This window comes from Kitasatospora sp. MAA19 (assembly GCF_029894125.1).
GTDB lineage: Bacteria > Actinomycetota > Actinomycetes > Streptomycetales > Streptomycetaceae > Kitasatospora.
Genome location: NZ_JARXYZ010000001.1, coordinates 1 through 57671 on the forward strand (window position 1 = coordinate 1; position 57671 = coordinate 57671).

Annotated in this window: 34 protein-coding genes, 1 tRNA gene and 1 pseudogene; 16 read left to right on the forward strand and 20 right to left on the reverse strand. The window is 72.9% G+C overall.

Translation table 11 applies throughout. From position 1 onward, the window contains the following. The 12 genes from P3T27_RS00005 to P3T27_RS00060 form a co-directional block, all read left to right on the forward strand. Positions 1-471, forward strand: a 471-nt coding sequence (locus P3T27_RS00005; protein ID WP_280673308.1) for a phosphopantetheine-binding protein, incomplete at its 5' end; no start/stop codon positions are given. Then, positions 468-7751, forward strand: a complete 7284-nt coding sequence (locus P3T27_RS00010; RefSeq protein WP_280673310.1) for a non-ribosomal peptide synthetase — start codon at positions 468-470, stop codon at positions 7749-7751. The genes P3T27_RS00005 and P3T27_RS00010, both read left to right, overlap by 4 nt. A 95-nt stretch (positions 7752-7846) precedes the next feature. Next, the gene (locus P3T27_RS00015; protein WP_280673312.1) at positions 7847-8050 is read left to right on the forward strand and encodes an MbtH family protein; all 204 of its coding nucleotides are present in this window, start codon (positions 7847-7849) and stop codon (positions 8048-8050) included. A gap of 288 nt (positions 8051-8338) precedes the next feature. After that, positions 8339-8587, forward strand: a complete 249-nt coding sequence (locus P3T27_RS00020) for an acyl carrier protein (protein WP_280673314.1) — start codon at positions 8339-8341, stop codon at positions 8585-8587. 61 nt (positions 8588-8648) lie between these two features. Beyond that, positions 8649-9917, forward strand: a complete 1269-nt coding sequence (locus P3T27_RS00025; RefSeq protein ID WP_280673316.1) for a beta-ketoacyl-[acyl-carrier-protein] synthase family protein — start codon at positions 8649-8651, stop codon at positions 9915-9917. A 2-nt stretch (positions 9918-9919) separates the two neighbouring features. Continuing rightward, a complete protein-coding gene (locus P3T27_RS00030) occupies positions 9920-11041 on the forward strand; it encodes a beta-ketoacyl synthase N-terminal-like domain-containing protein (RefSeq protein WP_280673318.1) in 1122 nt (373 codons plus the stop codon). Further along, a complete protein-coding gene (gene fabG / locus P3T27_RS00035; protein ID WP_280673320.1) occupies positions 11038-11766 on the forward strand; it encodes a 3-oxoacyl-ACP reductase FabG in 729 nt (242 codons plus the stop codon). The genes P3T27_RS00030 and fabG overlap by 4 nt, the downstream gene beginning before the upstream one ends. A gap of 11 nt (positions 11767-11777) precedes the next feature. After that, on the forward strand, positions 11778-13478 hold the full coding sequence (locus P3T27_RS00040; RefSeq protein ID WP_280673322.1) for an NAD(P)/FAD-dependent oxidoreductase: 1701 nt from the start codon (positions 11778-11780) through the stop codon (positions 13476-13478). Between the two features lie 70 nt (positions 13479-13548). Then, entirely contained in the window at positions 13549-14580 is a 1032-nt protein-coding gene (gene sbnB / locus P3T27_RS00045; protein ID WP_280673324.1) for a 2,3-diaminopropionate biosynthesis protein SbnB, read from the forward strand. Between the two features lie 209 nt (positions 14581-14789). Further along, positions 14790-15293 carry a MaoC family dehydratase gene (locus P3T27_RS00050; protein ID WP_280673326.1) on the forward strand — a complete coding sequence of 168 codons (504 nt, stop codon included), beginning with the start codon at positions 14790-14792 and terminating at the stop codon, positions 15291-15293. A gap of 193 nt (positions 15294-15486) precedes the next feature. Next, the gene (locus P3T27_RS00055) at positions 15487-16806 is read left to right on the forward strand and encodes a sensor histidine kinase (RefSeq protein WP_280673328.1); all 1320 of its coding nucleotides are present in this window, start codon (positions 15487-15489) and stop codon (positions 16804-16806) included. Further along, positions 16770-17414: a response regulator transcription factor gene (locus P3T27_RS00060; protein ID WP_280673330.1), complete on the forward strand. Its 645-nt coding sequence runs from the start codon at positions 16770-16772 to the stop codon at positions 17412-17414. The genes P3T27_RS00055 and P3T27_RS00060 overlap by 37 nt, the downstream gene beginning before the upstream one ends. Before the next feature lie 71 nt (positions 17415-17485). On the opposite strand, the gene P3T27_RS00065 is transcribed toward P3T27_RS00060, so the two are convergent. From P3T27_RS00065 to P3T27_RS00100, 8 genes are all read right to left on the reverse strand, one after another. After that, positions 17486-18778, reverse strand: a complete 1293-nt coding sequence (locus P3T27_RS00065) for an MFS transporter (protein WP_280673332.1) — start codon at positions 18776-18778, stop codon at positions 17486-17488. Further along, a complete protein-coding gene (locus tag P3T27_RS00070; RefSeq protein WP_280673334.1) occupies positions 18775-20634 on the reverse strand; it encodes a hypothetical protein in 1860 nt (619 codons plus the stop codon). Before P3T27_RS00070 ends, P3T27_RS00065 begins: the two co-directional genes overlap by 4 nt. Beyond that, on the reverse strand, positions 20631-21854 hold the full coding sequence (locus P3T27_RS00075) for an ATP-grasp domain-containing protein (protein ID WP_280673335.1): 1224 nt from the start codon (positions 21852-21854) through the stop codon (positions 20631-20633). Before P3T27_RS00075 ends, P3T27_RS00070 begins: the two co-directional genes overlap by 4 nt. A 58-nt stretch (positions 21855-21912) precedes the next feature. Continuing rightward, positions 21913-22929 carry a guanitoxin biosynthesis L-enduracididine beta-hydroxylase GntD gene (gene gntD, locus P3T27_RS00080; protein ID WP_280673337.1) on the reverse strand — a complete coding sequence of 339 codons (1017 nt, stop codon included), beginning with the start codon at positions 22927-22929 and terminating at the stop codon, positions 21913-21915. Between the two features lie 51 nt (positions 22930-22980). Then, positions 22981-28821, reverse strand: coding sequence for an amino acid adenylation domain-containing protein (locus P3T27_RS00085; protein WP_348534046.1), 5841 nt, complete (start codon positions 28819-28821; stop codon positions 22981-22983). A gap of 444 nt (positions 28822-29265) precedes the next feature. Beyond that, the gene (locus tag P3T27_RS00090; protein ID WP_280673341.1) at positions 29266-32997 is read right to left on the reverse strand and encodes an AAA domain-containing protein; all 3732 of its coding nucleotides are present in this window, start codon (positions 32995-32997) and stop codon (positions 29266-29268) included. Beyond that, positions 32994-33386 carry a hypothetical protein gene (locus P3T27_RS00095; protein WP_280673343.1) on the reverse strand — a complete coding sequence of 131 codons (393 nt, stop codon included), beginning with the start codon at positions 33384-33386 and terminating at the stop codon, positions 32994-32996. The genes P3T27_RS00090 and P3T27_RS00095 overlap by 4 nt, the downstream gene beginning before the upstream one ends. 121 nt (positions 33387-33507) lie before the next feature. Then, positions 33508-34212 carry a restriction endonuclease gene (locus P3T27_RS00100; RefSeq protein ID WP_280673345.1) on the reverse strand — a complete coding sequence of 235 codons (705 nt, stop codon included), beginning with the start codon at positions 34210-34212 and terminating at the stop codon, positions 33508-33510. A gap of 458 nt (positions 34213-34670) precedes the next feature. Between P3T27_RS00100 and P3T27_RS00105 the strand changes: the two genes are divergently transcribed. Genes P3T27_RS00105 through P3T27_RS00115 form a run of 3 tightly spaced genes read left to right on the forward strand, consistent with a single transcriptional unit; the run spans position 34671 to position 38608 of the window. Further along, positions 34671-35594, forward strand: coding sequence for a VWA domain-containing protein (locus P3T27_RS00105; RefSeq protein ID WP_280673347.1), 924 nt, complete (start codon positions 34671-34673; stop codon positions 35592-35594). Next, complete coding sequence (locus P3T27_RS00110) at positions 35591-36448, forward strand: hypothetical protein (protein WP_280673349.1); 858 nt, start codon at positions 35591-35593, stop codon at positions 36446-36448. The genes P3T27_RS00105 and P3T27_RS00110 overlap by 4 nt, the downstream gene beginning before the upstream one ends. A 3-nt stretch (positions 36449-36451) precedes the next feature. Further along, complete coding sequence (locus P3T27_RS00115; RefSeq protein ID WP_280673351.1) at positions 36452-38608, forward strand: AarF/UbiB family protein; 2157 nt, start codon at positions 36452-36454, stop codon at positions 38606-38608. A 189-nt stretch (positions 38609-38797) separates the two neighbouring features. On the opposite strand, the gene P3T27_RS00120 is transcribed toward P3T27_RS00115, so the two are convergent. Beyond that, a complete protein-coding gene (locus P3T27_RS00120; protein ID WP_280673353.1) occupies positions 38798-39331 on the reverse strand; it encodes a transposase in 534 nt (177 codons plus the stop codon). Then, a pseudogene (locus P3T27_RS00125) lies at positions 39328-39866 on the reverse strand (winged helix-turn-helix domain-containing protein). The gene P3T27_RS00120 and the pseudogene P3T27_RS00125 overlap by 4 nt, the downstream one beginning before the upstream one ends. Positions 39867-40238: 372 nt before the next feature. Between P3T27_RS00125 and P3T27_RS00130 the strand changes: the two are divergent. Next, positions 40239-41573, forward strand: coding sequence for a site-specific integrase (locus P3T27_RS00130; protein ID WP_280673355.1), 1335 nt, complete (start codon positions 40239-40241; stop codon positions 41571-41573). Positions 41574-41703: 130 nt separating this feature from the next. On the opposite strand, the gene P3T27_RS00135 is transcribed toward P3T27_RS00130, so the two are convergent. The 10 genes from P3T27_RS00135 to P3T27_RS00180 all read right to left on the reverse strand — a co-directional run bounded on the left by P3T27_RS00135 (position 41704) and on the right by P3T27_RS00180 (position 57534). Next, positions 41704-41777, reverse strand: a tRNA-Thr gene (locus P3T27_RS00135). 81 nt (positions 41778-41858) lie between these two features. Further along, positions 41859-42518 carry a leucine efflux protein LeuE gene (leuE, locus tag P3T27_RS00140; protein ID WP_280674085.1) on the reverse strand — a complete coding sequence of 220 codons (660 nt, stop codon included), beginning with the start codon at positions 42516-42518 and terminating at the stop codon, positions 41859-41861. Between the two features lie 104 nt (positions 42519-42622). After that, positions 42623-44308 (reverse strand): alpha/beta hydrolase, encoded by a 1686-nt coding sequence (locus tag P3T27_RS00145; RefSeq protein ID WP_280673357.1) that lies wholly within the window; start codon positions 44306-44308, stop codon positions 42623-42625. Positions 44309-44427: 119 nt separating this feature from the next. Further along, positions 44428-45564: a hypothetical protein gene (locus P3T27_RS00150; RefSeq protein ID WP_280673359.1), complete on the reverse strand. Its 1137-nt coding sequence runs from the start codon at positions 45562-45564 to the stop codon at positions 44428-44430. 308 nt (positions 45565-45872) lie between these two features. Further along, positions 45873-47084 carry a DNA polymerase III subunit delta' gene (locus P3T27_RS00155; RefSeq protein ID WP_280674086.1) on the reverse strand — a complete coding sequence of 404 codons (1212 nt, stop codon included), beginning with the start codon at positions 47082-47084 and terminating at the stop codon, positions 45873-45875. A 270-nt stretch (positions 47085-47354) separates the two neighbouring features. Next, positions 47355-50888, reverse strand: a complete 3534-nt coding sequence (tmk, locus tag P3T27_RS00160; protein ID WP_280673361.1) for a dTMP kinase — start codon at positions 50886-50888, stop codon at positions 47355-47357. A gap of 272 nt (positions 50889-51160) precedes the next feature. Continuing rightward, positions 51161-54031, reverse strand: coding sequence for a type I DNA topoisomerase (gene topA / locus P3T27_RS00165; protein ID WP_280673363.1), 2871 nt, complete (start codon positions 54029-54031; stop codon positions 51161-51163). A 389-nt stretch (positions 54032-54420) separates the two neighbouring features. Next, a complete protein-coding gene (locus P3T27_RS00170; protein WP_280673365.1) occupies positions 54421-54879 on the reverse strand; it encodes a DUF3592 domain-containing protein in 459 nt (152 codons plus the stop codon). Between the two features lie 220 nt (positions 54880-55099). Next, on the reverse strand, positions 55100-56632 hold the full coding sequence (locus P3T27_RS00175; protein WP_280673367.1) for a methyltransferase: 1533 nt from the start codon (positions 56630-56632) through the stop codon (positions 55100-55102). A gap of 149 nt (positions 56633-56781) precedes the next feature. After that, complete coding sequence (locus P3T27_RS00180; RefSeq protein WP_280673368.1) at positions 56782-57534, reverse strand: small secreted protein; 753 nt, start codon at positions 57532-57534, stop codon at positions 56782-56784. Positions 57535-57671: the final 137 nt, after the last annotated feature.

A 57671-nucleotide genomic window follows, 5' to 3' on the forward strand; every position in this document is an offset into this window, starting at 1 on the left:
GAGCTCTCCCAACTGCTGCCCGGGTACATGATCCCCGCGTCCTGGACCGTCCTGCCCGCCATGCCGCTCACCCCCAACGGCAAGCTCGACCGCAACGCCCTGCCCAAGCCCGACCTGGGGGACCAGCAGGAGGCCCGCGCCCCGCGCACCGAGCGCGAGCAGGTGCTGACCGAGATCCTGGCTGAGGTGCTCGGCACCGGCCGGGTCGGCATCGACGAGGACTTCTTCGCCCTCGGCGGCGACAGCATCCGCTCCATCCAGGTGGTCAGCCGCGCCCGCAAGGCCGGCCTGACCCTCACCACCCGCGACATCTTCACCCACAAGACCGCCGCCGCCCTGGCCCAGGTCGCCGAGGAGCAGGTGGAGAGCCCCGCCGAGGCCGCCCCGGTGGAGCCCGAAAGCAGTCTGATCGCCCTGTCCGACGAGGAACTGGCCGATCTGGAATTCGAGTTGAATGAGGAACTTTCGTGACGACCGCCCCCAGAACCGGGTCGAAGATCAGCGAAGTACTTCCGCTCTCCCCCCTCCAGCAGGGGCTGCTGTTCCTGTCCTCGTACGACCAGGCCTCGCCCGACCTGTACACCCTCCAGTTCGTGGCGGAGATCGACGGGCCGGGCGCGGGCGACGGCGAGCAGCTCGCCGCCCGGCTGCGCCAGGCCTCGGCCGCGTTGCTGCGACGGCACCCCAACCTGCGGGCCTGCTTCCGCAACCGCAAGACCGGCGAGCCCGTCCAGGTCGTGCTCAAGGAGAGCGAGGTCGAGCCGGAGTGGCGGCTGCACGACCTCACCGACCTGCCCGAGGCGCAGCGGGAGGCCGCCGCGCAGCGGCTGATGCGCGAGGACCGGCTGCGCCGGTTCGACCTGGCGCGGCCGCCGCTGATGCGGTTCACCCTGATCCGGCTCGGCGAGGGGCACCACCGGTTCCTCTGGTCGGTGCACCACATCGTCATGGACGGCTGGTCGTTCCCGCTGGCCGTCCGCGAGTTGGTGCTGCTCGGCGACGAGGCGGGCGCCGCGGCGCTGCCCGCGCCCGCGCCGTACCGCTCGTTCCTGACCTGGCTGAACGGCCGGGACCGGGCCGCCGCGCGGGCGGCCTGGGCGGAGCTGCTGGACGGCCTGGACGGGCCGGTCCGGGCGCTGCCCGAGGCCGAGGCCGGCCGGACGCCCGAACTGCCGTCGTTCGTCCGGGGGTTCCTGTCGCCGGAGCGCACCGCGGCGCTGACCGGCTGGGCCCGCTCCCGGGGCCTGACCCTCAACACCGTGGTGCAGGGCTGCTGGGCGCTGCTGCTCGGCCGGCTCACCGGCCGCGAGGACGTGGTGTTCGGCTCGGTCACCTCCGGCCGCCCGGCCGAGGTGCCGGACGTCGAGTCGATGATCGGGCTGTTCGCCAACACCCTGCCGGTCCGCGCCGACCTGCGCCCCGACCAGCGGGCGAGCGAGCTGTTCGAGGCGCTGGCCCGCCAGCAGCTCGCGATGATGCCGCACGAGCACCTGCCGCTCGCCGAGGCGCAGGCCGCGTCCGGCGTCCAGGGCGAGCTGTTCGACACCGTCCTCGCCTTCCAGAGCTACCCGCTGGACGAGGCCGCGCTGTACCGCGAGTCCGGCGGCACCGTCAGCGCCGCCCAGGTGCTCTCGGCCACCCACTACCCGCTGAGCCTCACCGTCTTCCCCGGGGAGCGGCTGGACCTGCACCTCGCCTACAAGCCCTCGGCCTTCACCGAGGCCGCCACCGAGGCCGCCGAGCACGCTGACGCCGCCGAGGCCGCCGCGCAGCGCGTCCTGGACCGGCTGCGCCGCGTCCTGGAGCAGGTCGCGGACGACCCGCAGACCCCGCTCGCCCGGCTCGGCGCGCCCGAACCCGCCGAACTGGCCCGCATCCTCGACGAGTGGAGCGGCGCCTCGGCCGCCCCCGGCGAGCCCGCGCGGCGCGCCACCATCGCGGAGCTGTTCGCCGAGCAGGCCGCCCGCACCCCGGACGCCGTCGCGGTCACCGCGCCCGGCGCCGCCCTCAGCTACCGCGAGCTGGACGAGCGGGCCAACCGGCTCGCCCACCTGATCGCCGCCCACGGCGCCGGCCCGGAGAGCCTCGTGGCGGTCGCGCTGCCGCGCGGCGCCGAGCTGATCGTCGCCGTCCTCGCCGTCCTCAAGGCGGGCGCGGCCTACCTGCCGCTGGAGCCCGGCCACCCGGCCGACCGGATCGGCTACACCCTGCGCGACGCCGGTCCGGTGCTACTGCTGACCTCCGGCGGCGTGCTGCCCGAGCTGCCCGAGGCCCCGGACGTGCCGCGCCTCGACCTGGCCGCTCCCGGGACGGCCGCCGCGCTGGCCGCCTGCCCGGCCGCCGCGCCGGGCGCCGCGGCCTCCCCCGAGCACCCGGCCTACGTCATCTACACCTCCGGCTCCACCGGCCGCCCCAAGGGCGTCGTGGTGCCGCACCAGAACGTGGTGCGGCTGCTGGAGGCCACCGACGGCTGGTTCGGCTTCGGGCCCGGCGACGTGTGGACGCTGTTCCACTCCATCGCCTTCGACTTCACCGTCTGGGAACTGTGGGGCGCGCTGCTGCGCGGCGGCCGGCTGGTCGTGGTGCCGTACGACGTGTCGCGCTCCCCCGACGCCTTCCTGGACCTGCTCGCCGAGGAGCGGGTGACCGTCCTCAACCAGACGCCGTCCGCCTTCTACCAACTGATGCGCGCCGACGCCGAGCGGCCGCGCCACCTGGCCCTGCGGACCGTGGTGTTCGGCGGCGAGGCGCTGGACATCGGCAAGCTCACCGACTGGTACGCCCGGCACGCCGACGACGCGCCGCGACTGGTCAACATGTACGGCATCACCGAGACCACGGTGCACGTCTCCTACCAGGAGCTGGACGCCCCGACGGCCGCCGCCGGCGGCGGCAGCGTGATCGGGCGCGGCATCCCGGACCTGCGGGTCTACCTGCTCGACGGCGCCCTGCAGCCCGTCCCGGCCGGCGTGCCCGGCGAGCTGTACATCACCGGCCCCGGCCTGGCCCGCGGTTACCTCGGCCGCCCCGACCTGACCTCGGCCCGCTTCGTGGCCTGCCCGTTCGAGCCCGGCGGCACCCGGATGTACCGCACCGGCGACCTCGGCCGGTGGCGGGCCGACGGCACCCTGGAGTACCTGGGCCGTGCCGACGAGCAGGTTCAACTGCGCGGCTTCCGCATCGAGTTGGGCGAGATCGCGACCGTGCTCGACCGGCACCCCGAGGTCGCCGAGGCGGCCGTGATCGCCCGCGAGGACCGGCCCGGCGACCAGCGCCTGGTCGCCTACGTGGTGCCGCGCGGCGACGCTGACAGCGAACTCCAGTCGCGCCTGCGGGAGTTCGCCGCCGAGCGGCTGCCCGAGTACATGGTCCCGGCGGCCGTGGTCCCGCTCGCCGCGCTGCCGCTGACCGCCAACGGCAAGCTCGACCGCCGCGCCCTGCCCGCCCCCGCGTACGCCACCTCCGCCCGCGCCCCCCGCACCCGCGAGGAGGAGCAGCTCTGCGGTGTCTTCGCCGAGGTGCTCGGACTCGACCGGGTCGGCGTCGACGACGACTTCTTCACCCTCGGCGGCCACTCGCTGCTCGCCACCCGGATCGTCAACCGGGTGCGCGCCGAACTCGGCGCCGAACTCCAGGTCCGGGACCTCTTCGAGGCCCCCTCTCCCGCCCGCCTCGCCGAGCGGCTGGCCGCCGCCGCGACCGGCCGCGCCCCGCTGGTCGCCGGCCCGCGCCCGGCCGTGCTGCCGCTGTCGTACGCGCAGCAGCGGCTCTGGTTCGTCGAGCACCTGGGCGCGCCCGGCGGGCTGTACGCCATCCCGCTGGCGATCCGCCTCTCCGGGCGCCTCGACGTCGCCGCCCTGGAGGGCGCCCTGCAGGACGTGGTGGCCCGCCACGAGGCGCTGCGCACCGTCTTCCCGCAGCTCGCCCCCGGGGCCGCCGAGGACGCCACCGGACCGGCCGAGCAGCGGGTGCTCACCCCGGCCGAGGCCGCCGTCCCGCTCCCGGTCAGCGAGACCACCGAGGCGGGCCTGTCCGCCGCCCTCGCCGCCGAGGCCGCCCACGGCTTCGACCTGGAGCACCGGATCCCGCTCCGCGCCCGCCTGTTCCGGCTCGGCCCGGACGAGCACGTGCTGACGATCGTCCTGCACCACATCGCCGGCGACGGCTGGTCGCTCGCCCCGCTCGCCCGCGACCTCACCGCGTCCTACCGGGCCCGGCGGGCCGGCCGCCCGGCCGAGCTGCCGCCGCTGCCCGTCCAGTACGCCGACTACGCCCTGTGGCAGCGCGGACTGCTCGGCGCGGAGAGCGACCCGGAGAGCGAGCTCTCCCGCCAACTCGGCTACTGGAGCGAGACCCTGAAGGGCCTGCCGGAGGAGCTGGCGCTGCCCTTCGACCACCCGCGCGGCACCCGGGCCGACCACCGCGGCGACGTCGTGCGCAGCACCGTGCCGCAGCCGCTCACCGAGCAGCTGCACCGGCTCGCCGCCGCCTGGGGCGTCAGCGTCTTCATGCTGCTGCGGGCCGGGCTCGCCGCCCTGCTCACCCGGCTCGGCGCGGGCACCGACATCCCGCTCGGCAGCCCGATCGCGGGCCGCACCGACGAACGGCTCGACGAGCTGGTCGGCATGTTCGTCAACACCCTGGTGCTGCGCACCGACACCTCCGGCGACCCGGGCCTGCGCGAACTCGCCAAGCGGGTCCGGGCCTACGACCTGGCCGCCCACCAGCACCAGGACGTGCCCTTCGAGAAGCTCGTCGAGGTGCTCAACCCCGAGCGCTCGATGGCCCGGCACCCGCTGTTCCAGGTGATGCTCGGCTTCCAGCAGGCCGGCCCGGCCCCGGCGCCCGAGGACGACCCGGAGCTCGCCGTGACCGAGCAGCCGGTGCCGGTCCGGACCGCCAAGTGGGACCTGTTCTTCCAGCTCACCGAGCAGGCCGGCGGCGGGCTCGCACTCGCCGTCGAGTACCGCACCGACCTGTTCGAGCCCGCCACCGCCCGCCGGATCACCGACGCCTACCTGCGGCTGCTCGCCGCCGCCCTGGCCGAGCCCGCCCGGCCGCTGTCCCGGCTGGACCTGCTCGGCCCCGAGGAGGAGGCCGAACTGCTCGCCCTGGGCACCCACCGGGCCGGCACCCCGCGCGGCACCCTCACCGCCCTGGTGGACCGCCGGATCGCGGCCACCCCGGACGCGGTCGCGCTGGTCCACACCGAGCCCGGTCACCCCGAGCGCCTGCTGCACACCAGCTACGCCGAACTGGACGCCGAGGCCAACCGCCTGGCCCACCTGCTGGCCGACCGCGGCGCCCACCGGGGCGACCTGGTGGCGCTGCGGCTGGAGCGCGGCCCGGCCGTGGTGAGCGCCCTGCTGGCGATCGCCCGCACCGGCGCGGCCTACCTGCCGATCGACCCGTCCTACCCCGACGAGCGGGTCCGCGACATGCTGGCCGACAGCGGCGCCCGACTGCTGCTGACCGAACGGTCGCTGGCGGAGCGGGAGCTCCCGGCCGGGGTCGTGCCGCTGGTCCTGGACGCCCCGGAGACCGCGGCCGAGCTGGCCGCCCGGCCCGCCACCGCCCCGGTGCCCGCCGCCCCGGTCGACCCCGACGACCTGCTGTACGTCATCTACACCTCCGGCTCCACCGGCAAGCCCAAGGGCGTCGCGGTCTCGCACCGCGCCGCCGTCCGCCTGGTCCTGGGCCTGCCGGAGCTGGCGCCGAGCGCGGCGGACACCTTCCTCTACTTCGCGCCGGTCGCCTTCGACGCCTCCACCTTCGAGATCTGGGGCCCGCTCGCCCACGGCGCCCGGCTGGCGATCCACCCGCCCGGCCCGGCCGACCCGCAGGCCCTGGAGTCCTTCCTGGCCCGGGCCCGGGTCAGCGTCGCCTTCCTCACCACCCAGTTCGTCAACACCCTCGCCGACACCCGCCCGCGCGCCCTGGCCCCACTGCGGGCGCTGCTCACCGGCGGCGAGGCGCACTCCCGCGACCACCTGGACCGGCTGCGGGCCGCGCTGCCGGACACCACCGTGTTCAACGTGTACGGCCCCACCGAGACCACCACCTTCGCCACCGGCCAGGACCTCGGCCGCGCCGACGGCACCGTCCCGATCGGCCGGCCGATCGGCGACACCCGCGCGTACGTCCTGGACGAGGCGCTGCGGCCGGTGCCGCGCGGCGTGGTCGGCGAGCTGTACCTGGCCGGCGAGGGTCTGGCCCGCGGCTACCTCGGCCAACCCGCGCTGACCGCCGCCCGCTTCACCGCCTGCCCGTACGGCCCGCCCGGGGAGCGCATGTACCGCACCGGCGACCTGGTCCGCTGGGACCGCGCCGGCCGGATCGAGTACGTCGCGCGCGCCGACCAGCAGGTCAAGATCCGCGGCTACCGGATCGAACTCGGCGAGATCGAACGGCTGCTGGCCGAGCACCCGGCCGTCGCCCGGGCCGCCGTGCTGGCCCCCGCCGACGCCACCGGCCAGCGCCGCCTGGTCGCCTACCTGGTGCCCGCCGACGGCCGGCCGGCCCCCGAACCGGCCGGGCTGCAACGCCACCTGGCCCGCTCGCTGCCCGGCTACATGGTGCCGGAGAGCTACACCGCGCTGCCCGCGCTGCCGCTGAACGCCAACGGCAAGCTGGACGTCAAGGCCCTGCCCGCCCCCGCGTCCACCGGCCGGGATCGCGCCCCGCAGGCGCCCCGCACCGAGCCGGAGCGGCTGCTCTGCGCCGCCGTCGAGGAGGTGCTGGGCGTCGGCCCGGTCGGCCCCGAGGACTCCTTCTTCGCCCTCGGCGGGGACAGTCTGAAGGCGATCCGACTGGTCAACGCGGCCGGCCGGGCCGGGCTGCCGATCAGCCTCGGCGCGGTCTTCGAGCACCGCACCCTGGCGGCACTGGCCGCCGGCGCCGCCGATCCGGTCGAAGGGAGCGGGGCGGTCGACCTGCTCGGGCCCGTCCTGCCGATCCGGCCCACCGGCGAGCGGCCCCCGCTGTTCTGCGTGCACGGCGGCCTCGGCTTCGCGATCCCGTTCGCGGCGCTCGCCGAGCACCTGGCCCCGGAGCAGCCGGTCTACGGCCTGCAGGCCCGCGGCCTGTCCGGGGACGGCCCGCTGCCGACCGACCTGGGGGACGTCGCCGAGGAGTACCTGGCCCGGGTCCGGTCCGTGCAGCCGCACGGCCCGTACCACCTGCTCGGCTGGTCCTACGGCGGGGTCGTCGCGCACGAGATGGCCGTCCGGCTGCGCGCCGCCGGCGAGCAGGTGGCGTTCCTGGCCAACCTGGACGCCTACCCCGACGACGCGCAGGGCGCCCGGCCGAGCGACGCGGAGTTCCTCGCCGACTTCCTGGCCGAGGCCGGGGTCGACGCGACGGGGCTGGAGCGGCTCACCCCGCAGGACGTCGCCGCGCACCTGGCCGGCACCGAAGGCCCCCTCGCCGCGCTCGAACCGGGTACGCTGGAACGGCTGCTGGGCGTCATGCGGAACAACCTGGAGCTGTTCCAGCGGTTCACCCCGGGCCGCTTCGACGGCTGCCCGATGACGCTCTTCGTGGCCGCCGGCGGCGACGGGCGCCCCAGCCCGGAGGAACGCGCCCTCAAGGTCAAGAGCTGGGAGCCGTACGTCGGTTCCGCCGTCCTCGCGCACGACGTGGACAGCGGGCACCAGCAGATGCTGCGGCCCGTACCGGCGGCGGCGATCGGCGCGGCGGTCGAGCGCGCCCTGGCCGCCCTGGCCGCCCACGACGGCGCTCCGACCACCTGACGCCGGTCCACCTGACGAGCGACCACCCGACGACCGACCACCCGACGACCGATCGACCCGGCCCATACCGAGATCCCGAGACCTGGAGAACAGTCATGGCGAACCCCTTTGACCGCGAAGACGGCACCTTCCTCGTCCTCGTCAACGAGGAGGGGCAGCACTCCCTGTGGCCGTCCTTCGCCGCCGTGCCGGAGGGCTGGACGGTGGCCCTGGAGGCCACCGACCGGGCCGCCGCCGTGGCCCACATCGAGAGCAACTGGACGGACATGCGCCCGCTCAGCCTGCAGCAGCAGGGCTGACCGGCCGGGCCCGCGCGCCCGACCTTCGGAGCACCGCCCCCGGGCGGCTCCGGCACCGCCGCCCGCCGCACCCCCGGGGTCTTCGACCACCGGTGCGGCGGGCGGCCGTCTTGTCTCCGACGCCGCTGGTCGTTTTGTCCCCGACACACCCTCCCACCAGGCGCGCCACGGCCCGCCAGGACCCGTCAGTGAGCGGTCAGTTGGACGTCATCGACCCGTCATCGGGCCTGACTAATTTTCTGCGCAGACGCCCATTTCAGGGCACCCGCACAAACGGAGGAACCGAGCATGACGACGGTAGCGCCGGAGCGCCTCACCCGTATCCGCGAAATCATCGCCGAGAACATCGACGTGCACACCGAGTTCGCCGACACCGCGCTGTTCGTCGACGAGCTGGGCGCCGACTCGCTGAAGCTCATCGACGTGCTGAGCGCCCTGGAGATGGAGTACTCCATCGTCATCGACATGAACGAGCTGCCGAAGATGGTGAACGTGGAGACCACGTACCAGGTGACCGCGACGGCCGCCGGCTGGTGACCAGGGCGGGTTCCGCGCCCGGAGCCCCCGCCCGCAGGCATCCCACTGCTTAAGGAGTCCCATGTCCACCGCACAGTCACCAGCGGCACCCCGCGCCGGCGTGCCGGCCGACCGCCGCAGGGTCGTCCTCACCGGCCTCGGGGCGATCTCCAGCATCGGCACGGGTGTCGAGGAGTACACCGCGGGGCTGCGGACCGGCCGCTCCGGTGCGCGGCCGATCACCCGCTTCGACACCGAGGGGTTCGGCCAGAACATCGCCTGCGAGGTCCCCGACTTCGAGCCGGAGCGCTGGATCCGCAACGTCCCCCTCGACGACATGGGCCGCGCCGGGCAGTTCGCCGTCGCCGCCGCCCGGATGGCCGTGGAGGACGCCGGGCTCACCGAGGCCGACCTCGGTGAGCGCCAGGCGGTCATCAGCGTCGGCACCACCGACGGCGAGGGGCACGACATCGGCGTGCTGGTCGAGCAGGAGATCGCGGCCGGGGATCCGGCGGCGATGGACCCGGTGCTGTCCCGCCGGATCAACGCCGGCCGGCTGACCACCGTCATCGCCCGCGAACTGCGCATGCCGAACGTGGAGCCGACCACCATCACCACGGCCTGCGCGGCGGGCAACTACTCGATCGGCTACGGCCTGGACGCGATCCGCTCCGGCGAGGTCGACATCGCGCTGTGCGGCGGCGCCGACGCCGTCTGCCGCAAGGCCTTCGCGCTGTTCAAGCGCTTCGGCGCGCTCACCCCGGACGTGGTCCGCCCGTTCGACAAGAACCGCCAGGGCATCCTGACCGGCGAGGGCGCGGGCATCCTCGTGCTGGAGAGCCTGGAGTCCGCCCTCGCCCGCGGCGCGCACATCTACGCCGAGGTGCTCGGGTACGGCCTCAGCTGCGACGCCGCCCACCCGACCGCGCCGAACCGCGACGGCATCGCCCGCGGCATCCGGCTCGCGCTGGACGACGCCGGGGTCGAGCGGGACGAGATCGACTTCATCTCCGCGCACGGCACCGGCACCAAGGCCAACGACAAGACCGAGTCGGCCGCCATCCTCGACGTGTACGGCGACACGCCGCCGCGCACCGTCGCGGTGAAGTCGATGCTCGGCCACTCGATGGGCGCGGCCAGCGCGCTCGGCGCGATCGCCTGCAGCCTCGCCATCGAGCACCAGTTCATCCCGCCGACCATCAACCACGTGGAGACCGACCCGGACTGCCCGCTGGACGTCGTGCCCAACCAGGCCGTCGACGCGGAGGTCCGGATCGTGGAGAACAACTCCAGCGCCTTCGCCGGCAACAACGCCATTCTGATTCTGGGCACGTACGGAGAGCGAGTCTGACGATGACCACCGCAGCCACCCCGGCGGCCCTGCCGCCGGAGACACTCGTCATCACCGGTTGGTCGGCCGTGTCGCCGTACGGCCTGACCCGCCAGGACTTCGCGTCCGGCGTGCGCGCCGGCGCCAAGACCGCCGTCCAGGCGGACCCCGCGCTCGGCACGCTGCCGTCGCCCGACGTCTGCCTGGTGCCCGGCTTCGACATCAAGGGCCTGCTCGGCCCCAGCGGCACCGCCAAGATGGACCGGCTCACCGCGCTGGCTCTGGTCGCCTCCGACGGCCTGCTCAAGGACGCCGACGGCAACCGGGTGGTGGAGACCGACGACCGCACCGGTGTGGTCCTCGGCATCTCGATGGGCAGCCTGGAGAACGTCACCAACTTCCTCAAGCAGTCCTACACCAACGCGCTGCCCTTCCACGTCGACGCCGGCCGCATCCCCTTCGGCAGCCTCAACCACGCCGCCGGCGCCACCGCCATCCGGCACGACCTCAAGGGCCCCAACACCACCGTCGCCGGCGGTCGGGTCAGCGGCCTGCTCGCCCTCAACTACGCGCGGCGCCTGATGAGCCAGGGCCGGGCGACCAAGTACCTGGTCGGCTCGGCCGAGGAGTTCTCCGCCGCGCACGCCTGGATCGAGCACACCGCCGTCGCGGCCGGCGACTCCACTCCGCTGCTCGGCGAGGGCTGCGGCCTGTTCGTGGTCGAGCACGCCGGCACCGCCCAGCGCCCGGCGCTCGCCGCGGTGCTCGCGGTCGAGACCCGCGTCGACATCGACGACGACCCGAAGGCCGCCGTCACCGCCTGCGTCCGGCGCGCCCTGGACCGCGCCGGCGTCACCGCCGACGAGGTGTGGGCCGCCGTCCCGTGCGCCGCACCCACCGCGGCCGGCCGGGCCGAGTACGAGGCGCTGGCCGCGCTGCTGCCGGCCGGGGCACTGGGCCGGGTCCCGTCCATGGAACTGCTCGGCGACACCAGCGCGGCCTCCGCGTCCTTCCAGATCCAGGCGGTGCTCGGCGTGGCCGAGGCCGACCCGGCGTCCCGGGGCCGGATCGCCCTGGTGTCCGCCGTCGACCGCGACGGCGCCGTGGGCTGCGCCGTCCTGAGACTGATCGGGGAGCACGCGTGATCGCACTGGTCAGCGGCGGGTCCAGGGGCATCGGCAAGGCCATCGTGCTGCGCCTGGCCCAGGAGGGCTACGACGTCGCCTTCTGCTACCGCTCGAACGCCGAGGCGGCCGAGGAACTCGTCAAGGAGGCCGGTGAGTTCGGCACCCGGATCACCGCCGCCCAGTGCGACGTGGCCGACGCCGAGCAGGTCCGCGACTGGTACAACCGCACCGAGCGCGAGTTCGGCCCGGTGGATGCCGCCGTCACGTCGGCCGGCATCACCCGGGACCGCCCGGTGATCCTGATGCCGGAGGACGACTGGAACCAGGTCCTGCGGACCAACCTGGACGGCGTCTACCACGTGTGCCGCGCCGCCGCCTTCGCGATGAGCAAGCGCCGCACCGGAGCGATCGTCAACCTGTCCTCGGTGTCCGGCATCTACGGCAACCTCGGCCAGGCCAACTACGCCGCGTCCAAGGCCGGCATCATCGGCTTCACCAAGTCCCTCGCCAAGGAGTGCGGCCCGCGCGGCGTGCGCGCCAACGTGGTCGCGCCGGGCCTGATCGCCACCGACATGGTCGGCGACATGTCCGACGCCGCGGTGGAGCGGATGCTGAAGAACGTCGCGCTGGGCCGGGCCGGCAAGCCCGAGGAGGTCGCCGACCTGGTCGCCTTCCTGCTGTCCGAGCGGGCCGCCTACATCAGCGGGTCGGTCTTCGAGATCCACGGCGGCGGCACGTTCTGATGGGAGCACGCATGCAGGGGGCCCAGGGACTTCGCGACCACTACGACGCGATCGTCGTCGGCAGCGGCCTCGGCGGCCTGACCACCGCCGGGTACCTGGCGGCGGACGGGCGCAGTGTCCTGGTCCTCGAACAGCACGACATCGCCGGCGGCAACGCGCACGTGTTCCGCCGCCGGCGCAAGTACGAGTTCGACGTCGGCACGCACTACATCGGCGACTGCGGGCCCGACGGGCACTTCCCGGCGGTACTGGCCGGCCTCGGCGTCCTGGACCGGGTGACGTTCCTGCCGATGGACAACGAGCAGGGCTTCGACCGGATCATCACGCCCACCACGACGGTCGACGTGCCGGCCGGCTGGGACGCCTACCGCGACCGGCTCCGGCAGGCCCTCCCCGCGGAGGCCGACCGGATCGACACCTTCATCGACCTCTCCGAGGCCGTGGCCGCCGCCACCCGGGCCGGCCTGACCGGTGAGTCGATGGTGGAGCTGTTCCGCCGCAACCCGCAGACGATGCGCTGGTCCCGCCGGTCGCTCGCGGCCGCCCTGGACCACTGCGGCCTGTCCGCCAAGGGGCGCACGCTCGTCGCGGCGCAGGCCGGCAACTACGGCACCATGCCCGACGGGATCACCCTCTCCCACCACGCGTCGATGATGGACCACTACCTGCGCGGCGCGTACTACCCCGAGGGCGGCGGCCAGGCGCTGGTCGCCGCGTTCGTCGAGGCGCTGGAGTCGTACGGCGGCGAGCTGCGCACCCGGTGCGAGGTGCGCCGCATCCTGATCGAGGACGGCCGCGCCACCGGCGTCGAACTCTCCGACGGGCAGCGCGTCTCGGCCCCGCTGGTGATCTCCAACGCGGACTACCGCCGCACCGTCCTCGACCTGTGCGGCGGCGAGGAGGCGTTCCCCGCCGAGCTGGTGGCCCGCACCCGCGAGGCGACCATGCGCGCCTCCGGCGTCTCGGTGTACGTCGCGCTCGACACCGAGCTGCCCGGCGTGCCCAACGCCAACATCTGGTGGCACGACAGCGACGACATGGAGGCCGCGCACGCGGCCATGACGGAGCGCTACGCGCGGGACGGCTCGCTGGACTCGCTGCCGGCGCTCACCTTCTCCTTCGCCTCGGCCAAGGACCCGAACGCGGCCGCCGTGTGCCCGCCCGGCCACAGCAACTTCCAGATCATGACGACCAGCCTGCCCGGCTACGAGTTCTGGGGCGTCCAGGGCGGCCCGGTGGACGGCGAACCCTACCGCCGCAACTCCGCCTACCTCGCGCGCAAGCAGCAGGTGACCGAGCTGATGGTGGCCACCGCGGAGAAGGTCATCGGCCCGTTCCGCGAGCGGATCACGCACCTGGAGACGGCCACCCCGCTCACCCACGAGCGCTACATCCGGGGCAGCGGCGGCACCCCGTACGGCATGGCCCACTGGGGCGGCCTCAACCAGCGGCCGGACGTGCGCACCGACGTCGAGGGCCTGTACGTGGTCGGTCAGAGCGTGCGCTACGGCAGCGGGCTGGCCGCCGTCGCGAACAGCGGCATCGCCGCCGCCTCGGACATCCTGGGCCGCGCCCTGTTCCCCGAGGTGCTCGCCGGCGCGGTGCTCGGCGACCCCGCCCGACTGCCCGACCGGGGGCCGCACTGGGACCCGCTGGTGGTCTCGCGCGGGCAGGCCCGCCGGCGTGCCAAGGGCCTGGCCCGGATCGGCTGAGCGCCGCCCGGCCCCGCCGCCCCTCCGACTTCCCACCCTCTCCACCCCTCCGAGCAGGAGCACTGTTCCCATGAATCAGGTCCCTCCCTTCGCCGTGGTCTCCGGCGCCCAGGTGCACGAGGCCCTCAACGGGCACGAGGACGAGGTCGTCGCCACGGTCGAGGCCGCGTACCGGCTGCACGGCGAGGGGCAGACGGTCAACCCCGACTCGTACTTCCTGCGCTTCCCCGACCGCCCGTCCTCCCGGATCATCGCGCTGCCGGCCTCGGTCAAGGGCGAGGTCGGCGTGCACGGCATCAAGTGGATCTCCAGCTTCCCGGAGAACGTGGCGGCCGGCCTCCCGCGCGCCTCGGCCGTCCTGATCCTCAACGACGCCGAGACCGGCTACCCGTTCGCCTGCCTGGAGAGCTCGATCATCAGCGCGGCGCGCACCGCCGCCTCCGCGGCCCTCGCGGCCGCCCGGCTCGCCGACGCCCGCGGCGAGCGCCCGACCCGGGTCGGTTTCTTCGGCGTCGGCCTGATCGCCCGCTACGTGCACACCTACCTCGCCGCCAACGGCTTCGACTTCACCGCGGTCGGCGTCCACGACCTGTCCGCCGAGCACGCCGAGGGCTTCTCCGAGTACCTGCGCCGGGCCGAGGGCGAGGGCGTCGAGATCAGCGTCCACGACAAGGCCGAGGACCTGATCCGCGCCAGCGACCTGGTGGTCTTCGCCACCGTCGCCGGCGAGCCGCACGTGACGGACCCGCAGTGGTTCTCGCACAACCCGCTGGTGCTGCACGTCTCGCTGCGCGACCTCTCCCCCGAGATCGTCCTCGACTCGTGGAACGTCGTCGACGACATCGAGCACTGCATGAAGGCGGGCACCTCGCCGCACCTGGCCGAACAGCTCGTCGGCCACCGCGAGTTCGTCGCCGGCACGCTCTACGACGTGCTCACCGGCGCGATCACCCCGCCGTCCGACAAGCCGGTGATCTTCTCCCCGTTCGGCCTCGGCGTGCTCGACATGGCCGTCGCCAAGCACGTCTACGACAGCGTCCGGGCGGCCGGGCAGCTGCACACCGTCCCGGACTTCTTCCACGAGCTCAAGCGCTACGGCTGAGCCCACCCGGCCCCGAGGCCCCACCCCGCCCCGCCCCCGAGGCCCGCCCGCGCCCCACGCGCCGGCGGGCCTCGGGCGTTCCCGCCGGGGGTTCCCACCAGGGGTTCGCGCCCCGGCGCTGACGGCCAACTGACGGCGCGCTGACCGAACGGCCCCGCGGCCTCCCGGCGCCTTGTCCGCGCCCTGGACGGCCGCCGAGAATCACCCGCATGAGATCCTTTGCCAGCCTGGCCGAATTCACCGAGGCCACCGGGGAGCACCTCGGCTACAGCGAGTGGCTCGAAGTGACCCAGGACAGCGTCGACCAGTTCGCCGGCGCGACCGGCGACCTCCAGTGGATCCACGTGGACCCCGAGCGCGCCGCCACCGGGCCGTTCGGCGGGACCATCGTCCACGGCTACATGACGCTCGGCCTGCTGCCCGCGATGATGCGCGCGATCTTCGAGATCCACCACGTCAAGCTGGGCGTCAACTTCGGCCTGGACAAGGTCCGGTTCCCCCGCCCCATCCCGGTCGGCGCCCGGGTCCGCGGTGGCGCCAAGGTCACCAGCGTCCGTGAGACGCCGATGGGCCACCTGGCCGCGGTCCGGATGACGGTGGAGGTCGAGGGCCAGCAGCACGCGGCCTGCGTGGCGGACACCCTGTCCCTCTTCGTCGCCGCCCCGGACGGTGCCGGGGAGGCCGGCCCGGAGGCCGGCGGGAACGGCTTCTGAGCCGACCCGACGGCAGTGCGGCGAGGTGGGCGGCGGCGCGGGCGAGGGCCGTTCGGCGAGGTAGCAGAACCTCCCCTCCCGGCCGTTCAAGAGGGGGGTTATTACTACCGATTTCGCCGGCCCACCCCCGTCAGAATGGTCACACGGCCACCACGGCCGCGGCACTGCGAACGGCACCAGAGAGGAGCGGGTCATGGACCGCACGATGCAGCTCGGGGGAAGCCCCTCGGCGGTCGAGATCAGGGGATTCTCCGTCCCCGCCGGATTCACCGGGCTGCGGCGGGCACTGTCCCTCTGCTGGATGTCCATCGCGGCCTTCGGCCGCTCGCTGGGGGTCACCGGCGCGATCTCCCTGGTCGGCCCCGGCCTCGGCATGGTGCCGCGGGCCATGGAGGGCGTCCGCTCACTGGCCGCGAAGCAGCGCGCCCTGTCCGAACGCTGGACCGGCGTGCAGATCCCCGGCCCGCCCAGCGGCCTGCCGGCGGCGCCCGAGGGCGCCTCGGGAGCGGTCGCCCGCTACCGCTGGATCATGAGCGACCCGCAGACCCGGCGGGAGTTCACCTGGGTGCTCACCGACCCGATCGCCGGCGGCTTCCTCGCCTTCATGCCGATCGCCGTCCTGCTCAGCGGCTTCTGGGGCATCTTCCTGGCCTTCTTCGGCGTCCCGCTGTCGACCGAGTGGGACGGCCTCTGGTACCAGTTCATCCCGATCGACGGCCAGGCCACCGCGGTGCTGGCCGGCGTCCTCGGCGTCCTGCAGCTGCCGTTGGCGCTGTGGATGGCCCCCCGCGCGGTCCGCAAGCACGCCCTGTACACCCACGCGATGCTCGCCCCCAGCGAGCAGGAGCTGATGGCCAGCCGGATCGAGCACCTCACCACCACCCGCAGCACCGCCGTCGACACGCAGATGGCCGAGATCCGCCGGATCGAACGCGACCTGCACGACGGCGCCCAGGCCCGCCTGGTGGCGATGGGCATGACCCTGGACGCCGCCGAGCACCTGCTGGAGACCAACCCGGAGGCCGTCCGGGCCCTGCTGATCGAGGCCCGCCAGTCCTCCTCCAAGGCCCTGGAGGAGATCCGCAACCTGGTCCGCGGCATCCACCCGCCGGTCCTCGCCGACCGCGGACTCGCCGACGCGGTGCGGGCGTTGGCGATGGTCTGCCCGGTCCCCACCGAGGTCGTGGTGGACCTGCCGGGCCGCCCCGAGATGCCGGTCGAGTCCGCCGCGTACTTCGCGATCTCGGAGATCCTCACCAACGTCGCCAAGCACTCCGGCGCCGACCGGGCCTGGATCGACATCCGTTACGATCACGGCATGCTGCGCATCACCGTGACCGACAGCGGCCGCGGCGGCGCCGACGCCTCCCGGGGCACCGGCCTGCGCGGCATCGAGCGAAGGCTCGCCACTTTCGACGGGGTGGTGGCCGTGAACAGTCCCGTCAACGGCCCGACCATGGTGACGATGGAGCTTCCGTGCGTATTGTCCTCGCCGAAGACCACTTCCTCCTGAGGGACGGCCTGATCCGCCTCCTCCAGGCCTACGGACACGAGGTCGTGGCCGCGGTGGACAACGGAGCGGACCTCCTCGCAGCCCTCACCGAGCAGCAGCCGGACGTCGCGGTCGTCGACGTCCGGCTGCCGCCGAACTTCACCGACGAGGGCCTGCGCGCCGTCCTGACGGCCCGCCGCACCATGCCCGACCTCCCGATCCTGCTCCTCTCCCAGTACGTCGAACCGCTCTACGCCCGCGAACTCCTCGCCAGCGGCGGCCGCGGCGTCGGCTACATGCTCAAGGACCGCGTCACCAACGGCTCCCAGTTCCTCGACTCGATCCGCCGCGTCGCCGACGGCGGCACCGCGATGGACCCCGAGGTCATCTCCCAGCTCCTGATCCGCAAGGAGCGCGACGAGAACGTCGGAAGCCTCACCGAACGCGAACGCGAAGTCCTCGAATGGGTCGCCCAGGGCCGTTCCAACGCCGGCATCGCGCAGGGCCTGTTCATCTCCGAGAAGGCCGTCGCCAAGCACATCAGCAACATCTTCACCAAGCTCGGCCTCCTCCCCACCGACGGCGACAACCGCCGCGTCCTCGCCGTCCTCGCCTACCTCGACCAGTAGCCCGCACCGCCCGCGCAAGAGGCCCGGGCCATCGTGGCCCGGGCCTTTCGCGTGCGCGGACAGCCGCCCTGCTACGCGGCGCCGGCGGTCTGCTCGGAGGACTGCCCGACGGGCCGCTCCGGTGCGGCCGAGAGGACGGTGAGCCGGCGGAGGTCGCGGCTGAGCAGCGCCGCGCCGGTGGCCAGCGCCACCAGCGCGGCGCCCCACAGCAGCGTGGCCCGCACCCCGATCTGGTGCGCCACCGGGCCCGCGGCCATCTCGCCGATGGGCAGGGCGATGAACGATCCGAGCGCGTCGTAGGAGTACACCCGGGCGAGGCGGTCGGCGGGGACGTTCTCCTGGAGCGACACGTCCCAGGCCACACCGAACTGCTCCAGCGCCACACCGTTCAGGAACATCGCCACCCCGAGCAGCAGGGCGCCCGGCGCCTCGGCGAGCACCACCAGCGGCACCGCCTCCAGCACCACCAGCGCCACGCCCAGGCGCAGCGCGTGCCGGGCGCGCGAGCGCGCCGCGAGGAAGCCGCCCGCGACGGCGCCCGCCATCTGCGCGGCCAGGACGGCGCCCCACAGCCCGCGCCCGAAGGTGTCGTCGGCGACACCGAGTCCGAGGACCTGGATGCCGCCGGCGACGACGGCGTTCACCACGGTGAACTGGAGCACCACGGCCACCACCCAGGTGCGGGCGGTGAACTCGCGCCAGCCCTCCCTCAGTTCGTGCAGCGGGCGGGACCGTTCGGCGGGCTCGGCAGGCTCGGTGTCGCTCGCCGCGATCCGGACGCCGCGGAAGCACAGCGCGGCGAGGAACAGGCAGAGCGCATTGGCCGCGAGTCCCCACCCGGGGCCGATCAGGGCGGCGATCACACCGCCCAGCGAGGCGCCGACGATCATGCCGAGGTTGGTGGCCATCCGCATCAGGGCGTTGGCCGGGCGCAGCACGTCCGCGGGCACGGTCTGCGAGGTCAGCGCCGCCGAGGCCGGCAGCGAGAGCGCGGACAGGGCGCCGTTCGCCACGCTGAGGACGACCAGCAGCGGGATCGAGGTCCAGCCGAGCAGGACGGTCACCGCGACCACGGCCTGCACCAGGGCGGCGCCGGCCGCCGAACCCTGAAGGATCAGGGTCCGGGAGAACCGGTCGGCGACGACGCCGCCGAGGAGCAGCAGCAGGACGTTGGCCAGCGATCGCGCCCCCACGACGAACCCGAGGTCGGTCGTCGACCCGGTGAGGTCGAGGACGGCGAAGCCGAGCACCACGGGCGCCATCGCGTTGGCGAAGTAGATCAGCAACCGACCGCCGGCGAGCTGCCGGAAGTCGCGGTGCCGGAGTGGCAGGACGGTCTGACTGTCCGCCAGGGACGGCCTCATGCGGTCGGACTCCCAGGGCTTCGGCCGCTGCCGGCCGGTGCCGGCGGGGAAACGGTGAAGTGCACGCGCCGGGTGGAGACGCCCAGGTCGTGCACCGCGTACGGGGTGAAGTAGTACGCCTGGGGCGCGGCCTCGGCGGCGATCTCGATCGCGAAGTCGCACCGGGCGCTCTCCCCGGCCCGAACCTCCTTGCGGCTCAAGGCCGGAAGCGCACGGGCGTTCAGGTACATGGGCAGCACGATACCGGTGTTGACGGTGCCCGTCCGGTGCGGAGCGACGGTGATCGAGACGTGCAGCGTCGTCCCGGCCTCGACCTCCTCGGGCGCCGTCACCCGCAGTTCCGTGCCGTCCACAGGGGAGTTGACCACGTCACCGCACCGCGCGCAGAGCCCCTGCACCGTGTCGGCGATGACCGGGAGCCGGCCACGGCGGGTGTAGCTGCGCAGCGGGCGGCCGCAGTTGCACAGCCAGTCGAGGTCGACCGGCTCCTCGGCGGTGCTGCGCTCGCCGAAGTAGGTCGGGAACTGCAGCACGGCGTCGTCGTGGTGCTTGGCGATCCGGTGCGCCAGGGCGAGGTCCAGGGACTTCGTCTCCTCGGCGATCGCGGCCAGCGCCGGCGGGCCGTCCGGGGGCGACAGCGCGACGATGCGCGAGGCGTAGCGCAGCATGCTGTCGGAGAGCTGCCGCAGCCGCGGGCGCAGCGGGTAGTCCTCCCGCAGCAGGCCGCTGTCGAGCAGGCCGGACAGCCGGGCCCCGACGGTGTGCAGCGGGAAGCCGGCCGTGTCGTCGGCGACGGGCGCCGGCTGCTCGACGACCCCGCCGGACTGCAGCCCGATCTGGACGAAGGACGGGTAGGGGTTGATGTCCTTCATCCGGTCGTTGATCGCCCGGGCCGCGTTCCGCCCGGTGGAACTCTCGGTGAGCCAGGCGAGGTTCTCCGGGCGCGCGCCGTCGCAGGCCGTCAGGGTGGCGACGACGGTCTGGGCCGGGCCGTCCAGCGCGTCGAGCAGGATCACGTACTTGGGGTCGTACATCGCGTAGTCGGTCAGCGGGCCGCTGAAGCAGTTGGCGAGCACCAGTTCCGCGGCCTTGATCCGCCGGGCGGGGATCAGCTTCTCCTCGGGCTTGGTGCAGCCCAGCCCGTACGCGCACTTGGGGCCCGGCAGGCCCGGGTCCCGCTCGCCGACCGGGCTCAGCCCGCAGAGGGTGAACCGGCCGAGGTTGAGCTGGTCGTCCTTGCCGTTCCCGTGGAACAGCACCCGGCGCCAGACCCGGTCCAGGGCGATGCCCTGGATGTCCTTGTGCCGGACGTCCTCGGCGCCGAACCAGACGGTGCCGGGGGCGGCCGGCAGGGTGTCCAGCTCCGAGATCATGCCGGTCTCGCCGTGCGGCGCGGCGTTCGCGTACTGCTTGGCCACCACCCAGCTGACGGTGTGCGCGTCCCGGCCGGTGAGCAGGAACAGGTCGCGGCCCTGGGCGTAGGTCTGGTCGACGACGTCCTGGACGGCGTCCGCGCGCAGGTCCGCGTAGCTGCCGAGGACCAGGACGGAACCGGTGTCGGGCAGGTCCGACACCTTGGTGACCCAGGTGCGGGCCAGCGGGGCGGCGAGGCGTCGGACCTCCTCGGGCAGCGAGGTGCCGACGACCACGCCGGTCCCGGCGGGCTCCGGGGCGCGCCGGCCGGCGTAGACGGGCCGGGCCAGCGCGATCCCGTCGAGCAGGTCGCCGCGCGCGCCGGTCCACACCGGGATCGCGGCGGTGTCGGTGTCGTCGGCCAGCCAGCTGCTCACGGCCTCGGCGTAGCCCGGCAGCGCCTCGTGGGCGACGAACAGGGGGTCCTGTCCCGGCTCGGTCATACGTCCGCCACCTTGAGCTCGAAGTGGTCGAGCACGGCCTGCATGCGCTGCTCGACCTCGTCGGCGGTGGCGCCCTCGACGTGGACGTAGCCGGTGCTGGCGTGCGAGGCGCGCGGCGGGTCGAGCAGGTCGCCCGGCTGGACGGTCAGGTGGGCGCCGATGACGCCGGGCAGCCGGAGCAGCTCCTCCTCGGTGCTGATGCTCACCAGTCGGCCGGGCCGGGTCGGCAGCAGCAGGTCGCCGACCGCGCGGTCCCGGGTGTACTCGGGCACCGGGACCCGGTCGAGGTAGGTGTCGAGGATGACGTTCAGGAAGTCGAAGCCGTACGCGAGCCCGTGGTTCATCGGAACCTCGCAGCCGCTGAGGCGGGCCGCGACCTCGCTCATGTGGAACTCGCCGTCCTCGGTGAGGAAGAACTCGCCGTGCAGGTAGCCGTACGGGATGCCCAGTCCGTCGGTCAGCCGCTGGGCCAACGCCTTGGCGTCGACCGGGAGGTGCTCGCTCGGCGCGTAGGTGATGTTGGCGTTGATCGCCCCGTCCAGGACCTCGATGATCGGGCGGGGGTTCTTGGACAGGTAGGCGTCCACGACCTGACCGCGGGCGATGACCGCGCAGAGCTGGAACTCACGGCCCGGGATGTACTGCTCGACCATCCACTCCAACTGCGGGTCGAGCGGCGGGATGTCGGCGAGCCCGGCCGGCGAGTCGATCCGGTAGGTGCCGATGCAGGAGTCGGAGTCGATCGGCTTGAGGATGACCGGCCAGCCGTGGTCGGCGCCGAAGGCCTCGACGTCCGCCAGGACGGTGACCGGGCGGTAGGCCGCGTGCGGGATGCCCAGTTCGGCGTACCGGTCCTTCATCGTCTTCTTGTTCCGCACCCAGGCGACCTGCTCCTCGGTCAGGTGCGGCAGGCCGACGAGGGCGGCGAAGCGCTGGGCGGACGCCTGGAGGGCCTCGTTCGGGTTGCAGAAGTACTGCGGGCGCTCGCCGACGGTCTCGATCCAGGCCAGGTACCGGGCCGCCTCCTCCTCCAGCGGGGCGGCGGTCGCCAGGGTGAAGGTCGGCAGGTCGGCGGTGCGCTCGACGTACTCCGGGGTGAGCTGGACGGAGTCGAACCGCAGCAGCACGACCGAGACGTCGTCGCGGCTGAGCACGCTGTCGGTGAAGGTCGCGCGGCGGCTCTCGACCAGAAGGACGACGGGGCGCAGGGGGGTGGTCATATCGACTTCCTCGCTGGAGCGGAACTGGTGGGGGGAGATCAGGGAGACGGCCGGTCGGTCAGCCGATGACGCGGGTGGTCCCGTCCAGGCGCCCGGGTCGGGTGCGCCGCAGGTCGCGGACGATGTTGACGCGCTTGAGCCACCGGTCGGCGCCGTCGAAGCCGGCCCGGAACGCGCGGCGGCCGTGCACCACGTTGCGGTTGTCGACGAAGCAGACGTCGCCGGTGCGGATGAAGACGTCCGTCAGGTTGGCGTCCAGGTGCGCGACCACCCAGTCCAGGGCCTCCGCCGCCTCGGCGTCGTCCGGCCGGGCGCGGAAGAAGTCGCGGTCGATGCGCAGCACGGGGGCGTCGGCGTGGCCGCTGAGGATGGCGACCGGGTCCATCGGCGCCTCGTCCTCGGCGAACTCGTGCGAGGAGTCCGGGATCGCGACGAACCTCGGCTGGGCGAGCAACCGCGCGACGTCCGCGGGCATCCGCCGGACGTCGACGTGCGAGACGGTGGTGGCCACGTCGGTGCCGTTGCGCAGCGCGAACAGGCCGACCCAGTCCGCGCGGTGCGGGGAGAAGGCGTCCTCGGTGTGCCAGCCCAGTTCGAGCTCGCTGGAGGCGGAGATCAGGCTCTGCTCGTAGCCGCGGCTCGGCAGCACGTCGGTGACCAGCCGGCCGGACTGCTGGGTGGCCCAGCCGATGGCGTCGCCGAGCAGGGCGGAGTACAGCACCAGCAGGGCGCCGTAGACCTGGCTCGACTCGGTGTCGGCCGCGCTCCAGTGCTCGGGCGTGCTGCCCAGTGCGGTCTGGTCGACGAGGTTGCCGCGGATCATGGTCGCGTGCGCCCGCTCGTCGCGGCGTGCTTCGTTGAGGTGCCGGCGCACCGCGAGCGGCAGGTCCTGGGCCAGCACCGGGGCCTCGTCGAGGAACCGCAGGTCGTTGGCCGCTTTGAAGGTCCTGGCGCAGTCCGCGGCCAACTCGTGGGCGGCGCGGGCGTCCTGCTCGGTGAGGTCGAGGATGTGGTGGTACAGGTCCGGGGTGTCGGCCTGTCCGTTAGCTGCAGGGGTGTGGGCCATCGCAGTCATGGAGAAACCTTGTGTTCGTGAGGGTGGTTGGACCGTGGGGGAAGGGCGGGATCAACCGCCGAGCCGCAGCTCGGCCGCCGCGTGCTCGTTGAGGAACGCGTGCTCGTTGAGGAAGTCCAGACACAGGTCGCGCAGGTCCTCGGGGTGGACCAGCTGCCAACCGGCCGGCACCGGTACCGGCTTGGGCCACAGGGCCTGCCGGCCGCGGTCGTCGGCGAGGACGACGAAGGTCCCGTACTCGTCCTCGAAGGGGTCGTCGGCCCACGGCTCGTCGAGGATCTCCAGCCGCCCGTCGGAGCCCCGCCGGGCGGCCCGACCGGTGCGCCACATGCGCTCGCCGGAGGCCTCGAAGGGGTCCGGGACGAAGCGGTCACCGGTCGCGTCGGGCCGGTCGGCGTACCCGAGCGCGAGGCTCGCGCCCGCGAGGTACAGCGCGCCGGTCCCGCCGGGGGGCACCGGGCGCAGTTGGGCGTCGAGCACGTGGGCGCGGTGGTTCCAGGCCGGTCGTGCGTCGGCGCCGGGCCGGTGGACGACCACCGTACGGGCCTCGGGCCGGCCGGCCCGGACGGTCAGCGTGCGGCTGTGGGCCGTGGCGAAGGCGTGGACCTCGGGGCTCGCGTCGTCCCGGTCGGTGGACACCGTGAGGGAGGCCGGCGCGCCGGTGGCGCGGCCCGGTTCGGCGTACGCGTCGGCCAGTGCGACCACCAGCGGGTCGGTGGACACGGCGTGGTCGGCGCCGCTGCCCCGCAGCCAGTCGGCCAGGCCGGGCAGGTCGTCGTACCGCTTCGCGTCCGGCACCAGCACCGTGGCTCCGGCGGCGAACGACTCCAGCAGGTCGAGCGCGGCGGCGACGTCGGGGTAGCCCGGGTGCAGCCAGGCGCTGCGCGCCCCCGGCTGCTCGGCCGAGCGCCAGGCGGCGACGGTGGCGATGCCCTCGGCGCCGATCAGCACCTCGCCGATCTGCGGGTCGTCGGTGACGGCCAGCAGCACCGGGCGCCGGGGGGTCGCCGACCCGGCCGGCGCGGCCGGCGCGGCCGGCGCGGCGTCCTGGTCCGGGCGGCCGTCGTCGGGCCCGTCGTCGGCCGTGAGGTCGAAGGTGGAGGTGGGGTCGAGCACCAGGCGGGCGACCGGGGAGGCCTGCTCCGGGACGCCCTGCCCGGCCTCGGCGTCGAGCAGGAGCACACCGGCCCGCTCCACGAGCGCCGCCGGGAGCGCCGCCGGGTCGAAGGGCAGGCAGACGGCTCCCGCCTTCGCGACCGCCAGCACGGCCGTCGCGAACCCGAGCGGGGAGGCGATCGCGGTGGCCACGACCGTGCCCGGCCCCGCCTTGTGCCCGGCGAGCGTGCGGGCGAGCCGGTCGGAGCGGCGGTCGAGCTCCGCGTACGTCACCGGCTCCGCGCCGTCGTCCAGGGCGACGGCGCCGGCGCGCTCCCGGACCTGAGCCGCGAACAGCTCCGGCACCGTCCGGGCCGGGACGGCGCGACGTTCCCCGGCCCAGGCCTGCTGGGAGTGCTCCAGGGCCTGGTCGGAGAGCAACCGCAGCGCGCCGATGCCCTGCCCGGGGTGGTCGAGGGCCGAGCCGAGCAGCGTCACCAGGCTGTCGAGCAGCCCCGAGACAGCCTCCGCACCGATCACGTCCGAGCGGTACGAGGCCTCGACGTCGATCCCCAGCGGCTCGCCGGTCGCGCTCTGCCGTTCGGTCAGCACGAGCGCCAGGTCCGCGTCCGGGTGCGGTCGGCGGGGCTGCTCGGCCCGGATCACCAGGCCGGCGGTCTCGAAGGTCGCCCCGGCCTGCGGGGCGACGGAGAGGACCACCCCGCCGGGACGCGCCGCAGCGGGCTCCTGGCGGAACGCCGCCAGTTGGGTGGCGCGGACCCGCTGGAGCAGCGTGCCGAAGGCGGGGTCGCCCGAGGTGTCCGTCCGCAGCGGCACGGTGCGGGTGTACTGGCCGACGGCGTGCCGCAGGGCGTCACCACCCCGTGCGGGGACGGGGGTGGCCAGCACGAGGTCGGTGCCCGCGTCGAGCCGGGTGAGCAGGGCCGCCAGAGCGGCGTGCGTCGCCATCAGGACGGTGGCGCCCTGGTCGGCCGCGAAGTGGGCCAGCCTGCGGTGCAGTTCGGCGTCGATGACGCTCTCCACCCGGCCGACCCGGGTGTGGTCGGCAGTGGCCCGCGTGGTGTCGGCGGCGGCAGCGGCCCCGGGCAGCGGGGTCGGCTCGGGGGTGTCCGCCGCCGGCTCGGGCCGCGCGACGGTACCACCGGGGACGGCACCACCAGGGACGGCACCACCGGGGACGGCACCACCGGGGACGGCGGCCGGCCAGCGCGGCGCCTCGTCCACCGAGCGGGCCTCGTACGCCCGGACCAGATCCGCGGCGAGCGGCAGGTACGAGGAGACGTCGACCAGGTCGGGGCGGAGCGTGAGCAGCAGCAGGTGGTCGTCCGGTGCGAAGGCGAACAGCCGGGCGGTGACGGGGAGTTCGGCGTCGAGCGGCTGCCGGCCGGCGTCCGCCAGCAGCTCGGCCGCGCCGGCCTGCCCAGCCGGCTCGGCCGCCAGCGCGTCGACCACCAGGCCGGACAGCGCCCGGTGCCGGTGGGCCAGGTCCTTCAGCGCGGACTCCAGGGCCTTGACGTCCAGGGCCCGGTCGAAGCGCACGGGCAGCACGAGGTTGCCGGTGCCGCCCTCGGCACCCGCCGGCCCGCCGGGAAGGGGCGCGTCACCGGCCAGGGTGGCGAGCCCCCGCACCGTGGGCGCCTCGTACAGCGCCCGGGTGCCGGGATCGACCCCGAGGGTGGCCCGCAGGCGGGCGACCAGGCGCGCGGCGATCAGCGAGTGCCCGCCGAGGGCGAAGAAGTCGGAGTCCGCGTACACCTCGCGCTTCGGCAGTCCGAGGACCTCCGCGAACAGGTCGCGGACGATCTCCTCGATCGGCGTCCCCGGCAGGGTGCCGGGCATGGCGGCCGCGAGGGCCGGGGCCGGCAGGGCGCGCCGGTCGACCTTCCCGTTCGGGGTGAGCGGCAGGGCTTCGAGCGTCATCAGCGCGGCCGGGACCATGTAGTCCGGCAGCTGCCGCTGGAGGTAGCCGCGCAGGGTCACCGCCAGGTCGACGGTGCTGTCGAAGGCGGTGGGGGTGTTGGCGCAGTCGCCGACCTCGGGGGACCCGGCGGCGTCCAGGGCGTAGCCGGCCGTCAGCGGGCCGGCCTCGGTGCCGGGAGCGAGCAGGACGATGTCGACGGCCTCGGCCGTGTCGGCCGACCACGTCGCGAACGCGCGGTACCCGGCACGCTCGCCGAGGGCGCAGAGCTCCTCCGGATCGGGTGCGGCGCCCGTCCGCGCCGACCGCTGGAGGGCCTCGGCGAGGCCGGCGCCGGAGTCGAGCGCCCGCATCACGGTCCACTCCCGGTGGATCCGGGCGTTGGGCACCCCCGCGATCCGCAGGGCGGCGGGCGCCTCGGCCCGCAGGTACGCCTCGATCTCGGCGGTGGAGCCCAGATCCGCACCCCAGCCGAGCCGCGGCACGTCCCGGAGGTCCGCGACCGGCTCGCCGGTGCTCAGCACGGCCTCGTAGCGGTAGCGGGTGAGCTCGTTGTGGTGGGTGCCGCGCTTGATCCGGACGTCCACCGCCCGGATCGCCGGCAGCTCGCGGGCCAGCGTGGTGAACAGCGCCGGGGAGAGCAGCAGTTCGGTCTCCAGTTCGATCCGCTGGCCGATCGAACGGCGGGTGCTCTCGATGTCCCGGCCGTGCTCGGCGTCGCCGGCCCGGGCCAGCTCGACGCCGGTCTGCATGCAGCGCAGCAGGTCCAGGTTCCGCAGGTCCCCGAGGAAGAACGAACCTCCCGGGGCCAGCAGCGGCAGCACGCGTTCGATCACGGTCCGCAGGTACTCGACGTTGGGGAAGTACTGGATGACCGAGTTGATCACGACCGTGTCGAAGTGGCCCGTGGGCAGCTCGTCCACGACGTCCGCGGCCCGGCAGCGCAGCGTGACCCTGCCGCGCAGGCGGGGGTCCGCCTCGGTCTGGGCGCGCAGCGCCTCGATCACCGCCGGGGAGAAGTCGGTGCCCCAGTACTCCTCGCAGTCCGGGGCGAGGTGGGACATCAGCAGGCCGGTGCCCACGCCGATCTCCAGCACCCGGCGCGGCCGGAGCTCGCGGATGCGGTCCACCGTCGCCGCGCGCCACTCCCGCATCTGGTCGAGCGGGATCGGCAGGTCGTCGTAACTGCTGTTCCAACCCACGAAGTTCTCGCCGAGGTCGGTGGACTCGGCGTCGTCGTAGAGGGTTTCGTAGATCTCCCGCCACTCGGTGACCTGGCTGGCCGACTCCGCGGCGGCGGCACCCGCCGGCACCACGTGGGCGACCAGCCGCCGGTCGTCCTCGGCCTGCTGGTACACCGAGACGACCGCCTCGGAGACGGCGGGGTGCGCGGTGAGGACGGCCTCGATCTCGCCCAGCTCGATCCGGAATCCACGCAGCTTGATCTGGTTGTCGACCCGGTCGAGGAACTCGACCGCGCCGTCCTCGCGCAGCAGGACGTGGTCACCGGTGCGGTAGAGCCGGCCCGAGCCGGGCTCGACCGGGTTGTCGACGAAGCGCTCCCGGGTGAGCTCGGGGCGGTTGAGGTAGCCGAGCGCGAGGCAGGGCCCGCCCAGGTACAGCTCGCCGGAGCCTCCGGGGGCCACCGGCCGGAGGTCGTCGTCGAGGACCAGGCCGATCGTGGCGCCGATCGGCCTGCCGATCGGGATCGTCCTGGCATCCTCCGCCACCTCGGTGATCTCGTACCAGGTGGCGAAGGTCGTGGTCTCGGTGGGCCCGTACACGTGCAGCAGGTGCTCCGGCGGCTCGGCCGCCAGCACCTGGCGCACCCGCCGCGGGTTGCACGCCTCGCCGCCGAAGAGCAGCACCCGGAGCGGCCCGAAGGCCCGGGGCCGGTCCCGGGCGATCTGGTTGAACAGCGCGGTGGTCAGGAACAGCACGGTCAGCCCGTGCTCCTTGACGGCCCGCTCGAACGCGGCCGGGTCCACCACGGCGTCCTTCGGCAGGCCGACCAGTCGGGCGCCGGCGGTGAGGGCACCCCAGATCTCGAAGGTGACCGCGTCGAAGGCCGGGTTGGCGGCCTGCGCCATGACGTCCCGCGCGGTGAGTTGCACGTAGTCGGTGGACCGCAGCAGGTCCAGTACGGCGCGGTGCGGGACGACGACTCCCTTGGGAGTGCCGGTGGTTCCGGAGGTGTAGCAGACGTAGGCGGCGTCCTCGGGGCCCGGCGTCACCTCCGGCAGGTCGGCCGGCAGGCCGGCGATCTCCCCGGCGAGGACGTCCACCGCGACCACGGCCGCGCCCAGACCCTCACAGTCCGCCGCGAAGGCGTCCTGCGTCACCACGACCCGCGCGGCACAGTCCCGCAGGATCAGCCGCCGACGCTCCACCGGATGCGACGGATCCACCGGCACGTAAGCGGCCCCGGCCCGGACGATCGCGAGCAGCGCGACCACCAGCTCGGGCCCGGCCGGCAGACAGGTGACCACATGGTCCCCGAGCCCCACGCCCCGCGAGCCCAGATACGCCGCCAGCCGGTTCGCCCGGCGGCTCAACTCGCCGTAACTCAGCGCGATTCCGGCATCCGGATAGTCCACGGCCGGCGCATCGGGCTCCCGGACCGCATGCCACTCGACAAGACCGGACAGAGAAGGGTAGGCAGAGCCATCCCAAGAAGTTCGTACACCAACGTTCGAGCCAGTCATACCCATATCCCCCGTGGCAAAAACCACACCCAGGCGCACGCGAACGCCCACCGTTCGATGACGCCCCCCAGCCGCCGCGCAACCGCCCGCCGCTGGAGGCTCACTGCCTGAATATCGATGCTGCTGCGCCAGGCTATGTCGTGAGATGAACATGGTCAATGGCTGAAAGATCTTGCATTCAACGCCCCCAACTCGTATGCCCCACCCCCCAAATCCCACCCCCGATCCCCCGCCACGCGCCGCCCCCCGCCCTCGACACCCCACAGAACGCCAGAGCCACCCAACCCCCACCACGGCAACCGCCGCCACCGCCCAAGGAACCCCCAAAGGCCCAGGTCATGAGCTACACGACCTGGACCTCCACCGAGCCGCCCGCAGGATTCGAACCCGCGACCTACGCCTTACGAGATCGAGTCCGATCGTGATCCGCGAGGTTGCGACCGGTTACTTGCTGTCGCTTCTGCAGCGCGGCGCACTACGCGGTGATGACCCGTCCGGCTTCGAACGGCCGGCGCCGCGCAGTCCGCTCACGCATCGCTCACGCACGACAACATCCAAGCTTCGCCAGCCGATCAAGTGATCAATGACCCCGTCGAGCTATACCAGCCGCCGGCTTCCTGCAGTCTTGAGCAATCGGTCGGTACGATCCGCCCAGATATGCCAGGCCGGGACTCGTACTCCCTCGGGTAGCAGGGCCGCCTGGGCGAGCGCCAACCGGAGGTGCCTCGCCGGATCGGCGGCTCCCTGCGCAGCAGGATCGAGCACAACCACAGACCGGGTCCCATTCAGGCGGACCTCGAAGTCACATCGATAGCCATTGATGGCAACATCCCGATCCACCATCGCATTCGGCATCACGTCAGCCAGCACCTTCTGGAAACGATCTCCCAAGACCAGTCGCTGCTCATCCGGCTCTCCAGCGGCCGGCGGCAACAGATCGGCTCCGTCCATCGTCGCCTCCAACAGAGCCAGCGACATGCCCGTGCGCCTGCTCCAGAAGCCGCGATCACCGACCACAATGAGATGGGCACGGGCTCTGGTGATGGCCACATTCCACAGATTGACCTCTCGGCAGAGCCAGTTCACCGCACTCGGTCGGAGTTGCTCACCGGCCACTAGGGACAGCAGCATCACGTCCTGCTGGCCGCCCTGAAAGGTGTGAACTGTACCGACCCGGACCCTGGGCTCCTGCTCCCAGCCGCGGGCCAGCAGTTCCTTCTGCGCTCGGAACGGTGTCACCACTCCGATGGTCGCCTCGGCCGGCAGTCGCTGCAAGAGCCTCTCAACGGCTATCCGGACCCGCTCCGCCTCTTGCTCGTTGATCCACGAACCGGTGCGGCCCCGCACAGCGCTACCGGTCACGTCGAGCCACTGCACCGCGTTCACACCGTCCAGCCGCCGCAGCGAGCCCGGCTGGGTTAGCACAGTCAGGCGCCCGCCGTAGCAGTGACGGTTGGAGATCTGCACGATGTCCGGGTGGCAGCGGTAGTGCTCATCCAGGAGCAGCGCGGCGCCTGCCGCCTTCGCAGCCGCCTGGAAGGAGGAGTAGCGCCGATGGCCGAGCCGGTGTTCCTCCAACCAACTGGCCCGCACCCCGGCGGCGGACCGGGCAGCCGCCTCCTGACGCGGCAGGATCTTGGTGATGTGCGACAGCTGCATCGGGTCGCCGATGACCAGAGCCCGTTTGGCGCGGAACAGCAGCGGCAGGACATCCAGTGTCGAGCACTGACTCGCCTCGTCGATGATCACCAGGTCGAACATCGCCGGACGGTCGCGGAACCGGCGGGCCGACCGGGTGGTGACCGCCCAGCCGGGCGCGTGCGGCAACACCCTGTCCAGTGCCGCCCACTCACGCTGCGAGCGAGTCCGGACAGCTTCGATCCGCTCCAAGATGGCGGCCCGTCCGCGTACCGCCCCGTCCGCCACGAGAGCCTGCAACAACGCGTGAGAGGCCTGCCGGACAAGCCGCCTAGTGTCCGTGGAACGGGTGGCGAGATCCGCGTCCTGCGGGCCCGCGTCCGCTGCCGCGCTCTCCGTCCGCCATACCGCCTCGTCCTCGGCGAAGCCGAGCAGCGCCGCGAACTCGGAGCGCTCACGGACGTCCACGGGAAGCGTTGACAGCCTGCGCAACAGCCGACCGCGTCGCCAACCGCCGAGGATCCGAGCCCGGCCTGCCCGCCGTGCCCCGGGCAGCCACCGGCCAAGGACCGCGTCGTCGCCGAAGGCATCGCTCAGGCCCGCCAGTTCACAAGCCCGCTCATCGGCATAAGCCTGGCGGCTCCGGCCGACTGTCGCGAGGAGCTGCTCCCGCTCCGCTGCCCGGGTGAACTCCCGCTGTACGTCGTCCAACGCCCTGACCGCGTTGCGCAGTTCACCACGGCAGGCCTCGGTTGAACGACCGGGCCGCACAGTACGTGTGAGCCGCTCAAGGCTCCGCAGTTCGTCCTCGACGTTGTCCCGCTCCCCACCACGGCTGCCAGTGCGGATCAGTAGGCCGGGTGCCAGCTCTTCGCAACGCTCCCAGACCTCGTCCACCGCCTTGTTGTTGGTCGAGGCGACCAGCACGGACTGCCCGGCCGCCCGCGCGGTGGCTGCCGCGTTGACGATCAGTTGGCTCTTTCCCGTGCCCGGCGGACCGGTGGCCACGGTGATCCTCCGGGTCATCGCCGAGCGGATCACGGCTTCCTGTCTCTCATTCAGTTCGAGTGGCGCAACGATCCGCACCTCACTTGCGGCCACTGCAGCATCCACCTCGGACTCGGGCGTCCGGGCCAACGCTCCGAGGGCAGTCTCGGGAATCGACTGAACGGCCCGCCGCATCACCGAGTAGTCCTTGACGAGCTGTGCCGAGGCCGGCGAGTCGCCGCGGACAGCGAACGCCATCGCGACATTGCGCGCACCCTCGTGCGCTGCACGCAGGGAGGAACCGTCGCCCAGCGCACCCGGATCCAAGTGCTCGGTATCGCGCAATCCCAACCGGTCCAGCAAAGTGCGGATATCACGCACCATCTCGTCCCGGAACCCGGGCCGCCAGTTCGGGGCGAAGGACGCGAGGAGCTCCTGTCCCTCGTCCTTGCCCAAGCGCTCCAGAATCAGTTTGGGGTGCGGAACGACCGGTCCAGCGGGCTCTGCCACCTTGCGACCGACGGAATCGACGGTGAGTTCGATCTGCTGCATGAAGAGCGGGGCGCAGACCTGCCGCCGCCTGTCGTCGAACATCACCACCACGGGGTAGCCGTACCAGAGGTCGGCGCCGTCCTGAGCTGCTCGTTCAGCCAGTTCCACGACCTCAGTCGGGACCTGCGCAGAGTTGGCCGTCCCGGATAGCAGGGTCTCCGGCCCGGTCGGCCAGACCACGCGCGGCGGATCGTTACCGACCAGCGACAGGAGCTGGTCTGTGGCGTTCTCCTCGTGCAGGCAACGAAGGTAGTAGTCGAAGAGCTTCGGCCAGTCGGCTGCGGTGAAGGCGGCGTCGTCGTGAACCGCCGGGGCGGACTTGAGCGGTTCGAGGAATACCGAACCGTCGGCGGCGACGGCTACCGCTGATCCGGCGCCCGGCAGCGGCCTGAGTGCGGTCACCTGCCGGCCGACCGCGGCATTTGCGAGCCAGATGTCCCCCGTCACCTGCAGGCTCGACTTGGTCGGAGTCTGCCGCTGGCCGTCCGGACTGTCCTTCAGGACTCGGCTCACATAGCGGAAGAGGTCATCGACCGAGACCTTCCCATCGCCGTCGAGATCGGCCTTCCCCGAATGCAGGCCATCGACCACGGCTGCGGTGAACTGTGAAGCCGACCCAGGTGTACCCGCGAACGCCTCCTCCCACTGGTGCGAAGCCGTGATCACATACACACCGCTCGCCTCAACGACGGCCACTCGCTGCTGTTGCGGGCCGCCCTTGCTGCGGAATCCCTGCACGGCCGCGCCACTGAAGCAGCAGTCGAGCAGCAGCACCTTGCGCCGGGCAGCACAGGCCTCCAGCTGCTCCGTGATGAACGAGGCCTCGACCGCCGTCTGCCGCAGGTCGTCGGCACGCGTGTCCGACGCGATGTAGTACAGCTGGCCGTCCTCGGTGTCGTACTCGCCATGACCGCTGAGATAGAGCACGACCAGCTCATCCGGTTCACGATCGTTGAGGAATGCCTCGACCGACTGCCTGATCGTGGCCTTCGACGCGTCCTCGACTCGGACGCAGTCCTCGAACCGGCCGACCGACGGCAACTCCAGGACCTGGCTGAGGAAATGGATGTCGACGCGGACCGAGGGCAGTGGTGTGAAGGAAGGGTCCTGATAGGCGGCGGTACCGATGAGCAGGGCGTGCTGGCGGCTCACGGATTCACCTCGTCCGGTTCTTCCTGTGGCCGACTGCCGTCCCGCAGCTCCTTCAGCTCCGCGCCCGACACTCCCCCGCGCAGTTCGGCCACCGTCCCGTCGCTGAACTCCACTCGGGCGTACCGACTCTTGCGCACCTCGACCCAGCCCTTGACCGCAGCCCGGACCACCGCGGAGGTACTGCCCGTGACCAGCAGGATCACCTCCGGTGTGAGAGCCGTCCCCTTGCTACCGGCTGGGCCCACACCCCGACGCCGCCGATCAGCGAACCGTGCCTCGACGCCCGCGAGCCCGTTCAGCGCGTCGCGAAGTTCGCGTGCCTCGCGCTCGGCATGAGCCGGATCCGCCCCGAACACCTGGACCCGCAGGACATCGCCCGTCTCGGCCATGCTCCCCTCCGATTCATGACGCCTCGCTGCACCAACAAGCCTTTTGCAGAGGACTTTTATTAGCGAATGTTGGGCTGCCCGCCCATGGCCGCGATGCTAGCCGCCACGACCAGCCCCGGTCTCAGGGATTCCGGAATCCGGTCCGCCACCGGCCGCGCGGTGCCGGAGCACCCACACCGAGCAGCTTGTACAGCGACTCTCCGCCGGTCGCCCACCGTTCGAGCAACTGCCGATCAACCAGGAGAGTCCCGTAGTCGGAGGCGTTCTTCAGAGCATTCCGGGTGAAGCCGCCGTTGGTGACGACAACGGCGAGGTCCGCCCGGTGGATCGGACGCGCCGTGCCGCTGACCACCTGAAGCACCTGATCACCGACCTTGGCGGCCACGGTGGTGTGTTTGCACTGGACCACCACCCGCCGCCCCCAGGCGTCGATCCCGATCACGTCCGCGCCTTGGTCCCCCGCGCCGCCGACCCGCTCGGCACGGACACCGTCCCGTTGCAGCAATCCACACACCGCTTCCTCGAACTGGCGGTGCCCAAGCGAGTCGATCTCCGGGAGGGACAACCCAGCCGGGCCCTGGACCAGCGCGTGGCGACGCTGCCGCAGACCGCGAACGACCGCGGCAGCGGCCGTGACCGCAAGCGCGCCCCCACCCAGAAGAATTGGCCAACCGGCTCGTGCCACGAGCACGGCCAGTCCCTTCATCAGCAGCAGGACGAGCGCCAGCCCGAGAAGCGGCAGCACCCACCACGGCAACGCGGCGGCCCAGTCCTTCCCGAACCCTCTCCGGTGCGGCCTTCCACCAGCCCGGTTGCCGAGCACCACACCCTCACCCAGCCAGCGGGTGGAAGACGACCCACAGCGCGTAGGCCGCCGCAAACAACCCACCCCCGGCGAAGTCACTCGGGGTGGCAAGCGCCCATTTGTGCTGGTAGCACCGCTGGAACAGGCCTTTGCGCGGGCGCAGACAGGGACGCTCCTTGAGCGTCCGAGCTCCGCATCGAGAGATGACGGCCATCCCTCCGAACATCAGCAGTCCGAAGACGACAAGCAAAGGTTCCTCCCCCGAGGCAGCCGGAATCTCCTGCGGCCCTCCATGGATAGCCGAGTCGGAGCGGTACGAACAGTGCCGATCTCGGCCAAGGTGCCCCTACCGGAGGCATGCTCCCTCCCGGCAGCCCCCCGAGCGTGAACGAACCCGCCGTTGTGCGCTGGCGGACTCGCACCACATCGGACGCCAAGTTTGCTTGTTCCTACCCGGTGAACCACTCATGTTCTCTACGATGAGCGCCAGTTCAGGCACCATCCGCCCCATGGGGCCGGACGCCGTCACTCCGCAGTTCGAAGAGCCCCTGGGGATGCGCATGCCGTATACGGCCGAGATCAGCCGGACCAATCCGACCTGCTTCGTCTTCCTCGTGGACCAGTCCACCTCCATGAGTGACCCGATCGGCGGCGATTCAGTCGATACGAAGAAGAAGGCCGATGTCGTCGCCGATGCCATCAACAGGCTCATCACCGAGCTGTCGGTCAAATGCGCCAAGGAGGAGGGTGTCCGGGACTACTTCCACGTCGCGGTGATCGGCTATGGGGCAACCGTCGGGTCCGCGTTCTCCGGGGCCCTCGCCGGTCGTGACCTCGTCCCACTGAGTGAGGTCGCGGACAATCCCGCGCGGGTGGACGACCGGACGAAGAAGGTCCCGGACGGCGCCGGCGGGCTCGTCGAGACCAGCATCGCGTTCCCGGTGTGGATGGATCCGGTCGCCCACGGCGGCACACCCATGAACCGCGCGCTCAAGTACGCGGAGACTCTGGTGTCCGGCTGGACCGAGCGCTATCCGGGCGGTTTCCCACCCATCGTGATCAACCTGACGGACGGCGAGTCGACGGACGGGGATCCCACGGAGTCGGCCACCGCGATCAGCACGCACGCCACCGCGGACGGGGCAGCGCTGCTGTTCAACCTCCACGTCTCGGCGGCTGGTGGTTCTCCCACCGCCTTCCCCGACTCCGCCGCCGACCTACCTGACACGTACGCCCGCACACTGTTCGGCATGTCGAGCCCGCTGCCGACCCACATGCGCTCCTACGCCGCTTCGCAAGGACAGCGCGTCAGCGAGAGCACGCGCGGGTTCGTCTACAACGCCGACATCACCTCGGTGGTCCAGTTCCTTGACATCGGTACCCGGGCAACCGAGCTGCGGTGACCTCTCCAGGCCTGTATGTCACCCACCTGATCGCCCCGAAGAACGGCAGCACGCTCGCCGAGTGCGAGGACGCGGTGTGCGTGCTACCGGACCCGCCGTTCGACGAGCTGGTGGAGGGACCGATCGCGGCGAGCGTGTGCGATGGTGCGACTGAGAGTGTGCTGGCCAAGGACTGGGCTCGGCTCCTCGCCGCCGAGTCGGCCGTCCAAGCGCTCACCTGCCCTGCCATATTCACCGTCGACAGCGCGTTCGAAGAGTTCGCTGCTGCCGCAACCGCACGGTGGGATCCGTGGCTGGAGGAATACAGCCGTGACCGGGCGACGACGGGCCGGCCGTTGAAGTGGTACGAGCAGACCAAACTGGTCGGCGGTGCCTACGCGACCATGCTCAGCGTCCGCATCGCACCCGCTCCGGGTCCGGTACCTGGCGCGCCGCCCGAGCTACCAGGTACCACCACCTGGCACTGGCAGGCGGCGGCGCTGGGCGACAGCTGCCTCTTCCATGTCCGCGACGACTGCCTGCTGCGCTCCTTCCCCATCGAGCGGCCCGAGGACTTCGGAACCGCCCCAGACCTCTTCGGCAGCCGGAACCACGACACCGCCCTACTCAGGGCACGCACTCTCTTCGCCGAGGGCAGCTGCCGCCCGGGCGACCGGCTGCTCCTGATGACCGACGCCCTGGCCGCCTGGTTCCTGGCCGCACCCGAGCCAGCCAACGCCCTTTGCGAACTACTCGAATTCGGCGGCCCGCATGACGCCGCCGGCTTCTCCGACTGGCTGAACGGTCTCCGGACCCGCCAGGACCTGCGCAACGACGACGTGGCAGTCGTACGGATCGACATCGAAGGGCGGTAACAGGTGGCCATCGGGGCCGGACCGATCCGGGACTTCCCCAGCGGACGGGACTATCAAGAGGCTCTGCAACACACGCACTTGTGCTTCAGCCACCCGGACCTCAAGGATGCCATTCCCGAGTTGGACAAGCTCCGCCAGCCGCGGCCAATCTCAGGGAACTTCGCCAGCGTCTTCTCCCTCACCAACCGCACCACCGGGCGCCGCTACGCGGTGAAGTGCTTCACTCGCCACGTGCCCGACCAGGAGACGCGTTACCAGGCCATCAGTCGGCAGCTTGAGGCTCTGGCCCCGGCGTCCCTCTCGCAGCCCTGGAAGATGGGCTTCGAGTACCTGCCGGACGCCATCCAGGTCGGTCCCGGACGGTTCCCGGTGCTCAAGATGGAGTGGGTCGACGGCGTCACCCTCTCGACCTGGCTCGACCACCATCATCGCGACAGCCGGTCCGTTGACAGTGTCGCCGACCGGTTCGCCGCGCTGGCCACCGATCTCGCCCTCCACGGCATCGCCCATGGCGACCTGCAGCACGGCAATCTCCTGGTGTCCCAGGACGGCACGCTGCGGCTGGTGGACTACGACGGCATGTACGTACCCGCGTTGGCCGGTCAGGGCGGAACGGAGCGCGGCCACCGCAACTACCAGTCCCCGACCCGCGGCGGCGACGACTTCGACTCCGCGGTGGACCGCTTCTCGACCTGGGTCATCTTCCTGGCGCTCAAGGCCGTGGCCGCCGACCCCGGTCTGTGGGCACAGCTCCACGAACCCAAGGGCGAATACCTGCTCCTGACCGAGGACGACTTCAAGAACCCGTCGGCTTCGCCACGGTTCCCGGCGCTGCTCTCCCATCCCGACCGTGCGGTGCGGGACCTGGCCGACCAGGTCCGCTACCTGGCCTGGCAGCCCCTGGACAGCCTCCCTGCACTGATGTCGCCGACTACGGCACCGGCCGCTCCTCCGCCGCCTCCACACGGCCAGCCCTCGGCATCGTCCGGTGCACTCCCAGGCTGGATGAGCCACCATCTACCGCCTACCGCCTCCACCCCAGCGGCCCCACCCGCCACCCCGCCCAGCCGGTTCGCCGGCCGACGGCCCGGCGATACCGTCGCAGCCGTCCTGATGACAGTAACGGCTGTCTCATCGCTTCTGTCGCTCGCTGCCGGCCTCGTTCCGTATGCGCTACCGTCTGCTTCCCTGACCGTCCTCATCACTTGGGTCGCCCGCCGCTCGCGCGACGAGGTCCGCCTCTTCCGCGCTTACCTGCGAAGCCTCAGGCAACGCCGACGAGAGATCTCCAAGCCGGAGAAGGCCGCAGCGGACCTCCAACGGGAACGGCTGCTGCTTGACGCAGCCGAAGACCGCAGAAAGCAGCAGCTTCCGGGGCAGCGCCAGGAGTTGCTGCGACAGCACCAGCACAATGCGGCGACCATTGAACGCCAAAAGGCCCAAACCCTGACTGACATCGACCGCAGAACAGCCGCTCTGGACGGCGAGCTGAAGGCAGCACTGAACAGGGCCACCGCCGACGAGCGCGCCAGCTTCGTCCAGCGGGAGCTCCACCGCAGCCGCGTCGCGGACGCTCGTCTCCAGGGCATCGGAGACAAGCTGAAGGCCGACCTGGCCGCATGCGGCATCAGAAGCGCGGCGGACTTCACCGGCATCCGACTCAAGAACACCACCAGCGGCGGCTACCGCAACACCACTGCGGTCATCGTCAGGTCGGGTGGTCAGGAGGTGAACGTCAAGGGCATCGGAGAGGCCAAAGCGCGGGCACTGGACGCCTGGCGACGGCAGCGGGCCCAAGCGGCCGAGTCCCGGTGCGCCGTATCGCTGCCGCCGACGCAACGGCGCTCCATCGAGGCGGACTTCAACCAGCAACGCATGCGGCTCTCGGATCAGCGCCGTGCAACGGAGACCGAGGCCGACCGGCAACTGAGCCTGGCCGCGCAGCGCCTCCAGACGGCCCAAGCCCAACTGACCGCCGACGCCGAGGCAGCCGCCGACCAGGCGCGGAGGCAGCGCGAGGAATTCGCCCGCCGTGCCCTGCGTATCCAGAACGCCCAGTCCGAGTACGCCGACCTCGAAACCGCCTTCACCGAGGCCCGCTTCATCCGGCGCTCGCTCTCCCACGCCCGCTACATCCGTTTCGCCCTGGCCGACCGGTAGGCCGGACCGCTGAGGCAAGGGGGATCACGCTTGGATCGCGGCCGGTACTACATATCGCGCGAGTACAAGCCTCTGAAGTTCCCATGCTGCTACTCCGTCAGTCTCCTTCTGGCACATCCATCAGCGATAACTGCTCCCCGGATACACCCCTTACTGAACTTGAATTCGTGATGTCGGAGTCGTCTGGGGTCAGTTGTTCATGATCAGGCCGACCTGGGCGAGGCAGCCGTCGATCAGGTGTGGGCGGTACTGGATCTTCTCGAGGCGGGTCCGGACGGCCTTGGCTAGGTGATCGACGTTGGCGGCCTCGAGGTTGCCAACTCCACGTTTGACCAGGGTCCAGATACCTTCCTGCGGGTTGAGGTCGGGTGCATAGGAGGGCAGTTGGAAGACGGTCAGCCAGTCCTGGTTCGCCGCGATGAACTCCCTCATCGACGGCATCAGATGCGTCGAGAGGTTGCCCCAGACCAGCACGATCGGCCCGCCGAGCTGGATGCGGGCCCGCAGGATCAGGTCGCGGTAGTCCTGCCACGTGAACGCCTTGCACTCGCCCTTGCGGCCGCGATGGATGCGGAAGCCGAAGATCATGCGCGAGCGATGGCCTGCCTTGCAGCAGGCCATCCCGGCTATCGAGACCCGCCCGGAGCCCCGGCCGCGGACGCGGACGCGGACCACCGGCGTGCACCCCACCCGGCCCCAGGTCCTGGCACGCGGCGGTCTCATGGCCTGCCCGGCTTCATCCTCGAAGACCAGCCGGCTCCCCGAGCCGCCGCGGCGCTTTTACCCGGGGCCAGACCTCCATCTTCCACAACTCGACTGCCTGGTCGTCTCGTTCGACAGTCCTGCGGGTCGGCTGCTGCCACGACCAGCCGTGGCGCTAGAGCAATGCCCAAGCCCCCTCGACGGTGTAGCCGACGTGGAACAGACGACCGATCAGCGCCTTCACCCGGGCGAGCGTCCACCGCTGGTCCTCCCAGCCATGGGCGAGCGGTCCGCGCTCCAACTCGCGTTCCAGACTGGCGATTTGCCGCTCGCTGAGCCGCGGGCGCCCGGGTGACCCCTTCGAGAGGACTCCGGCCTCACCTCGCTCACGCCACTGTCGGCGCCATCGCTCCACCGACCGCTCGCTCACCCGCAGCGCGGCGGCGATCTCCCGGTTCTCCTCCCCGCCCTCGAAGCGTTCCACAACCTGCAGCCGGATCCGCTCCCGCGCGGCCCTCTCAGCGTCGGTCAATCCGCCGCCCTGCGCATATCTCACAGGCTCAGGGCTACCGGACTCGCCCAGCCGCTGTCAGGCAAACGGCTCCGACATCACGCTTTCAGGTTCAGTAAAGACTGATACTGATCTGGAGGACGGACGAAGGGTTCCACCTACCACCGCTGCTACTGCCGCGACGTCGAGACCGGAAGGCCGCTCGGCAAGGCGCGCCCGAGGCTCGGCAGCCGCAAGCACGGCGCCTACTCCATACGCCAGGATCTGCCCAACGCCGAGGATGGCACCCGCCGTTCATTCAACCGTGCTGGCTACGAGACGCTGAAAGAGGCTCAGGCCGACCTCGACCCCGTCCGCAGCCTGCTCGCCCTCCACAAGGAGGACCCCGACGACCTGCCTCTGGTCGCCGAACTGCTGGTGAAGGTCGCCGACGAGAAGGCCCAGCTGCCCGACATCGAGGAGGCTCGCCTCCGCCTGAAGACCGGTCAAGACCTCTCCACCCGCGTCACCGTGGGCGAGTGGCTCGACACGTGGCTTGGCGGCAAGAAGATCCGCAAGTCCGGGATCACCCGCTACGAGTCCGACGTTCGAGTCCACCTCAAGCCCCGGATCGGGCACGTCCGCGTCGACCGGCTGCGGGTGAGCACGCTCGCCGAGATGTTCACGGCCATCGCCGACGCCAACGAGGAGATCATGGAGAGCAACGCTCTGCGGCACGCGCTGAAGGCCGAGCTCGCCACGGTTCCGATCAAGGGCGTGGAGAACCGCGCCCGCCGCAAGGCCCTTCGCGCCGAGCTCGCCGAGATGCCGCCGTTCCGGCGCACGACCGGTGCGGCCACCCGCCAGCACATCCGCGCCACGCTCCGGACCGCCCTGAACGCCGCTATCCCCGAGGGCCTGATCACCGTCAACCCGGCCGCCCACGTTGAGCTCGACCCGGCGACCAAGCCGAAGGGTCTGGTCTGGACGCCCGAGCGGGTCGCCCAGTGGCAGGAGACCGGCGTGAAGCCCTCCCCAGTGATGGTCTGGACGCCGCAGCAGACCGGCGCGTTCCTCGACTTCGTGGCCGACGAGCGCCTGTACGCGATGTGGCACGTGATCGCCTTCCGCGGGCTTCGCCGGGGCGAGGCGTGCGGGCAGCCGTGGTCCGAGACCAACCTGGACGGCAGCTCGCTGACCGTCACGGCTCAGCTCGTGCAGGACGGCTGGGAGGTCGAGGAGTCCGACCCCAAAACCGACGGGAGCTTCCGGACGGTAGCGCCGGACGACGATACGGTGGCCGTCCTGCGGCGCCATCGCGACCGGCAGCAGAAGGAGCGGAACGACTGGGGGCCGGCCTGGAAGGACACCGGCCGCGTCTTCACCAACGAGGACGGGTCCTGGCTCCACCCCGGCAAGGTCACCGACATGTTCGAGCGCCTGGTCGCCGCGTCCGGCCTGCCGCCAATCCGGCTGCACGACCTCCGCCACGGCGCGGCCACGCTCGCACTCGCCGGCGGGGTCGACATGAAGGTGGTGTCCGAGATGCTCGGCCACTCCTCCACCAAGATCACGTCGGACACCTACACCAGCGTCCTGCCCGAGATCGCCAAGGACGCCGCCGAGGCTGCCGCGAAGCTCGTCCCCCTCCAGCGGAAGACCGAAGCCGAGGCCCACGCCAAGGCCACTGCGAAGGCCGCCGCCGAAGCCGAGAAGGCCGGGCGGAAGGCCCGGAAGAAGACGAAGTCCAAGGCCAAGAAGGCCAAGCGCTAACCCAAGATCAACACCCGCGCTCACGCATCGCTCACGCAAGCGATCTCGCAGCGCATCGCCGACGCCTGCCCGCACGCCAAGGAATGACAAAAGGCCCAGGTCACGGGCTATGCGACCTGGGCCTTCACTGAGCCGCCTGCGGGATTCGAACCCGCGACCTACGCATTACGAGTGCGTTGCTCTGGCCAACTGAGCTAAGGCGGCACCGTTGTCACGCGTGGTGGCAACGCGGGCCAGTCTACACGGGTTTCGCGGGTGATCCACACCTGGATGCGGAGGGTGGGGTCAGGCGGAGGAGACGGCGAGTTTGGCGGCGAAGCCGGCGAAGAGGACGGCGACGCCGCTGGTGAGGGTGGCGGAGAGGCGCTTGCGGCGGCGGAAGGCGGAGGCGAGGGTGGTGCCCGCGAAGATCAGCAGGGAGAGGTAGAGCACGCTGAAGGTCTGGAGGATGCCGCCGAGCAGGCCGAAGGAGAGAGCCGGCTGACCGTAGCCGGGGTCGACGAACTGGGTGAAGAAGGAGAGCAGGAAGAGGATCGCCTTCGGGTTCAGCAGGCTGATCACCAGGGCGCGGCGGAACGGGCGCTCGACGGGCTCGGCGGCCGGTTCGGCGGCGGTGGCGGCGGCAGCGGTGGCGGCCTGGCGTTCGCGCCAGAGCTGGCGGGCGGCGCGGAGCATGCCGTAGCCGATCCAGAGCAGGTAGGCGGCCCCGCCGAGCTTGACCACGGCGAAGACGGCCGGGTTGGCCTTCAGGAGGGAGGCGGCGCCCAGTGAGGTGAGGCTGATCAGGGTGAGGTCGCCGACGAAGACGCCGGCGGCGGCCCGGTAGCCGGTCCGTACGCCCTTGCGGGCGGCGACGGACAGCACGTACAGCGAGTTGGGGCCGGGCAGTAGGACGATGACGAGGGCGCCGAGGATGTAGGTCGCCAGGTCGTTGACTCCGAGCACGGTGCGCTCCGGGGAGGGGGACGAGAGCAGGGGGGCGCTCATCGTAACGTCGCACCGAACGTCGGTTGAAGCGAAAACAATCCGGTCGACCGGCGCTCCGCCGCCTACCAGTCACAGCGCTTGCCCTTCTTCGGGGCCTCGCCCTCCAGCAGGAAGAGGTTGACCGCGTCGTCCACGCAGTCGCTGTGGCGCCCGTACGCGGTGTGGCCGTCCCCGTCGTAGGTGAGCAGGCGTCCGGACTCCAGTTGCCCGGCCAGCGCCTGGGCCCACGCGTACGGGGTGGCCGGGTCACGGGTGGTGCCGACGACCACGATCGGGGCGGCGCCGGCGGCCCGGATGGTGTGCGCCGCGCCGGTGGCCCGGACCGGCCAGTAGGTGCAGGCCAGCGCCATCCAGGCCATGTCGCGGCCGAAGTGCGGCGAGGTCCGCTCGAACTCCGGCATCGCGCGCTGGACGTCCGCCGGCCCCGCGAACGCGGCGGGCAGGTCGAGGCAGTTCACCGCCGTGTTGGCGGACATCAGATTGGGGTACGAGCCGTCCGCCTCGCGCCCGAAGTAGGAGTCGGCGAGCTTCAGCAGGCCGGTGCCGTCGCCGGCCTTGGCGGCGGTGAGCGCGGAGCGCAGCTTGGGCCAGAGGGAGTCGGCGTACATGGCCTGGATGACGCCGGTCTTCGCCTGGGCCCCAGTGAGCCGGCGACCCTTGTCGGTGCTGGGCAGCGGGTGTGCCTGGACGGTCGCGAGCAGGGCGGTGAGCTGCTCGCCGACCTGCTGCTCGGTCCGGCCGAGCGGGCAGTCCTTACGGGGGGCGCAGTCCTTGGCGAAGGCGGCCCAGGCGATCTCGAAGCCGCCGGCCTGGGTGCGGTTGCTGGTGGCGGCGTCGAGCGACGGGTCCAGCGCGCCGTCCAGCACCAGCCGCCCGACCCGGCCGGGGAAGAGCCCGGCGTAGGTGGCGCCGAGGAAGGTGCCGTAGGACTTGCCGACGAAGTTCAGCCGCTTGTCGCCGAGCAGGGCGCGCAGCACGTCCATGTCGCGGGCGGCCTCGACGGTGCTGAGGTGGCCGAGCGCCGCCCCGGTGTGCTGTCGGCAGCCCTCGGCGAACTCCTTGTCGGCGGCGACCAGTGCGTCGATCCCGCGCTGGTCGCCGGGGGTCAGATCGATGGCGGTGAAGGCGTCCATCCGGGGGCCGCTCAGGCAGCTGACCGGGTTGCTGCGGCCGACCCCGCGCGGGTCGAGGCCGACCAGGTCGTACCGGGCGCGCACGCCGCTGTCGTACGTATCGGCGGCGATCTGCAGGTACTCGACCGCCGAGCCGCCGGGCCCGCCCGGGTTGAGCAGCAGCGAGCCGATCCGGCTGACCTGACCGGAGCCGTCCCCGCCCCTGTCCCCCGCTCCGGTCCTGGCTCCGGTTCCGGTTCCGGTTGTGGTTTTGGGCGGCGGGAGGACGAGGGCGCGAGCGGCCGTCAGGGTGAGGTCGCCGTCGCCGGGGCGGTCGTAGTCCAGCGGCACCCGGAAGGTGGTGCACTCGAACCCGCCGTCGCATGCCTTCCAGGCGAGCCGCTGCGCGTAGTACGGGGCGAGCTCGGCCGGTACGACGGCGGGCAGCGGCTCCAGCGGCGTGACCCTGGGCGCGGCGGTGGCGGTCGGCGTCGCGGGCCCGGCCGAGTCCGGCGAGGTCGCGCCCGCGGAACCGGAGGGCTCGACGCCGCCCGTCCCGGGCGAACCCGCGCCGCACCCGCCCGCCAGCAGCCCGGCGGCGAGCGCCGCAGCCAGTACTCGCCCGGTGGCCCTCATCCGCTCCCTTTCGATCGTCACTCCGGGTCGCCGACCGGCGACCCGAATCGCATTGCACCACAGCACGCCGCCCGGTGCCCGCCGTGGGCACCGGGCGGCGATGACGCACTGACACCGGGTCAGGACGCCTTGGCCAGCGCCTCGGCCAGGTACTGCACGGCCTGCCGAACGAGCCGCAGCCGCTCCCGGTCGGGGGTGTAGTCCTGCACGTTGTCCGAGATCCGCACCTCGGCCTTGGCCGCCGGGCCGGTACCGGCCTTGAGCGCGGCCTGGAGCTTGCGGGCCGCGTCCAGCCCGGCCGAGTCGGCCTTGGCGGCGGCCAGCAGCAGCTTCGCCGCGCTGCCGGCCGGGGCCTCGGCGCCGGTCTGGGTGAGCGCGGCGGCGTCGTACCGGCCGGAGACTGCGGCGGCCACCCCGTACAGGTCGGGGCGGGACAGTCCGGCGGCGGCCGCGCACGACGCGCCGCCCTCGACGCCGAGGGTGCCCCAGGAGGCCGGGCCGGGCGGCAGGGTGCGGAAGGAGGCGGCGATGGTGGTGCGCAGCGTCGCGTCGTCGGCGACGGCGGCCGGGGCGGCGGCGACCAGGTCGCAGGGGTGCGCGGTGCCGTTCGGCGCCTCGGGGGTGACCAGGATGAACGGGCGGGCACGGCCGGTCTGCAGGGCCGAGCTGATGCCCTCGAAGACGTCCGGGACCTCGGCGTCGGCGGTCTTGTGCGGGGCGGCCGCGTGCATCACGACGACCGGGAAGCGCGCGTTCGACTCCTTGGCGTACTGCGGCGGCAGCCAGACCCGGACGTTGCGCGGCTGCCCGTCCGGGCCGAGCACGGCGGACTGCAGCAGTTCGCCGCCGCCCGGGTGGCCGACGCTGTCGAAGCGGCTGGCCACGGTGGGCGACGACGTGGCGGAGGCCGCGGCCGGCTCGGCGACGACGGGCGGCGCCGCCTGCTGCCTGGCCGCCGCGCCCGCGCCCGTGCCCGCGCTCACCGCGTCGACCGTCGGCTCCGCGCGGTCCGGTTCCTGGTCGCCGCGGCCGGGGCCGCCGAACGCCCCGAGCGCCGTGAGCAGCGTCAGCGCGGTGACGCAGACCCCGCAGACCATCGCTCCGGCCGCCCGCACCAGCATCGGCCAGCGGTCGCCGGCCAGTTCGTAGGTCCGGGCGGCGCGCAGGTCGCGCCAGCGCTGGAGCGCGCCGCGGGCCAGCCAGATCCCGCCCAGCGCGGCCGCCAGCAGGGGGATGACGAGGAGCGAACGAACCATGGGACGCACCACCTCGGGAGGAGGGCCGGCGCCGGACGGGACCCGGTACCGTACGGGGGGCGACGGCCCCGGCACCGGGGCGCAGTCGGCCCCCAGCGTGCACAACGGGCGGACCATCACACGCGGGTGTGCTCGGCGCGTATCGAGCATTCACTCGAAGGTGGGACGGCAGGCCAGCTCCGGGAGGCCTACGCCGGGCGCACCCCGCCTCGGAAGGCCCAGCGGCACAGCCCAGCAGCACGGCCCAGCAGCACGGCTCGGCACCCCACCAGGCAACCCTGCCCCGGCACCCCCACCCGACAGGCGGCTCAGCCCGCGCGCAGCGCCACCGTCATCGCCTCCACGGCGAGCAGCGGGTCGACGTTGCGGTCCAGCGCCCGCCGGCAGGCGAGCACCGCCTCGATCCGGCGCAGCGTGCCCTCCGGCGGACCGTCCTGCGCGACCCGGTTCAGCGCCTGCCGCTGGTCCTCGTTGGCGAGGGAGCCGGTGGAACCGAGCTGGAGCGCGAGCACGTCCCGGTAGAAGCCCAGCAGGTCGAGCAGCGCGACCCCGAGGGTCTCCCGGCGGGTGCGGGTGGCGCGGCTCTTCTGCCGCTTCTCCAGCTCCTTGACCGCCCCGGCCATGCCGCGCGGCGCCTTGCTGCCCTCGGCGGCGCCGTAGGCGGCCTTCAGGTCGTCGGTCTCCTTGGCGTCCTGGGTCTCGGCGAGCGCCTCGGCGTCGGCCTTGGCGGTGTCGACCAGGCGCTGGGCGGCGGCCAGGCAGCCGCCGATGTCAGCGACCTCCAGCGGGATCCGCAGCACGTCGGTGCGGCGGGTGCGGGCCTGCTCGTCGACGGCGAGGCGACGCGCGCGCTCGACGTCGCCCTGCCCGGCGAGCGCGGCCAGCCGGGCGGTCTCCGGCTCGACGCCGTCGCGGCGGACCAGCATGTCGGCGACGGCCTCGGCAGTGGGCGTGCGCAGGACGAGCAGGCGGCAGCGCGATCGGATGGTCGGCAGCACGTCCTGGACGGAGGGGGCGCAGAGCAACCAGACGGTGCGCGGGGAGGGCTCCTCCACGCCTTTGAGCAGCGCGTTCGCGGCGGCCTCGGTGAGCCGGTGGGCGGCGTCGACCAGGATCACCGACCAGCGGCCGCCGGTCGGGTAGCTGGAGGCGCGCAGCACGAGGGCGCGCATGTCACCGACGCCGATGGACAGGCCGTCGGTCCGGACGTACTTGACGTCGGCGTGGCTGCCGGCCAGCACAGTGTGGCAGCCGTCGCAGAATCCGCAGCCCGGCGTGCCGCCGAGCGCGAGGTCGGGGCTATTGCACTGGAGGGCTGCGGCGAACGCGCGCGCGGCGGTGACCTGCCCGGCCCCGGGCGGGCCGGTGAACAGCCAGGCGTGCGTCATCAGGGAGGCGTTCCCGCCCGGCTGCGGACCGGCCCCGCGACCGGCCTCGACCGTCGCCCCGGCCGCCCGGGCGGCGGCGGTCAGCTGCTCGACCACCCGCTCCTGGCCCACCAGGTCGTCCCAGACGGCCACTGCTGCTCCCAAGCTCCGTACGGCAGCGCTCCCGGCGCCTCTTCCCCGCCGTCGAGCATACGTGCCCGCTCGGACAGCCACGGCGCCGTCCGGGTGACCCGCCGCCAACGGACGTCCCCGCCGCGGGACGCCCACCGCATCGGACGACGGACGCGCCGGACGACGAAGGCGGCGCCGCCGGGGCTCTCCACCCCGACGACGCCGCCCGTCGTCCGTCCAGCCGTCCAGCCGTCCAGCCGTCCAGCCGTCCAGCCGTCCAGCCGTCCAGGGTCAGCCCCGGCGGCCCCAGCGACGACCCTTGCCCTTGCCGCCGCCCTCGCCCTTGTCGCCGCCCCGGTCGCCGCCCCGGTCGCCGCCGGCGCGAGGGTCCTGGCCGGCGTGCGGGTCCTGGCCGCCACGCGGGTCCTGCGGGGCCTGGCCACCGCCGTGCTCCCAGCTCGCCCACTCGTCGCGCGTGCCGAGCAGGGTGTCGGTGAGGCTCGGCAGGTCGTCCATCGGCGTCTCCTCGGCCCAGTCCGGCCGGGGCCGCTCGGCGGTGGCCTGCGACTCGGCGGCGGGCTCGGGCTCGGCGCCGACCACCGGCAGCTCGCGGGTGCTGTCCACCGGCTCCTCGCGCCACAGCCCCGGCGGCACCCGGTCCTCCGCGCGACCCGGCACCACTCCGCCCGGCGCCACACCGCCCGGCACCCGATCCGACGGCGCACGACCCGGCGACGTACGACCCGACGGCGTACCGCCCGGCTCGATCCGCGGCAGCACCGCGGTCCGGTCCGCCTCGGCCGGGACCACCGGCAGCACGGCCGTCTCGTCCGCGGCGGCCAGCGGGACCACCGGCAGCCGCGTGGTCGCGTCGGCGGCCTCCGCCGCACGGGCGGCCGTCTGCCGGTCCCGCAGCGAGAGCTCCCGCGTCGCCTCGTCGCCCCCACCGGGGCCGACGGTGCCCGCAGAACCCGCAGGACCCGCAGGACCCGCGCCCGGAACGTCCCGGACGGCCCGCAGCTCGGTGGTCACGGCCTCTCCGGGAACCGGACCGGCAGCCGAGCCCGAGCCCGAGCCGGCCCCCGCCCCGGCGCCCGGCCTCCCGGCCGCCGCCCGGTCCGCCGTCGTCTCCGCCGCCGCAGCTGCGGCCGCGAGCGCGGCGGCCTGCGCCAGCCGGGCCTCCTCGGCCCGCTGCAGCGCCTCCTCCGCCCGGCGGCGCTGCTCCTCGCGCTGGAGTTCACGCTGGCGCTGGAGCTCCACCTGGGCGGCCGCCTCGTCGGCGAGACGCTTGCGCTCAGCGGCCTCCGCGGCCAGCCGGGCCTCCTCCTCGGCCTTCCGCTCGGCCTCCTCCTCGGCGCGGCGGCGGGCTTCCTCGTCCGCCCGGCGGCGGGCTTCCTCCTCCGCCTTGCGTCGGGCCTCGGCGGCGGCCCGCTCGGCCTCCTCCTTGGCCAACCGCTCCTTCTCGGCCTGCTCGGCCCGCAGCTGCTCCAGCACCTCCTGGCGCTTGCGCTCGGCCGCCTCGGCCTCGGCCTTCTTGCGGGCCTCCTCGGCGGCGCGGCGCTCGGCCTCCTCACGGGCGAGCCGCTCCTGCTCGGCGCTGGCGGCCTTCTCCTGCTCGGAGAGCGGCAGCTCGCGGTCGAGCCGGTGCCGGATGGCGGTGGTGACGAAGCCGGGGGCCTGGCTGCCGTCGACGACCAGGTAGCGCGCCGGGTCGGCGGCCGCGAGGGCGAGGAAGCCGGACCGGACCCGCTGGTGGAACTCGGTGGGCTCGGACTCCAAGCGGTCGAGCGCCTCGGTGAAGCGCTCCCGGGCCCGGGTCGGGTCGACGTCCAGAACGACGGTCAGGTCGGGCAGCAGCCCGCCGGTCGCCCAGCGGGAGATCCGGGCGACCTCGGTGGCGGCCAGGTCGCGCCCGGCGCCCTGGTAGGCGATGGAGGAGTCCATGTACCGGTCGGTGATCACGACGGCGCCGCGGGCGAGGGCCGGCCGGATGACGTTCTCGACGTGCTCGGCCCGGTCGGCCGCGTAGATCAGCGCCTCGGCGCGGTGCGACAGGCCGGTGTTGCCGACGTCCAGGACGAGACCGCGCAGCCGCTGGCCGACCGGGCTGCCGCCGGGCTCACGGGTGAGCACGACCTCGTGCCCCTTGCCGCGGATCCACTCGGCGAGCGCCTGGGCCTGGGTGGACTTGCCGGCGCCGTCGCCGCCCTCCAGGGCGATGAAGAAGCCGGTGCCCGCGCCCCGGTGCGATGCCGGGGCGACGGCGCCGCGCACCGCGTCCACCAGGTCCCGGCCGAACGGCGCGGTGCCGCGCCGGTCGTCGGTCCGCAGCAGGACGACGGCGGCGAGGACCAGCGTGAGCAGCCCCGAGGTGGCGACGGCCAGGGCCGCGCCGCCGTGGATGAAGGTGAAGGAGCCGGGCTCGACCCTGCCGTACTCGACGTCCCCGTAGACGGCGGCGATCAGCGGGACGACGACCAGCGCGGCGCCGACCACGACCCGCAGCACCGCGTACAGGTGCTCGGTGACCTTCGGCAGCCGGGCCTCCTCCACCTCCTGGGCGAGCAGGGTGCGCCCGGCGGAGACGACGATCCCGGCGGTGAGGCCGGCCAGCAGGGTGAGGGCCAGGACCAGCACGAAGTCCAGCACCAGCCCGGCCAGGATCAGCGCCACGCCCTCGGTGAGCAGCGCCAGCGCGAGCAGGCGGCGGCGGGAGAACGCGGGCAGCGTGGCCCGGGTGAGCCGGGAGCCGAGGGCGGGCGCCGCGGTGGCGGCGAGCACCAGCAGGCCGTAGCCGATCGGCCCGGCCCGGTGCTCGGCGGCGGTGAGCAGCGCGAGCGCGGCGACGCCGGCCATCGAGGCGTAGCCGGCGGCGACGGCGAAGGTGAAGTACGGGGCGCTGCCGGTGCGGCCCTTGCTCAGCGCGGGGCCCGGCGTGGCGTCGGTGGGGGCGCGCAGGCCCTGCAGCGGCGAGTGCGGGGCGACGGTCAGCGCGCCGACGGGCAGTTGCTGGAGGTAGCCGCGGGCGGCCGAGGCGGCGAACAGGCCGGCCGCGCCGAGGACGGCGAAGGTGACCTGGTGGGCCCGGAGCCAGTCCGAGCCGAGCGCCGCGCCGATGTTGTTCAGCAGGGTGAGGACGACCAGGCCGGCGGCCGCGAGCGGCGCGGTGGCCCAGCCGGTGAAGCGGTCGATGCTCCGGACGGTGTCCAGGTTGGCGGCGGCCGGCCGCTGCTCGGCGGCGGGCGCGTGCGGGTTGGCGGGCGGCAGCAGGCCGGGGACGGCGGCGTCCTTGGCGATCCCCCAGACCCGCTCGGCGGCACCGGTGACGAACACCGTGGCGAGCAGGACGTAGGTGGCGGCGCCGGAGGGCTTCGGGCCGGAGCCCAGCCAGACGGTCCACCAGGGCGCGAGGCCGATCAGCAGGGCGCGCAGCGTGTCGGCGCCGAACAGCGTCCAGCGCCGGTCCAGCCGGCCCGTGACCAGCCGGTGCACCGGCCCGAGCAGCGCGACGCCGATCAGCCCGGTGGCCGCCAGCCGGACGGCGAGGACCGCGGCGACGGCGAAGGCGAGGCTGCGCGGCAGGTCGCCGAACTGGCCGCCGAGAGCCGCGGCGATCACGGTGAGCGCGAGCAGCACCAGTAGGCCGAGCCGGTCGGCGGTGCCGCCGATCAGCTGGGTGGTCCACAGGCGCCGGTAGGGGCGTGTCCGCAGCAGCGCCCGGGCCCGTTCCACCGGCGTCCCGGCCGGCGCGACCTCGGGCAGGTCGGGCGTGGCGGCGCTGGCGGCCGGGGCGGCGCTGGGGGTGGGCTGCTCCTCGCTCGTCATACGGTCAGCGTAGCGGGCGGGGGTTGGCCGGAATGAGATGAACGGGGTTCCGGATCCCGCTCATCACCGGGTTGTGACGTTCCGCGCACAGAGTCCGACCGGCCTCGGGCCCGCGTCCCCGAGGTGGGGACGCGGGCCCGTCGGCACGGGCGAAGGCCCTGTCCGAGCGCCGTCCGAGGCACTGGCAGAGCGCTGCCGGAGCGCTGCCGGAGCACCACCGGGGCGGCACCGGAGCACCACCGGGGCGGCACCAGCGGAGCGCTGCCGGAGGATCAGCCCTCGTCGGTCGCCGCGGCCTTGCTCGCGGCGGTCTTCTTGGCCGCCGTCTTCTTCGCCGTGGCCGCCTTCGCCGTCGTGGTCTTCTTGGCAGCGGTCTTCTTCGCGGCCGCGGTCTTGGTGGCGGCGGTCTTGGTCGCCGTCGCCTTCTTCGCGGTCGCCTTCTTGGCCGGGGCCTTCTTCGCCACCTTCTTCACCGGCCCGCGCGCCCGTTTCTCGGCGAGCAGCTCGTAGCCGCGCTCGGGCGTGATCGTCTCGACCTCGTCGTCCTTGCGGAGCGTGGCATTGGTCTCGCCGTCGGTCACGTACGGGCCGAAGCGGCCGTCCTTGACCACCACGGGGCGCTCGCTGACCGGGTCGGTGCCCAGCTCCTTGAGCGGCGGGGCGGCGGCGGCCCGGCCGCGCTGCTTGGGCTGGGCGTAGACGACCAGCGCCTCGTCGAGGGTGATCGTGAAGAGCTGGTCCTCGCTGGTGAGCGAGCGGGAGTCGGTGCCGCGCTTGAGGTACGGGCCGTAGCGGCCGTTCTGCGCGGTGATCTCCACGCCCTCGGCGTCGGCCCCGACCACGCGCGGCAGCGAGAGCAGCCGCAGCGCGTCCTCCAGGGTGACGGTGTCCAGCGCCATCGTCTTGAACAGCGAGGCGGTGCGCGGCTTGACCGCGTTCTTGCCGGTCTTGGGCGTGCCCTCGGGCAGGATCTCGGTCACGTACGGGCCGTAGCGGCCGTCCTTGGCCACCAGCATGTTGCCGCTGACCGGGTCCGGGCCGAGCTCGAAGTCGCCGCTGGGCTTGGCCAGCAGTTCCTCGGCCAGCTCGACGGTGAGCTCGTCCGGCGGCAGCTCGTCCGGGATGTCGGCGCGCTGGCCGGGCTCGCCCTCGACGGCGGAGGCGCGCTCGACGTACGGACCGTAGCGGCCGACCCGCAGGGTGATGTCGTCGCTGATCCGGAACGAGCTGATCTCCCGGGCGTCGATCGCGCCGAGGTCGGTGACCAGCTCCTTCAGGCCGCCCAGGTGGTCGCCGTCGCCGTTGCCGGCCTCGGCGGCACCGCCGGCCGCGTGACCGTCGCCCTCGCCGAAGTAGAAGCGCTTCAGCCACGGCACGGACTTGGCCTCGCCGGCCGCGATCCGGTCGAGGTCGTCCTCCATCTTGGCGGTGAAGTCGTAGTCGACCAGTCGGCCGAAGTGCTTCTCCAGGAGGTTGACCACGGCGAAGGAGAGGAAGGACGGGACGAGCGCCGTCCCCTTCTTGAACACGTACCGGCGCTGGATGATCGTGTCGATGATCGAGGCGTAGGTGGAGGGGCGACCGATCTCCCGGTCCTCCAGCTCCTTGACCAGCGAGGCCTCGGTGTAGCGCGCCGGCGCCTTGGTGGCGTGACCCTCGGGGGTGAGCTGCTCGGCGGCCAGCGGGTCGCCCTCGACGACCTGCGGCAGCCGGCGCTCGCGGTCGTCCAGCTCGGCGTTCGGGTCGTCGGCGCCCTCGACGTAGGCCTTGAGGAAGCCGTGGAAGGTGATGATCTTGCCGGAGGCGGAGAACTCGACGTCGCGGCCGTCGGCGGAGGCGCCGCCGACCTTGACGGTCACCGACTGACCGACCGCGTCCTTCATCTGGGAGGCGACGGTGCGCATCCAGATCAGCTCGTAGAGCCGGAAGTCGTCGCCGCTCAGGCCGGTCTCGGCGGGGGTGCGGAAGCGGTCGCCGGAGGGGCGGACGGCCTCGTGCGCCTCCTGCGCGTTCTTGACCTTGCTGGCGTAGGTGCGCGGGGCGTCCGGCAGGTAGTCGGCGCCGTACAGCTGGGTGACCTGCGCGCGGGCGGCGGAGACCGCGGTGTCCGACAGCGTCGTGGAGTCGGTACGCATATAGGTGATGAAGCCGTTCTCGTACAGCTTCTGGGCCACCTGCATGGTCCGCTTGGCGCCGAAGCCGAGCTTGCGGCTGGCCTCCTGCTGGAGCGTCGTGGTGCGGAACGGCGCGTACGGCGAGCGACGGTACGGCTTGGACTCGACGCTGCGGACACCGAACGCGGTCTGCTCCAGGGCGGCGGCCAGCTGCCGGGCGGCCTGCTCGTCCAGGTGCAGGGTGTTGGCGCTGCCGGCCTTCAGCCGGCCGTCCGAACCGAAGTCACGGCCGCTGGCGATCCGCTTGCCGTCCACCGAGGAGAGCCGGGCCCCGAAGGTCTCCGGGTTCGCCGCGTCGGCCGCGGTGCGGCCGGTGCCGAAGGTGCCGACCAGGTCCCAGTACGAGGCGGTGCGGAAGGCGATCCGCTCGCGCTCGCGCTCGACCACCAGGCGGGTCGCGACGGACTGCACGCGGCCCGCCGAGAGCTTCGGCATGACCTTCTTCCACAGCACCGGCGAAACCTCGAAGCCGTAGAGGCGGTCGAGGATGCGGCGGGTCTCCTGGGCGTCGACCAGGCGCTGGTTGAGCTCGCGCGGGTTGGCCACCGCCTCCTGGATCGCCGACTTGGTGATCTCGTGGAACACCATCCGGTGCACCGGCACCTTGGGCTTGAGCACCTGCTGGAGGTGCCACGCGATGGCCTCGCCCTCGCGGTCCTCATCGGTGGCGAGGAAGAGCTCGTCGGACTCCGCGAGCAGCGACTTCAACTTGCTGACCTGGGACTTCTTGTCCGCGTTGACCACGTAGATGGGTGCGAAGTCGTGGTCGACGTCCACCCCGAGGCGGCGCACCTCACCGGTGTACTTGTCCGGGACCTCCGCCGCGGTGCTGGGGAGGTCGCGGATGTGCCCGACGCTCGCCTCGACGATGTAGCCGGGGCCAAGGTAGCCCTTGATCGTCTTCGCCTTGGCCGGCGACTCGACAATGACGAGTCGCTGTCCGTGCGCGGTCTCGCTGCTCGGGGACACCTTCGCTCTTCTCTCCCGGTCCTTATGTGGGCTGGTCGGCGCCGGCAGCCCGGGCTGCGCTCCGCCCGACCCCTCCACCGTCCCGGGGGTGCCGCTGTACGACGACCCCACCAGCGGAGTGTGACCGTACCCCGGCCACCCTTGTCAAACGGACGCATCCCGCGTTTTCAGTTACCGAGCTCACCGACGCCACTCGAACGGTAACCCGATGACGGAGGTTCGCGCCCCGTGAAGGGGGCTTCGGCGGGTTCCGGAGGATGGAATGACGGATTTCGAAATCTGTCAACGGAGTATCGACGGCACTGGGGGACGACCGCCCGGACACCCGCCGGAGGCGGCGGCCGCGGTTCCCGGCGAACGCCTCGCGGGGTCGGCGGTGCGCTCCGGAATCAGCCGTTGACCGCCGCGAGCAGCCCGGCGCCCGCCACCAGACAGCCCACGCCGAGCACGCTCCACAACAGGTCGGCGACCGCCGCCCGGCCGATCTCCCCGGCCGCCAGCACCACCCGGCTCGGGCGGCGCGGGTCGTAGCAGATCCGCACCGAGGCGCCGGGCGTGAAGCGGTCCGGACGGCGCAGCGGGGTGTGGCCGCGCGGACGGGTGAGCACCAGCTCGGCGATCCGGCCCGGGCCGGACCCGCCGGCGGACGGCAGGACGGAGAAGGAGAGCAGCGGCGCGCTGTCGAGCTGGCCGTGCGCCTCGTCCTCGGCGACGACCGTGGCCACCGCCGACGCCCCCCGTCGGCGCACCCGGTGGCGAAGGCGCACTTCGGCGGCGCACCAGAGCAGCAGCACGCCACCGAAGAGGGCGAGCACCAGCCCGCCCACCGTCGCCGTCGTCGTGTCCACCCCTGGCCCCCGGCTCCCCAGCTCTGTCCACAGCCTGTGGACAGAGCCTCACAGCAGGGGGCCAACGCGCGGCGGCCGACCGGCGACGGCCGGACGAACCAGGGAGTACGGGACGGTGAACCGGTTCCGGCCGCCTCGACGGACCAGTCCCGGCCACCTCGACGGACCGGCTCCGGCCACCCAGACGGACCGGCACCGGCCGCCTCGAACCGCGGCCCGGTCAGCCCGCCGGGCGGATGAACCCCTGCTCGGTCAGCAGCCGCAGCGACTCCGGCACCCGGTCCCGCAGGACCACCCGGTCCTCGCCGAGCAGTTGCGCGATCGCGTCCACGATCTCGCCCGCCGACAGCGTCCCGTCGCAGACCCCGACGAAACCGGCACCCACGGTGTCCACCTTGGTGGCGCGCCGCATGCCCCGGTTGTGACGCAGGATCACGTGCTCCGGATCCTCCGCACCCGGCGCGCCGACCTGCTCCTGGACCACCTCGTCGGCCAGCACGTAGCGGGCCGCGAGCAGGCCCGCGTCGTCGTGCGAGCGCAGGAAATCCTGCCGGTCGAACCACTCCTCGATGTGCGGGCCCAGCGGCTGCTCCACCGGGTGCGGCCACTCCTCCACCCGGACGGTCGGGCGCTCGGCGCCGCTCGCCCGCAGGGTGATCCAGCCCATGCCGATGCCCTCGACCCGGCCCGCCTCGAAGGCGTCCAGCCACTCGCCGTACCGGGCCTGGTAGTCGCCGCCGGGGCCGCGGTGGTCGCCGCCGTCCCGCAGCCACAACTCGGCGTACTGGGCCACGTCCTGGACCTCGCGCTGGACGATCCAGGCGTCCAGCCCGGTGCCCGCCACCCAGCCGGCCAGCCGCTCGTGCCAGTCCTCGCCCTTGACGTGCTGCCAGTTGGCGAGCAACTGGCAGTAGCCGCCCGGCTCCAGGTGGTCGGCGGCGGAGCGGACCAGGCTGCGGCACAGGTCGTCGCCGGCCATGCCGCCGTCACGGTAGGTGAACCGGCCGGCCGGCGAGATCACGAACGGCGGGTTGGAGACGATCAGGTCGAACCGCCGCTCCCCGACCGGCTCGAAGAGGCTGCCGGTGAGCACCTCCGTCTGGCCGAAACCGGACAGCGCCAGGGTCAGTTCGGAGAAGCGCAGCGCGCGCGGGTTCAGGTCGGTGGCGGTCACCTGCCGAGCGTGCCGGGCCGCGTGCAGCGCCTGCACGCCGGAGCCCGAGCCGAGGTCCAGCGCGGCCCGGACCGGGCGGCGCACGGTGATGTTGGCCAGCGTGGTCGACGCGCCGCCGACCCCGAGCACCAGATCCTTGCGGGCCACCCCGTGCGCGGTCTCACCGGACCCGATACCGCCCGCGCCACCCACCGCGCAGCCCAGGTCGGAGACCACCCAGGCGTCCGAACTGGGCATCCCGGCCACCTCGTTGGCGTACGGCCGGACGTCCACGGTGGCACGCACCAGCTCGCCGTCGGAGCGCAGCCAGCCGTCGGCCAGGCAGTCCTCGACCGGCAGCGCGGCCGCGGCCGCCCGGTACGGCACCGGCTGCTGGAGCAGGAACAGCCGGACCAGCGTCTCCAGCGGGCTGCCGCCCCGGGTCGCCCGCAGGGCCGGCACCGCCTCACTACGGGCCAACGCCGCGTAGCCGGTGGGCCCGAGCAGGTCGAGGCAGCCGTCGGCGGTGAACGAGGCGTCGAGCAGCGCCTCGCGCAGCTTGGCGAGGCGGGTCTGGTCGAGAACGGGGCTACTGATCACCCCGCCATTGTCCCTCGGGGCAGGGTGCGCAGCCGCCGCACCGGGGCGGGGCGGCTGCGCAGGTGCGCGACGACTCGGGCCCGACGACCCTGGGCCGGTCGAGTCCGGTCCGGGGCCCGGCCCGCCCGACGGGCCCGACGGCCCTGGGCTCAGCTCGCGCTGGGCGCGGGGGTGGTCGGAGCCGTCGACGGGGTGGCCGGCGGGGCCGCCGGGGTGGTGTCGGTGCCCGTGGACGGGGTGGCCGCCGGGCTCGCGCCGTCCGTCGCGCCGGGCGCGGGCGTCCCACCGGCCGCCCCGGCGCTCGGGGTGGCGGACGCGCCGCCGCCCGACGTGGCGCCCGCCCCGGCGCTCGGGGCCGTGGAGCCGGCGGGCTTGCAGCCCTCCTGCTTGGCCATGGCCGCGCCGAGGTCGCCGCGCTGCAGCTTGCCCTGCGCCTGGGTGGACAGCGAGGCCAGCTGCTGGACCTGGTCGGCCACGCTGCGCAGCCCGTCCGCGAACTTCGCCTGGTCGGCGTTGGACAGGGCGTCCAGCTTCTTCTGGACGTCCTGGTAGCCGTCGGCCGCCTTGGTCAGCTCGGCGACGGTGTCCTTCTGCAGGTTCGCGCCGTCGGCCACCTTGGGCGCACCGGCGGAGTTGATGGCCGCCGCGATGTCCTGGTTGGTCTTGGCCAGCCGCCCGATGTCCGCCGAGAGCCGCTTCTGCAGGTCGGCCGGGGCCTCGCCGGTCTTCACCTGGCCGGTGTCGGCGAGCGCGGTCTGCGCCTGGGCGATCGGGTCCTTGGCCGAGCCGCAGACGTTCGACGCCCAGGCCTCCAGCTGCTTGCCGTTGTCGTCGCCGCAGCCGACGGCGCCGAACGCGAGCAGCGCGCCGAGGGCGGGTACGGCCAGCAGTCGCTTGTTCACCGGGAGAAGCCTTTCGGTTTCGGTCGTCTTCGGTCGTCGAACCTACACGGCCGATGTCGGCGTCCCGGTTCCCGGTTGCCGGTTGCCGGTTCCCCGCCCTCGGACGCCCGGGGCCTCAGGCCTCCGCCCGTCAGGAC

Bases quoted from the DNA above. Each gene is read 5' to 3' on its own strand.
- P3T27_RS00030 (WP_280673318.1), top strand. From the start codon at position 9,920: ATGACCACCGCAGCCACCCCGGCGGCCCTGCCGCCGGAGACACTCGTC.
- P3T27_RS00105 (WP_280673347.1), top strand. From the start codon at position 34,671: ATGAGCGCCAGTTCAGGCACCATCCGCCCCATGGGGCCGGACGCCGTC.
- P3T27_RS00095 (WP_280673343.1), bottom strand. From the start codon at position 33,386: ATGGCCGAGACGGGCGATGTCCTGCGGGTCCAGGTGTTCGGGGCGGAT.
- P3T27_RS00085 (WP_348534046.1), bottom strand. From the start codon at position 28,821: ATGTTCATCTCACGACATAGCCTGGCGCAGCAGCATCGATATTCAGGC.
- P3T27_RS00075 (WP_280673335.1), bottom strand. From the start codon at position 21,854: ATGACCACCCCCCTGCGCCCCGTCGTCCTTCTGGTCGAGAGCCGCCGC.
- P3T27_RS00145 (WP_280673357.1), bottom strand. From the start codon at position 44,308: ATGAGGGCCACCGGGCGAGTACTGGCTGCGGCGCTCGCCGCCGGGCTG.
- P3T27_RS00055 (WP_280673328.1), top strand. From the start codon at position 15,487: ATGGACCGCACGATGCAGCTCGGGGGAAGCCCCTCGGCGGTCGAGATC.
- P3T27_RS00015 (WP_280673312.1), top strand. From the start codon at position 7,847: ATGGCGAACCCCTTTGACCGCGAAGACGGCACCTTCCTCGTCCTCGTC.
- sbnB (WP_280673324.1), top strand. From the start codon at position 13,549: ATGAATCAGGTCCCTCCCTTCGCCGTGGTCTCCGGCGCCCAGGTGCAC.
- P3T27_RS00150 (WP_280673359.1), bottom strand. From the start codon at position 45,564: ATGGTTCGTTCGCTCCTCGTCATCCCCCTGCTGGCGGCCGCGCTGGGC.
- P3T27_RS00025 (WP_280673316.1), top strand. From the start codon at position 8,649: ATGTCCACCGCACAGTCACCAGCGGCACCCCGCGCCGGCGTGCCGGCC.
- P3T27_RS00020 (WP_280673314.1), top strand. From the start codon at position 8,339: ATGACGACGGTAGCGCCGGAGCGCCTCACCCGTATCCGCGAAATCATC.
- P3T27_RS00065 (WP_280673332.1), bottom strand. From the start codon at position 18,778: ATGAGGCCGTCCCTGGCGGACAGTCAGACCGTCCTGCCACTCCGGCAC.
- P3T27_RS00050 (WP_280673326.1), top strand. From the start codon at position 14,790: ATGAGATCCTTTGCCAGCCTGGCCGAATTCACCGAGGCCACCGGGGAG.
- P3T27_RS00120 (WP_280673353.1), bottom strand. From the start codon at position 39,331: ATGAGACCGCCGCGTGCCAGGACCTGGGGCCGGGTGGGGTGCACGCCG.
- gntD (WP_280673337.1), bottom strand. From the start codon at position 22,929: ATGACTGCGATGGCCCACACCCCTGCAGCTAACGGACAGGCCGACACC.
- P3T27_RS00070 (WP_280673334.1), bottom strand. From the start codon at position 20,634: ATGACCGAGCCGGGACAGGACCCCCTGTTCGTCGCCCACGAGGCGCTG.
- tmk (WP_280673361.1), bottom strand. From the start codon at position 50,888: ATGACGAGCGAGGAGCAGCCCACCCCCAGCGCCGCCCCGGCCGCCAGC.
- P3T27_RS00040 (WP_280673322.1), top strand. From the start codon at position 11,778: ATGCAGGGGGCCCAGGGACTTCGCGACCACTACGACGCGATCGTCGTC.